This is a genomic window from Sphingomonas sp., from assembly GCF_019746665.1.
In the GTDB taxonomy this organism is placed as follows: domain Bacteria; phylum Pseudomonadota; class Alphaproteobacteria; order Sphingomonadales; family Sphingomonadaceae; genus Sphingomonas.
On sequence record NZ_JAIERS010000001.1, the window covers coordinates 112,568 to 167,462 of the forward strand.

Sequence of the window (54,895 nt, forward strand, 5' to 3'; positions counted from 1 at the left end):
AGCGCGTGATCGGCCTCCGCCGGATGCGGCGCCCCGGCCTTCATCCACGGCGCTTCATAAGCGATCACCGCATCCACTTCGGGCACCAGCGCCGCCACCCCCGCCCCAGCGGGTGAGGTGAGCAGCGTCAGGTTATCGACATGTGCGCGCATCGCCCGCAGCGCGGGCGTCGTCATCAGCACATCGCCCATCGCGTCGAGCCGGATCGCGAGCGCGCGTGTCACCGCTCCGCCACCTGCGGCGCGTCGTAACTCGCGCGGATGCGGTCGATGATGCTCGTCGTCGAACGGTCGTCCAGGAAATCGAGCAGCTTCACTTCGCCCCCCAGCCGCTGGACAAGCGGCGCCTCGGGCAGGGTGGGGATGGTATAGTCGCCGCCCTTCACGAACAGATCGGGGCGGATCGCCTCGATCAGCCGCGCGGGCGTGGCCTCCTCGAACAGCACCACCAGATCGACACAACCGAGCGCCGCGAGCACCGCCGCGCGGTCCCCTTCCGGGTTGATCGGCCGACGCGGACCTTTGAGCGCGCGCACGCTCGCATCGGAATTAAGCCCGACGATCAGCACGTCCCCCAGCGCCTTGGCGCGGTTGAGGTAGGAGATATGGCCGTGGTGGAGAAGGTCGAAACACCCGTTGGTGAAGACGATCCGCTTGCCTTCCGCCCGCCACGCCGCGACCTGCGCGGCGACGCTCGCTGGGCCGGCGAGCTTGGCCTCGCCCGCCACGCGTTCGTGGAGCATCTCGGCGGTGCAAGTGGTGGTGCCGGCGGTCCCGACGCAGGCGGCGGCGGCGGCGGCAGCGATGTCGGCGGCGTTTGCGCTATGCGCGCCGGCGGCGAGCGCGCAGGCGAACGCGGCGGTGAAGGTGTCGCCCGCGCCCGCCGCATGGCTGTCCGGCGCGGGGCTGGTGAAGGTGCGATAGGGCTCGCAGCCGGGCTCGAGCAGCACCGCGCCCGACGTATCGAGCGTCACCGCGAGCAATTGCGCGCCCGTGTGCGCCGCGAGTATCTCGCGCGCCGCGACGATCTGCTCGACCCGGTCGATCCCCTCGACCGCGCCCAGCCCGAGCAGCGCGATCGCCTCGGCATAATTGGGTTTGGCGGCGCTCAGCCCCGCCCCCGCCCAACGTCCCAAATCCTTGGCATCGGCGACAAGCACGCGCGGGCTGCGGCGCTGGAGCTGCGCGACCGCCGTGATCACGCGATCGGTGCAGATGCCATAGCCATAATCGGAGACGATCACCGCATCGGCCGCCTCCCACGCCTTGCCGAGCGCTTCGATCAAGCGGCGCTCGATCAGGTCGGGCAGGTCGCCCTCGCTCCCCCGGTCGAGGCGAAGCAGCAGCTGGCCGCGCGCGCTGATCCGCTGCTTGACGATCGTCTCGCGTCCCGGTGCCGCGAGCAGTCCATCGGTCTCGACGCCGGCATCGGCGAGCTTCTCGGCCAGGATCACCCCCGCCTCGTCGGCGCCGACCACCGACAGGAAGGCGCAGCGCGCGCCGAGCGCGGCGACCGCGACCGCCGTGTTCGCCGCGCCCCCGGGCACATCGTTGCGCTCATTCAGCGCGACGATCGGCACCGGCGCCTCGCGACACACCCGCCCGACGCTGCCGCCGAGATAGCTGTCGAGCATCGCCTCGCCGATCACCAGCACGCGCAAGCGGGCGAAACGGGCGACCCAGTCGGTGAGGTTCATGCCGCTACTCCTTCCGTCGGAAGGCCAGCTGTCCGCTTCAGTACAGGGCTTATGAGGTCTTCCCCCGTAGGGGGCGGGGGACCATTCGCGCAGCGAATGGTGGAGGGGTGACACCCTCGATCGGCCGGGGACACCCCTCCGTCACCTGCTTCGCGGGCGATACCTCCCCTTGCAGGGGCGGAGCTTTGCCAATCGGCGTCCAAAACGATGCGCGCCGCTTCGGCCAGATCTCGCGCGATGAAGGTCGGCCGCCGATACTGGCCGTCCGCCCATTCGGTCTCGCCGCCATTGTCGATCAACACCGTGCGGCATCCGGCCCGATTGCCCGCTTCCACATCGTGGAGAATATCCCCGATCATCCAGCTTTGGCCGGGATCGGCCCCGATCGCGCGCGCAGCGTTCAGGATCATGCCCGGCTGCGGCTTGCGGCAGGTGCAGGTCATCGCATAGGACGGAACCACGCCTTCAGGATGGTGCGGGCAGTGGAAAAATCCCGCGAACTGAACCCCAAGCATCATCTGCAACCGGATCGCGACCGGCCCGAGCGCGCGAGGCTCGAACAGCCCCCGCGCGATGCCCGACTGGTTGGTGACGACCGCGATCTTATACCCCGCCGCCGCCAGCGCGCACACGCCCTCGCGCGCGCCGGCCTTCAGCGTGATACGGCCCGGATCGACATTGTACGGCACGTCCTCGATCAGCGTTCCGTCCTTGTCGAGAAACACCGCCTTCATGGCCAGCTCGTCTCGCGCATCGGCACGACCAGCAGTTCGGGGATCACCGTGTCGGCCGGTTGTTCGATCAGGAAGCGCACAGTTTCCGCCACCGCGCGCGGGTCTTGCAGGTTTTCGAGCGGGGTATCGGGGAAGCGATCGAGAATGAACGGCGTGCGCATCCCGCCGGCCAGCAGCGCCGTCACTTTAATGCCCAGCGGCCGCCCCTCGACATGCATCGCATGGGACAGGCCAAGCAGCCCCCATTTGCTGGCGTGGTAGGCGCTCGCGTTCGCCCAGGCGCGCTTGGCCGCCGTGGAGACGATGTTGATGACCGCCCCCCGCCCCTTCGCCTGCAGATGCGGAAACGCCGCCTTGGCCAGCGCGAAGGGCGCGCGCAGGTTCACATCGATCACACGGTCGAAATCGGCCTGATCGAGCTCCTCGATCGAGAGCGTCTTATCGGTGCCGGCATTGTTGACCAGCACGTCGAGCCCGCCATCGCTCGCGACGCGATCGATCAGTACTCGGCACGCCTCGGCGTCGGTGAGATCGAGGGTGAAGGCCTCGCCGCCGATTTCGGCGGCGATCGCCTCGGCGGCTTCGGCCTGTAGATCAGCGATGATCACTTTGCCGCCGGCTTCAGCAAGCACCCGCGCGATCTCGGCGCCGAGGCCGCTCGCCCCGCCCGTCACGATGATCCGCCCGCCCGCGATCACGACACCACCTCTTCGAGCGTGCTGGCGGGGGCGGCGAGCGCGCGGGCTTCGACGAGTTCACAGATCAGATGCAGGGCCAAGCTTTGTACCTCCTGGATGCGAGCGGTGTCGGTCGAGGGAACGCGGACGGCGGCATCGGCGAGCGCGACGCACGGGCTCAAGGCGCCGCCGAGCAACGCGACGGTCTTCAAACCCCGTTCGCGCGCCTCGCGCATCGCGGCGACGACATTCTTGGAGCGGCCGCTCGTGCTGATCGCGACGAGCACGTCCCCCGGCTGGCCAAAGGCGCGTACCCCGCGCGCGAACACGTCGTGATAGCCGATGTCGTTCGCCCAGGCGGTGACGAAAGCAGTGTCGGCGCCGAGCGCGATCACCGGCAGCGCGCGGCGACTGTCGCTCTTGAAGCGTCCGACGAACTCGGCGGCGAAATGCTGCGCGTCGGCGGCGCTCCCGCCGTTGCCGCACACCAGCACCTTCTGGCCGTTGAGCAGCGCCCCGGCGACGATCTCGGCCGCCGCCTTGATCGGCTCGCCCAGCAGATAGCGCGAGCGGGCGAGTGTTTCCGACAACAGCGCGAAGGCCTGATCGATCACGCCTGAATCGCTGCGCGGATCGAGCCGGGCGATGCCGGCGCCGGCGCGTTTGGCGAGGGTTTCGCGGTACACCTCCTCCATCTGCAGCGCGACCTGGCGCCAGGTGAAGCGTTCGCGCACCCGGGCGAGCCCCGCCCGCCCCATCCCCTCGGCCCGCGCGGGATCGCCGAGCAGCGCGCGCATCGCGGCACCGAGCCGCGCCGGATCGCGCGGTGGCACGCGCAGCCCGGTCTCGCCCTCGGCGACCGTGTAGCGGAGCCCGCCCACGTCCGAGGCGATCACCGGCCGCGCGCACGCCATCGCTTCCAGGGGCGTAATGCCGAACGGCTCGTACCACGGCGCGGTGACGAACACGTCCGCCGCGCCATAATACAGCTTCAGGACATCGCGCCCGCGGCTGCCGGTGAAGATGACGCGCTCGCGCACCCCGGCCCGCTCGGCGACCGCGATCAGGCGCGCGAGTTCGGGATCGCGCGCTGGATCGGGCTCGGGTGACGCGCCGCCGACCACTACCAGCCGCGCGTCCCTCTGCGCGAAGGCGAGTGCTTCGATCGCGGTATCGACACCCTTGCGCGGCACCATCCGCCCGAGCTGCAGCGCGATCGGCGCGTCCGCCGGCAGGCCGAGCGCGACGCGCGCCTCGGCCTTATCCAGCGGCACGAATTCGTCGGGATCGAAACCGCACGGCACCATCCGCAGCCGCAGCGGATCGGCGCCATAGAGCGCGAGCAGATCACGTTCATCCTCCGGGCATTCGGCGATCACCCGGTCGGCTTCGGCGACGATGCGCTCCTCGATCGTGAAGCGCGCGTCCGGGAAGCCGTCCGCCGCCTGCTGGTGCAACCGGCGAACCTTGCCGAGCGCGTGGAACGTCACCACCGCGGGAATCTCGAAGGCGCGGGCAAGGTCGATCCCGACGAGGCCAGACATGAAGAAATGCGCGTGGATCAGATCGGGCGCGCCGTGGATCGCGAAGAAATCGCGCATCTCGTCGGCGAAGCCGTCCATCAACGGCAGCAGCTTCTCCTTGCGGATCACGCGCGCCGGCCCGGCCACCACCTGCACGACCCGCACGCCGGGCGCGAAATCGGTGAGTTGGGGGACGCCCGCGTCCTCGCGCCGGGTGAATACATCGACCCGGTGGCCCAGCGCCGCCAATTGCCGCGAGAGTTGGGCGACATAGACATTCTGCCCGCCACCATCCGCGCCGCCGAGCGTGGCGAGCGGGGAGGCATGTTCGCTGATCATCGCGATGTACATCACGCCGCCCTTTCGATCGCGCCGGCGGCGACGTGCCGCAGCAGCTGGTCCCACTCGCGCGCGAAACGCTCGATCCCGAAGCGCGCGAGCGCGGTCGCTCGCGCGCCTTCACCAAGCGCGCGCGCCAGCCCCGGATCGGCGAGCAGCCGGCGCATCGCATCGTGCAATTCGGCCTCGCCGGTCGCGATGAAGCCGTTCTCGCCATTCCTGATGATCGTCGGCAGTTCGGTGGTCGCGAGGCCGACGATTGGCAGGCCGAGCATCATCGCCTCGAGCAGCGCGAGGCCGAGGCTCGTGTAGCGGATCGGGTGGAAGAAGAAGCGGTAGCGCGCGGCGAAATCGGGCAGCTCGGCGAGCGGCACCTCGCCGATGCCACCGGCTTCCTCGGCGTACATCCCAACCAGATCGAGCGGCAACCGCGCCCGCGCGCGCGCGAACACATCGGCGCCGAGCCGCCGTCCACGCCGCGCGAGCCCGTTCACCACCACCAGCCCGCGCTCGATCTCGCCCGAATAGCGATGGCCCAGGTCGGGGACGCCGTGGTCGATCACCGCCACCGGGTTCGCTCCATTGTCCCACATCAAGGCGTTGAAATGGGTTACATGGACGATCTGGACGCGCGGATCGTCGACCGGGTGGCGCGTTTCCGTCGGGCTGTCGCGCGGCGGATCATGCTCCAGATACACCGCCGGCAGCGCGCGCAGCGCGGGCGGCAGGTTCAGCCGATCGACCCGCCAGTTGCGATGCGACTGATAGAGCACCACGTCGAACCGCTCAGTCGCCAGCCGCTCGACCGGCACCTCATGAACATTCGCCCCCCAGGCGAAATTGGGGGTGCGCCCGCCATGCCCCTCGCCCCGCTCGGGCGTGACCGGCAGCAAGAAGTCATGCGGCGCGTGTGTGAGATAATAGAGATAGCTGCCGTGGACGTGCCAGGTGAGGATGCGGAGCCGGCGCATCACACGAGTTCCATCAGGCTTGTCACCGCCGCCATCACTTGGTCGACGCTCGGCAGGCTCGGGGCGATGCCGTGCGGCGGCACGCCGATCGGCACATCGGGCACGCCGCGCCCGACCGCGACGTGGCGCAGGCGATCGGCTGCCCCCCAGCGCGCGGGATCGGAGGCGATGAAGATGGTGACGCTCGGCGTGCCGAACGCTTCGGCCAGATGCGCGGTGCCGGTGTCGTTGGTCATCACCAGCGCCGCCCCGGCGACGACCCCGGCCATCTCGCCAAGCGTCGTTCCGCCGCACAGATTGGCGGCGGGCGCGGCCATGCTCCCGGCGACCGCTTCGACCACCGCCGCCTCGTTCGGGGTGCCGGTCAGCACGATCGCATGGCCGGCGCGCGCCAGCATGTCGGCGACCGCCGCGAAGCGTTCGGGCGGCCAGCGTCGCACGGGATCGCTCGCGCCGGGATGGATCACCGCATAACCCCGGCCGAGCCCCAAGGCGTCGGGCGCGGCGCGATCGGCGGTGGTGATCGGGAAATCGGGCGCGGCATCGCCCTCGGTGCAGCCGAGCCGCTCGACCAACGCGAGCCAGCGATCGGCCTCGCGCAGGTGATCGGGGAACGGCGCGCTGCCCTCCGGCGCCCAAAGTCCCGGCACATGATAGCCCGCGAAGCGCGCCGCGCCGAACAGCGCGGTGAAGACGTTCGATACGCTGCCGCTGCCATGCATCTGGATCGCCAGATCGAACCGGGGCGCCGCCGCGCGTTCGGCTAGGAAATCGCTCAGCCGGTCAATCGCGAAGGGTTGCTCGACAATGCCGGGAAAGCCCGGGAACGGCAGGAAAGCGTCGATCAACTCGGGATAGCGCGCGACCACCGGACGCACCTGTTCGAGCCCCAGATAGGTGATCTCGGCCTCGGGATGCGCATGGCGCAGCCGCTTGAGCGCGGGCACTGCCGTTAGCACGTCACCCAGCCCGCCGAGCGCGCGCATCACCAGAATACGCCCGCTCACCGTTCGATCCTCGCGATCAGCGCGGCGTGGTCGGAAAAGCCGCCGGCTACGAGGTCGAGCGCGGTTACCATTGGCGCTTCGGCGCGCTCCAGCACATAATCGATCCGCCGATCGGGCGTGGGCGCCGGATAGCTGAAGCCCGATCGCGCGCGGTTCAGACGCGGCCAGCAATCGACGAAGCCTGCTTCGGCGAACGCGGCTAGCGCGGCGCTTTCGGGCGGCTGGTTGAAGTCCCCCACCAGCAGCACGTCGCCCATGCCGCTCAGCGCGCCGAGCGTGTCCGCGACATTCGCCTCGGCTTGCTTGTCCGCCCATGAAAAATGCCCGATCGCGATCACGGGGCCATCGGGCGCCAGCTCGACTATCAGCAGTTCGCGCTCGAAGGGATCGTCGGGCAGGCCGAGCTGGCGCAGCGGCACTGCCCGCGCATCGGCCATCGGCACTTTCGTAAGCAACGCGATTCCGCCGGCGGTGGCGACCTGGCCATGCTCAGAAAGGGCGGCGCCGAGCGCCGTCAGGGGTGCATCGTTCCCGTCGGCGTCAACCCCGGCCTGGACCGCGACGATTTCGATTTCGTGCTGATCAACAAGTGCAACGATTTCGCCAATACGCTCTTTCAACGACGCAAGACGCTGGTTAGGGCCAGCAATGTTAACTTGCATCAATTTCAAGCAATTACCGGCCATGTTTCGCTCGCGGAAGGCCGATCCAACGAGCGTTGGTCAGCCGTTATTGATCGCTTCCCTCAATTCGTGAGGGGCACGTCCGGTTCCGAAACTTTCTTTAGGCCAACCGGAGCGATCTATTCATGACGAGAACTGCCGTGGTAGAATATATTCCTTGCAGCACTAATTTTTATAAAGGCAATTAATTCAGAGCATTGACAATTATTCGTTACGGGCAAAGTTCGATCAGGGTCGCCCGCCTCCTAATCTGGGCGACCCCAATACCAGATGCGCTGCAGCTCACGCTTGCCATCCAAAAACTGATGCTTGAGCGCGCCGGCGATGTGCAGCACGACGAGCAAATAGACGAGCTTCGCGATCAGTTCATGCGCTTCACCGAAAATGTCGTGCACCTGTTTCTTCGTGGCCGGATCGAGCGCCATGACGAAGGACAGGCGTGGCCATTCGAACAGCCCGAACCAGTAATTGGGGTTCTGCGCCGCTCGATCCCAAGCCGAGTCCATCACCCAGCCGGTGATCGGCATGGCGAAGATGATGAAATACAGCCCCCAATGGGCGGCATGGGCCAGGTTCTTCTCCCACGGCTTATAGCTCGGCGGCAGCGCCGGCGGGCGGTGCGCCAGCCGCCACAAAAGCCGCAGCAGCGCGAGCGCCAGGATCGTGATCCCGAGCGACTTGTGGCTGTCGATCAGCGGTCGCACCTGCGCATCGGGCACGGTCGGCCAGATCCAGGCGAGCGCGACATTGGCGATTACCGCGATCGCGATCAGCCAGTGCAATGTGATCGCAAGATTGCTGTAGCGGCGCGGCATCACTTGCTCCCTACTGCCGGTCGTGCGCTCGCCGACACTAGCGACGGCGCGTTTCGATCTTACCTTAGCGCCTGCCTCGCCGCCTGCAAATCGAGATGACCCTTGAACGCCTTAAGTCGCAATCTGGCGATCGAATCGCCCCGCCTCTCGCCGCGACCGGTGCCGGCATCCGCTTACCTGATCGCCTTCGCAGGGGCGCTGCTGTTCGTACTGCTGACGGCGCAGGCGTTTTTTCGGGCCGGGCTCGCCGGTTGGTCGGTCGGTCTCGCTTATATTCTTTACGACAGCGCGCTGCTGGCGTTCACCGGGCGCAAGATCGGCGCGCTCACCCGGCCGCAGCCGACCCCGATGGCGACGGTCGATCCGCCGCCGACGCTTGGTGCGATCATCGCCGCGCATAACGAGGCGGGGGTACTGAAGATCACGATCGATCATCTGCTTGGCCAAGACCGGCCGCCCGAGACGATCCTGATCGCCGACGACGGATCGACCGACGAGACCGCCGCCGTGCTCGAAAGCCTCTATCGACTGGCGCCGCCGCCCGTCGGGGTGATGAGCGATCCCGCCCCCGGCGAACCGCGGCTGCGCTGGCTGCGGCTGCCGCATGGCGGCAAGGCGCGCGCGCTCAATCAGGCGATGCTGTGGCTCGACACCGATCTGGTGATGACGATCGATGCCGATACCTTGGTCGATCCGGGCGCGCTGGGCGCGATGCGCGCGGCGTTCGCGGGCGACCCCCATCTGGTCGCGGCGACCGGCGTTTTGACCCCGATCTGCGGCCCCAGCCTGAAGGGCCGCTTCTTCGAATGGTTCCAGCGCTACGAATATGTCCGCAACTTCTTGTCGCGCTACGCCTGGGGCCGGGTGAACAGCCTGCTCTTGGTGTCGGGCGCGTTCGGGGCCTATCGGCGCGAAGCGCTGCTCGCCGTTGGCGGGTTCGATCCGCTGTGCCTGGTCGAGGATTATGAGCTGACTCACCGGCTGCACCGCCATTCGGCCGATGGCGGGCTTGGCTGGCGGGTGGCGGTGGTGGGCGAAGCGACCGCCCGCACCGATGCGCCGGCGTCGCTGATCGGCTTCCTGAAGCAGCGTCGGCGCTGGTTCGGCGGCTATCTCCAGACCCAATTCTGGAACCGCGACATGATCGGCAACCCGCATTTCGGCGCGCTCGGCCGCGCGCACATGCCGGTGAAGACGCTCGACACGCTCCAGCCGATCTACGGCATCACCGCCTTCGGGGTGCTGTTGACGCTTCTGGTGACAGGTCGGTTGTTCGTGGCGAGCGCGGTGCTGGCGGTGATGCTGGCGAAGGTCGCGCTCGATCTCGGCTATCACCTCTGGTCGATCCATCTCTACCGCCGTTGGACGGGCAAGCACGAAGGCCTGGGCTTGGGCGCGGCGATGCTCGCCTCGCTGTTGGAGCCGTTCACCTTCCAGCTGCTGCGCCACATCGGCGCGCTATGGGGCTGGCACGCCTTCCTGACGGGCCGCGAGACCTGGGGCTGGCAACAGCGCACCGCGATCGGGGTGGAAGTGGGGCGATAGCGACGGCGCGAGGATTGGCGCCGCCCGGCGTTACCGCAAGCTTAGCAACAGCGTCAGGTTCAGCCCGATCAACAGCGCCGCCGTGCCCCAAGCAAGCGCGCTCAGCCAGCGTGGCGCGGCGAGGTTGCCCATCACCCGCCGGTCCGCGGTGAAGGCGACCAGCGGCACCACCGCGAAGGGCAGTTGCAGGCTGAGCACGACCTGGCTCAGCACCAGCAGATCGGTGGCACCCTTATCTCCGATCCAGCCGACCACCGCGATCGCAGGCAGGATCGCGATCGCCCGCGTCAGCAGCCGCCGCAGCCAGACGGGGAGCTTCAGATCGAGAAACCCCTCCGCCACGATCTGCCCCGCAAGCGTGCCGGTGATCGTGCTGTTCTGCCCCGAGGCGAGCAGCGCCACCGCGAACACCACGCTCGCCGCCCCCGCGCCGAGCAGCGGCGACAACAAGTGATAGGCCTGGTCGATCGCCACCACGTCGGTGCGCCCGGCGCCATGGAACGCGGCCGCCGCCAGAATCAGAATCGCCGCGTTGATGAACAGCGCGACGAACAGCGCGAGCGTCGAGTCGATCGTCGCCAGCCGGATCGCCTGGCGCTTGCCGGCCTCGTCGCGGGCGAAGGCGCGGGTCTGCACGATCGCGCTGTGAAGATAGAGGTTATGCGGCATCACCGTCGCCCCCAGAATGCCAATCGCCAGATAGAGCAGCTTGGGATCGGTGACGATCGCCGGATCGGGCGCGAGCCCGCCCAGCACCGCGCCCAGCGCCGGCTGCGCCACCGCCAGTTCATAAGCGAAGCAGCCCGCGATCACGACCAGCAGCGTGACGATAAACGCCTCGAGCAGACGAAACCCCCAGCGCTGCAGCCCCAGGATCACCAGCACGTCGAACCCGGTGAGGATTACCCCGGCGAGCAGCGGCAGACCGAACAGCAATTGCAGCGCGATGGCGGTGCCGAGCACCTCGGCCAGATCGCAGGCGATGATCGCCAGTTCGCACAACACCCACAGCGCGAGCGCGACGGGGCGCGGGTAGCGGGCGCGGCACGCCTGCGCCAGATCCATCCCGCTCACCACCCCCAGCCGCGCGGCGAGCGCCTGGAGCAGCATCGCCATCAGGTTCGCCGCCAGGATCACGACGAGCAGGCGATAACCATAGGCCGAGCCGCCGGCGATGTCGGTCGCCCAATTGCCCGGGTCCATATAGCCGACCGCGACGAGGAAGCCGGGGCCGCTGAACGCGAATAGCCGCCGCCACCAGGCGCCCTGCACGGGCACGCTACGATACGCCTCGCTGAGCGACGGCCGCACCGGCTCGGGCGCGGCGAAAGCGGCGCTCGGCTCGGCGGCGAAGGGCGGCGGGCTCATCGCAGGGTCATGTGGGCGAGCGGCGGGAGCGATGCAATCGACGCCCTTTGACAAAATCCTCCCATAAAGCCGGGGGGAAGCATCGTTCAGCCCAGCACCCGGCCCGCGACTGCGTCGAGTTTGGCCACCAGCGCCGGATCGCGGCGCGCTGGATCGGTGATGAGCGCATGATCGAGCACCCGGTCGATCGGCGAGGGCGCGCGCTCGGGCGGCAGCGCGCGCAGGAACTCGGCGACGGTGCGCCGGGCGAGATCGCCATTCGCGTGCATCTGCGCGATCACCTCGCTCACTTCCACCGGCGCCTCGCTTTCGCGCCAGCAATCATAATCGGTGACCATGCCGATCAGCGCATAGGGTAGCTCGGCCTCGCGCGCGAGCTTAGCCTCGGGCAGCGCGGTCATCCCGATCACGTCCGCCCCCCATTGCCGGTAAAGCAGGCTTTCGGCACGCGTGGAGAATTGCGGCCCCTCCATCGCGATATAGGTCGCGCCGTCGGCCACCTGCCCGCCCGCGCGCGCCACCGCCGCCGCCGCGAAGCCCGACAGGCGCGGGCAGACCGGCTCGGCCATCGAGACATGCGCGACCAGACCCGATCCGAAGAAGCTCGATACGCGCCCCTGGGTGCGATCGATGAACTGGTCGACGATCACGAACCGGCCCGGCTCCAGCTCCTCGCGCAGCGATCCGATCGAACTGATCGCGAGGATATCGGTGCAACCGCTGCGCTTCAGCGCATCGATATTGGCGCGGGCGTTGATCTCGCCGGGAGAGATCACATGCCCCCGGCCGTGGCGCGGCAGGAAGCGCAGCTCGACCTCGCCGACCCGGCCGAACAGGATTTCGTCGGAGGGGTTGCCCCAGGGCGTATCGACCCGGCGCCATTCGGCTTGTTCGAGCCCCTCGATCGCGTAAAGCCCGGAACCGCCGATAATGCCGATCGTCCACCCCATTTGCTCGCTCCGATGGAGAATGTTGATGCGTTTCTATTGCCTGGCGCTGCTCGCCGCCCTGCCCGTCGCCGCTCATGCCGCCGAGCCGATCACGGGGCAATGGGTGACGAAGGAAGGCAAGGCGATCGTGACGATCGCGCCATGCGGGGGCGGCGTGCTGTGCGGCAAGGTCTCCAAGGCGTTGAAGCCCTTCACCGAGGGCAATGGGCTGGACATCCGCAATCCCGATCCCGCGCTGCGCACCCGCCCGATCGTGGGGCTGACGATCCTATCGAGCTTCAAGGACACCGGGCGCGACTGGCGCGGGCGCATCTATAACCCTGAAGAGGGCCGCGATTATCGCTCGATCCTGCGCCGGCTGCCCGACGGCTCGCTCGAGGTGAAGGGGTGCTGGGGGATTTTCTGCCAGACGCAGAACTGGAAAGCCGCGCGATAGGAGCGTTCGAGGAGAAGCAAGGCTAAGCCCTGAGGGAGCAGCGATCTCCACGCCACCGCCTGAACCCAAATCAAACGACTTCCATGTCCACCTTATAATGGTGCCAGGCGAATATGGCCGCCGCGCCCCGGTGCGGGCGCCAGGCTTCGGCGAGCTCGCGCGTGCGCTTCTCGCTTGGGCGCGCCTCAAGGCCCAAGATCCGCCCGATTTCGATCTGCACCGCGAGGTCGCCCGCCGGCCAGATGTCACCGCGCCCCTCGGCGAACAGCAGGTAAATCTCCGCCGACCAGCGACCAATGCCCTTCACCCGCACGAGCTGGGCGATGGCTTCCTCGTCATCCGTCGGAAGGGCCGCGAAATCGAGCCGCCCGCTCGTCACTTCCTCGGCAAGGCTATGCGCATAGCTCGCCTTTTGCCGCGATAGGCCCACCGCGCGCAGTTCCTCGATGCTGGCGGCGGCGAGCACGGCGGGGTCCGTCAGATCACCGAGCGCCTCCAGCTTGCGCCAGATCGAGGCGGCCGCCGCCACGCTCACCTGCTGGCCGACGATCGTGCGCAGCAAGGTGGCATAGCCACGATCGCGCAGGCGCGGCTCCGGATAGCCGGCACGGTCCAGGGCACGCGCGAAAGCCGGCTCGAGCGCGGCGAGCGCGTCGACCCCGGCGCGTAGGCGCTCGGCGCTCAGGCCCATAAGCACCGCCTTGAAAACACCGCGCCCACGCGGCAAGGCGCATGGGACGCCTGAGAGGAGATAGACATGCCGCAGCTTATCGTCGTGATGCGCAATGGGGAAGAAAAGACGATCACGGGCGAGGCGGGCCTTTCGGTGATGGAAGTGATCCGCGACGCCGGGATCGACGAAATCCTGGCGCTGTGCGGCGGCTGCTGCAGCTGCGCGACCTGCCACGTGCATGTCGACCCGGAATTTGCGGACAAACTACCCAAGATCAGCCTGGACGAGAACGACCTGCTGGACAGCTCGGCCGATCGTGATGCGACCAGCCGGCTTTCCTGCCAAATCCCGTTCACCGACGCGCTCGACGGGCTGAAGGTGCGGATCGCCGCGGAGGATTGAGGGGGGCCTCTTTGGGGGGCCGCGCCCGATCACCGTTTTCCCGTCGCCCCGGCGAAAGCCGGGGCCCAGCGGCCGCCGCGAGCAGGCGTCGCGCGACGTTTCCCACGTTGCGCGACTGGACCCCGGCCTTCGCCGGGGAAGGAAGACATTTCGATAATGGCCGCGCCTTGGCCGCCAGCCCCTATCGCGTCGCCACCGCATAAAGCGCGATCGCGGCGGCGTTGGAGACGTTCAGGCTCTCCGCCTTGTCCGAAATCGGCAGCCGGGCGAGGGCGTCGCAATGCGCCTCGGTATTCTGGCGCATCCCCTCGCCTTCGGCGCCGAGCACGAGGCAGGTCTTACCCCCGCCCTTCAGCGCCTCGCCGAGCGTGAGCTTCGCCGCCCCGGTTAACCCGATGCGCCAATAACCCGCCTCGGCAATCTCATCGAGCGCGCGCGCCAAGTTCACCACCCGCACCCACGGCACCACCTCCAACGCGCCCGAGGCCGCGCGCGCCACCACCCCCGATTCGGGCGGCGAGTGGCGGTCCTGCGTCACGATCCCCACCGCATCGAAGGCGGCGGCCGAGCGCAGGATCGCGCCGACATTGTGCGGATCGGTCACCTGGTCGAGCACCAGCAGCGGCCGCGCTGGGCTCTCCTCACCCAGCAGCTCGTCCAGGAACACATCGTCCAGCGGATCGACCTCGCACACCAAGCCCTGATGCGGCGCGTCATTCGGCACCAGCCGCGCGAGATCAGCGACGTCGGCATACACCGTCGGCACGTCTTCCGGCATCACGATCAGCGACGCCGCCTCGCGCGTGATCCACAGCTTGCGCACCTGGCGCGCCGGATTGTCGAGCGCGGCATAGACCGCGTGCCGCCCCCAGAAGCGCGGCCGCTGGGGAGAGCCGGTCGGACGGCCGCGCTTAGCCATGATCAATCGTCGTCATTGCTATAGGCATAGGGATCGGTCGCCGCCGGTTTGGTCGGCAGCGGCGGCTTGGGCAGCGCCTTCTCGGCATTGGCGGCGTTCACCAGGAAGCTCGCGATGATGATCGAGCCCTGGCGCATATCGTCGCCCTTCAGGTGATCGAAGGTATCGGCGCCGGTGTGGTGGATGCGGCTATTATAATCGAGCGGGTCCTGGATGAACTGGAAGCCCGGCAGCCCGATGGCCTGCATGAAATAATGGTCGGTGCCGCCGGTACGGTCGATCACCACCGCGCTCGCGCCCATGCCCGAGAAGGGCGAGAGCCATTCGCGAAAGATCGGCACCACCGCCGGGTTATTCTCGGCATAGATGCCGCGCACCTTGCCCGAGCCATTATCGAGATTGAAATAAGCCGCCAACTCATCATAGCCGGGCTTCGGATTGATCGGCCAGCGGTTGTTCCAGCCATAGAAGCGTGACAGGCCCGTCTGCTTGGGCTCGTTCCCCGTGCCGCGCGTCGCGATATGCTGCTCGATATAAGCGAGGCTGCCGAGGATGCCCTGTTCCTCGCCCGCCCACAGCGCGAAGCGGATGGTGCGTTTGGGCTTGATCCCGCTCGCCGCGATCAACCGGGCGGCCTCCATGATCATCGCGCTGCCCGCGCCATTGTCCGCCGCGCCGTCGCCCGCCACCCAACTGTCGAGGTGCGCACCGGCCATCACATAGCCCGCCTTGGGGTCGCTGCCGGGGATTTCGGCGATGATGTTGTACGCCTTGCTGTCGCTATCGTCGTAGCGGACCTGCGAATCGATCTCGATGGTCGGGTTCATCCCCGCCTTGGCAAGGCGCGCGAGCCGGCGATAATCCTCGGCCGCGATCTCGACGCCGGGGAGCGAAGGGCTCTCTTCCTTGGTGAACAGATAGCCTTCGCCATGCAGCAGCTTGGCATCGAGCCGCGACATCTGCGCCCAGGCCACCGCGCCTTCGGCCTTCAGGAAAGCGTCGAGCTTCTTGGCGAAATCGAGCCGCTTCAGGCGGCGATCCGCCCCTTCGGGATCATGATTGGGCCAATCGAACTGATCGAGTTTCGACAGTTCCTCGCCCGTGTAGCGCTGAAAGGGCGGCTTGCTCGGCTCCGAGCCGGTGCCGGGGCGGCTGATCAGCACCACCTTGCCCTTCAGCTGGCCGCGCCACTTCTCGAAATCGCGCTCCTTGCTCATCGGCGCGACGATCACCGGCGCGGTGAGCGCGCCATTGGTCGCGGGCGTCCAGGCGATCGGGATCGCTGTCAGCTGCACCGGACGCGGGGCGACCATGCGCACGCTGGAGCGCTCGATCCACCAGCCGCGACCGAACTCGAAGCCTTCCTTGTGGACGTTGACGAGGCCCCATTCGCGGAACTTGGCCTGGGTCCAGCCTTCCGCCTTGCGCATGTTGGGCGAGTTGGTGAGGCGCGGGCCGATCACGTCGGTCAGATATTCCGCCGTCACCATTACCTGGCTGTGGTTGGTGCCCTCGTCGATCAGCTTGTTGATCGCCGCGCGGTCGACGCTCTGCGCGAGCGCGGGCGCCGCCAGCACCACGGCGGCGGCCGCCAGCCAAAGTGAACGCATTGAAAGCCTCCCTTATTCTATCGTCGCGCCGGGTTTAACGAGCGCCACCGCGAGCGCAAGCGCGGTTGACAGGGCGGCTCCGCCACGTCATGGAGCCGCCCTCGTCCATCCGGGCGCCGGCACTCGTGGAAGGGTGGCCGAGTGGTTAAAGGCAGCAGACTGTAAATCTGCCCGCGTGAGCGTACGCTGGTTCGAATCCAGCCCCTTCCACCATCGCTTCTCTTGGCGATCCCCTTGGGTTAACCTCGCCTCGCAATAAGGGAGGCGAGGATGCGAGTCATTTTAAGCGCGGCATTGGTGTTGGTGGCGGGCGTAGCGATGGCGCAACCTCCTGCCAAGGCGCCGAGCGCGACGGAGCTGGTGGCGGCGCGGCAGGCCGGGTTCAAGCTGATGGCGGCCGATTTCGTCGGGCTGAAAGCGGCGATTGATCGTGGCGACGATGTAAAGCGCCTCGCCTTCCCGGCGGGCGCGATCGCGGGCTGGGGCAAGGCGCTGCCCGGGCTGTTCCCGGCAGGCAGCGCGACGCCCGAATCGAAAGCATTACCGAGCGTGTGGACCGACCGTGCAGGGTTCGAGGCGGCGGCGGCCAAGCTGGCGATCGAAGCGGGCAAGCTCGCCGAGCTCGCCAAGGCGGGCGACACGACGGGATTCGCCGCGCAGTATCAGGCGGTCGGCGGTGCCTGCAAAGCCTGCCACGACAAATATCGGGTCGAGGAAAAGCGTTAGGACACGCCTGTCGTAAAGCCCCTCCCCTGAAGGGGAGGGGCTAGCCACAAGGTCAGAATCGGAACGCCGCCGTAAAGCGGATCGAGTGCCAATCGAAGGTCGGGTCGCTGCGGCGGAAGATGGTGCCGCCCGGGCTGTTGAGGACGAACGGATTGGTCGCGGGCGCGGTGCCCTGAGTCGCGACCACGCGGTAGTTATTGTCCTCGTAATTGTGGTAGAGATATTCGAGGCCGACCGAGAAATGCTTGCCGAGCTTCTGCTCGATGCCGAGCCCGGTCTGATAGCCCCATTTCTCGCCGCTGCCATTGGTGACGAAGGCGTTGGCGGTGTTCGTCGTGCTGAAGCGGTTCTGGAGGCGGATATAGCCGGCGCCGCCGGTCGCGTAGAACAGCGTCGTACGCGCGGCGTAACCCACACGCCCGCGCAGGCCCAGTTCCCAATCGACCCGGCGAGTGATGGTGTAGCTCGCGGGCGTGGTGCTGAAGGCGGAGACGCTGTCGGTGATCTCGCTCTTGCCGAATTCGGCGAGCGCGCCGAACACCAAGGCGCCGCTCTGCACGTCGAACCCGACGCGGCCATAATAGCCGATATCGTCACGGTCGTTGCGGCAGCCCGAGTCCGGCGTCGCGCCGCGCGCCGCGCCGCCGCAGAAGCCCGGCGAAAAGGCGTTGTCACCGGCCGCGGTCGTCACCGTCGTGCTGCCGGCGCGGTTGAACAGGATGCCCGAGGCATAATCGTTCGCCTGCACATCATAGCTGACGGTACCGCCGACATACAGGCCCTGGAACGGCTTCTGCGTCGGATCCCATTCGCTCGGCGGGGCTTCGGCGGTGGTCGTCGTCTGGGGATCGGTGGCGGTGCCGCTATTGTCTTGGGCGAGCGCGGGGCTGGCGACCGCCACGAGCGCGGCGCCCGCCGCGAGGGTGAGTTTGGTGAAGCGCATGGAGTACTCCCTGATGGTCCTGGCGGGGCGCTGAACGAGGGGAGCGCGAAAAGTATTCATCCATATCAAGTTTTCGGCCGCGAAACGTGGCTTTCGGGACACAGCACAGGACCGCATATCCCTGCCTTGCGCCCGCTGTCGCGCCGCCTATAGCCGTTGCATGGCCGATGACCTTTTCGCCGCCAGCCCCAAGGCGGAACGCGACTACAACGCCTCGTCGATCGAAGTGCTCGAAGGGCTGGAGCCAGTGCGCCGCCGCCCGGGCATGTATGTCGGCGGCACCGACGAGCGCGCGCTGCATCACCTGGCGGCCGAAGTGCTCGACAATGCGATGGACGAGGCGGTCGCCGGCCACGCGACACGGATCGAGGTGGTGCTGGAGCCCGGCAACCGGCTGACCATCACCGATAATGGCCGCGGCATCCCGGTCGATCCACACCCCAAATTCCCGGACAAGTCGGCGCTCGAGGTGATCCTGTCGACGCTGCACTCGGGCGGTAAGTTCACCGGCAAGGCCTATGCGACCTCGGGCGGCCTGCACGGCGTGGGGGTAAGCGTGGTCAACGCGTTGTCGGCCGAGACGGTGGTCGAGGTCGCGCGCGCCAGGACGCTCTATCGCCAGCGCTTTTCGCGCGGGGTGACGCTGGGGCCGATCGAGAATCTGGGTCCGGTGGCGAACCGGCGCGGCACAACGGTGAGCTTCGTGCCCGATGCCGAGATTTTCGGCCCCGAGCTGCACTTCAAGCCCGCGCGGCTCTACAAGCTCGCTCGTTCCAAGGCGTATCTCTTCGCCGGTGTCGAAATTCGCTGGCGTTGCGCGCCGGAGCTGATCGGCGACGAGACACCCGCCGAGGCGGTGTTCCAATTCCCCGGCGGCCTCGCCGACCATCTGCGCGAGCAGCTTGGCGACCGCGAGTGCGCGACGAGCGACTTCTTCAAGGGCAGCCAGGATTTCGCCGACGGCGCCGGCCGCGTCGAATGGGCGGTCGCCTGGCCGCTCTGGTCGGACGGTTCCTACAGCTGGTATTGCAACACCATCCCCACCCCCGATGGCGGCACCCACGAGGCGGGGCTGCGCGCGGCGCTGGTGAAGGGCATTCGCGGCTTTGGCGATCTGGTCGGCCAGAAAAAGGCCAAGGACATCACCGCCGAGGATATCGTGACCGGCGCCGAGCTGATGCTCAGCGTCTTCATCCGTGAGCCTCAATTCCAAAGCCAGACCAAGGATCGGCTCACCAGCCCCGAAGCCGCGACGCTCGTCGAGCGCGCGATGCGCGACCATTTCGATCATTTCCTCGCCGATGGCGAACGCGGCCGCGCGCTCTTGGGCTTCGTGCTCGAGAAGATGGACGAGCGCCTCCGCCGCAAGGCCGAGCGCGAGGTGAAACGGAAGACCGCGACCGGCGGGCGCAAGCTGCGTCTGCCCGGCAAGCTCACCGATTGCGCCTCGGACTCGCCCGAAGGCACCGAGCTGTTCATCGTCGAGGGCGATTCGGCGGGCGGCTCGGCCAAGCAGGCGCGTGATCGCAAGACCCAGGCGATCCTGCCGATCAAGGGCAAGATCCTGAACGTCGCCAGCGCGACCACCGCCAAGATCCTCGCCAATGGCGAGATCGGCGATCTGGTGCAGGCGCTCGGCTGCGGCACGCGCAAGGACTGCCGGCCCGACAATCTGCGCTACGAGCGCGTCATCATCATGACCGACGCCGATGTCGACGGCGCGCATATCGCGACGTTGCTGATGACCTTCTTCTTCCAGGAAATGCCGGAAATCGTGCGACGCGGGCACATTTATCTCGCGCAACCGCCGCTCTACCGCCTCACCGCCGGCACCAAGAGCCTCTACGCTATGGATGACGCCCACCGCGCGCGGATCGAGACGAACGAGTTCAAGGGCAAGAAGGTCGAGGTCGCGCGGTTCAAGGGGCTCGGCGAGATGAACCCCGCGCAGCTGCGCGAGACGACGATGGACCCGCGCACCCGCCAACTGCTCCGCGTCACGCTCCCCCAGGAATATGAGGAACGCGCCGAGATCAAGGATTTGGTGGAACGGCTGATGGGCACCAACCCGGCGCATCGCTTCGCCTTCATTCAGGAAAATGCGGCCCGGCTAGACGAGGAAGCCATCGACGCCTGACGCGAAGCGCGCCAGTTGACGGCGGTATTGGTGATTGGCAATGTAAGTGTATCACAACACCAACACGGAGCCTTCCCGCCGCCATGCTGCTCAATCGTCGTGAACTGATCGCCGTCGGCACCGCCGCCGCCGCCCTGCCGCTGATCGGCGCTGGCCCCGCCGAGGCGAGCTGGGAAACGCTCACCACCGAACCCTTTCCCGGCAAGCGGGACGATATCAGCTTCGCCGATGCCGCGCATGGCTGGTACGGCACCGGCAAGGGCGATCTGTTCCGCACGACCGACGGCGGCGCGAGCTGGGCGAAAGTCGCGAGCAAGCCCGGCACGTTCATCCGCGCGCTGGGCTTTGTCGACGCGAACACCGGCTTTATCGGCAATATCGGCACCGACTATTATCCGGGCGTCACCGACACCACCCCGCTGTATCGCACCGATGACGGCGGCGTCACCTGGACCCCGGCCGAGCTGGGCGGGAAGACGATCACCGGCGTCTGCGCGATCGACGTGCTGCGCAGTCAGCGCATCTATCAGGGCAAGCTCGAGCCACGGCTGGTGGTCCATGCCGCCGGCCGGGTCGGTGGGCCGACGGGGATGCTCCGCTCGACCGATGGCGGCAAGAGCTGGACGGTCAGCGATCTAAGCGCGGTCGCCGGCATGATCCTCGACCTGAAATTCTTCGACGAGCAGACCGGGCTGCTCTTCGCCTCGACCGGCCGCGATCCCGCGACAACCGAGGGACTGATCCTGCGCACCACCGATGGCGGCAAGAATTGGAGCGTGGTCTATAAGTCGGGTCGGGGCGCGGAGCTGATCTGGAAGGCGTCGTTCGTCAGCCGCCAGATCGGCTATGCGACCGTGCAAAGCTATGATCCGAACCGCGCCCAGCAGCTGATCGTGAAGACGCTCGACGGCGGCAAGACCTGGACCGAACTGCCGATGGTGCAGGATGCCAAAGCGCGCCAGTTCGGCATTGGCTTCATCGACGAAAAGCGCGGCTGGGTCGGCACCGCCGCCGGCGGGTTCGAGACGCGCGACGGAGGCAAGAGCTTTACCCCCGCCCCCATCGCCCGCGCGGCCAACAAGTTTCGAGTGGTGCAGGACGGAGCCAAGCGCCACGTTTATGCGATCGGCACCCAAGTCCAAAGGCTGACGATTGCCTAGCGCGCCAGCCCCGCCCGGCGCGCCGAGGCGAGCGCGATCGTGTAGCAGCCGGCGAGCAGCACCGCGTCCTTAACGAGGAATTGCCCCGCCCCCGCCAGGAACGGCGCGCCGAGGGTCTTCTCGAAAATCGGCGCGCCGAGCATGAAGCTTAGCGTGATGAGGAACGTACACATCCCCATCAGCCCGCCAAGCAGCGACACGCGCGGCGAAAAGGCACCGATCGCGAGCGCCGCGCCGGTTGAAAGTTCGATCACGCCGATCGCGTTGCTCGCGCCCTGCACGCCCCACAGCGGGTACATCCATGCAAACAGCGGATAATGTTCGGCGATCTTGGAGACCCCTTCGGCTTCGTAGCCCGCGAACTTGGCGGTGCCGAACAGGAAAAAGATCAGCACCAGCGTCCAGCGCAGCGCCTCGATGCCCGAGCGCTCACCCGGCAACGCGATTTTCGACATTTTAGACCCCTGTTGTTCGATCACGGCAGGTTCGCGGGCATCGGGCCGAAGGTTACAGCCCGCAGCAATTTATCGCGCGGGCCATTCCTCGCGCAGCATTCCCCAGATGAAGCTGTCGCGCACGCCGATATGCGTTTCCCACTCGCCACGCAGCCGGCCTTCGAGCGTGAAGCCCAGGTCTTTCAGCAGCGCGTTCGAGGCGACATTGTCGGGATCGACATCGGCGAAGATGCGGCGTTGCCCCTCTTCCTGGAACAGCCGGTCGAGCAATCGCGCGACGCCCTCGCGCGCATAGCCTTGACCCCAGAAACGCCGGATCAACAAATAGCCGATCTGCTGCACCCCGGTGCGTTCGCGCATCGCGGCGAGGGTACCGATCACCGCGCCGTCGCTGGCGCGGCGCATCGTCCAGCCGCGAAAATCCGGATCGTCCGGGCCGCTTGCCAGATAGTCGCGGCTTTCGGCGATCGAGCGATGCGGCGCGCTCGACCAGAAGCGCATCAGGTCCGCGTCCGCATAAGCCTCGAACAGCGCCTCGGCATCGGCGATCCGCTGGCGGTGCATCACCAGCCGCGCGCTGGCGAACTCGCGGTCGCTCACGCCGTTAGTGCCTCGACCAGGGCACGAACCTTTTTCTGGCGCCATTGCGGCACCGGCGCGATCAGCCAATAGCCCTCGCCATGCGGGCGCGGTTCGGCGACCAGAGCGAGCCGTCCGCTCTCGATGTCGCGCGCGGCGAGCAGTTCGGGGACGGTCGCGCGCCCCAGACCACAGGCAGCGGCATCGATCGCCAGCCCGGCATCGCCGACGCGCATGATCGACATCTCGGCCGCTTCCGGGCAGCCGGGCCAGGAAATCCGGGTGTCGAGCCCACCGCCGGGGCGCTCCACGGTTACCATCCCCGCCGATTCGAGCGCTTCGCCCTCATAATCGCCTGGCCCCGCGCCCCAGCGGATCGCGAGATCGAGATTAGCCTCGGTAAAATCAACCGCGTCGTCGGCGGTCATCAGCGCGAAGCGAAGGTCCGCATCACGCGCGGCGATGCCGGAAAGGCGCGGCAACAGCCATTTCTCGATCAGCGCGCGGGGTGCGGCGATCGCGACCGCCTTGCTGCTCTGCCCGGCCTGCATCGCGCGGACCGATTCCTCGAACTGGAGCAGGCCATCACGCAACGCGCGCAGCCCGGCCTCGCCCTCGGGCGTCAGTTCGAGCCCCTTGGTCGTGCGGCGGAACAACACGACGCCCAGCGTTTCCTCCAGCGCGCGGATCTGCTGGCCGACCGCGGCCGGTGTCACCGCCAGCTCATCGGCGGCGCGGGTGAAGCTCAAATGGCGCGCGGCCGCGTCGAGCACGCGCAACCCGTTCAGAGGCAGATGCGTCCGCTTCATTTGGTTCAGCCATTCCCCCGCGGCGGCGCGCGTTCGGCGCCGCCGGGCTGCACAGGCGCGATCAGCGCGAATTTGGGGATGTCGACATCGAACCCCGCGCCATCCTCGCCAATCACGTGGTAGCTGCCTTGCATATAGCCGCTCGGCGTCGGCAGTGGGCAGCCGGACACATAGTCGAAGCTGCCACCCGGCGCGATCAGCGGCTGCTCGCCGACGACGCCCTCGCCCTCCACCGAATGACGTGCGCCGCGGCCGTCGGTAATGATCCAGTGGCGGGTGAGCAATTGCACCGCCTGCTCCCCCTCATTCTCGATACGAACGTGATAGGCCCAGAACCAGCGCCCGCGCCGTGGCTCGCTCTGCTCCGGCAGATAGCTCACCGACACGCGCACGATCACGCCGCGCGTTTCAGCGACATTGGGGAAGAGCGCCTTCATCACCGCGCTATAGCCCGGCTCGGCCGAGCGCGCGATCAAGATCGTCGATCAGGTCGGCAGGATCTTCCAGGCCGATGTTCAGTCGCAGCATCCCCTCGGTGACGCCCATTTCCAGCCGCTTTTCCTCGGCGAGGCCCGAATGGGTGGTGGAGGACGGGTGCGTCATCAACGAGCGCGAATCGCCGATGTTGTTCGAAATGTCGATCAGTTCGAGCGCGTCGAGCAGCGCGTGCGCCTGCGCGCGGCCCTCGACGAAGAACGCGAAGATCGAACCGCCCGCCGCCATCTGAGCCATCGCCAGATTATGCTGTGGATGGCTCGGCAGCGCGGGATAGAGCAGCCGGGGCACGCGGCCCTCGAGAAAGCGGGCGACCGCGAGCGCGTTGTCGCTCTGCCGGCGGATGCGGAGATCGAGCGTCTCCAGCCCCTTCAACACCACCCAGGCGTTGAACGCCGAGAGCGTCGGGCCGGTGTTGCGGATGAAGGCGAGCAATTCGCCCTCGATAAACTCTTGCGCCCCGCACACGGCGCCCGCGAGCACGCGCCCCTGGCCGTCCATCATCTTGGTCGCCGAATAAGCGACGATGTCGGCGCCGAATTCCAGTGGGCGCTGGAGCGCGGGGGTCGCGAAGGCATTGTCGACCACGGTGCGAATACCGCGCGACCGGGCGAGACCGCACACCGCCGCCAGATCGACAATGTCCATCGTCGGATTGGCGGGGGTTTCGAAGAAGAAGACCTTGGTGTTGGGTCGGCACGCCGCTTCGAACGCGGCCGTGTCGCGCGCGTCGATCACCGTCGTCTCGATGCCGAATTTGGGAAGCAGGCTGTCGACGAGCCAGCGACATGATCCGAACGCGGCGCGGCCTGCGACGACATGGTCGCCCGCCTGCAGCTGGCAGAGCAAGGCCGCCGTCATCGCGGCCATGCCGGTCGCCATCGTCCGGCATGCCTCCGCGCCCTCCAGCAGCGCGATGCGCTTTTCGAGCATCTCGACGGTGGGATTCTGCAGCCGCGAATAGGTCATCCCAACTTGTTCGCCGGCGAAGCGGGCCGCGGCGTCGCCGGCGCAATCATAGGCGTAGCCCGAGGTTAGGAAGAGGGCTTCGCTCGTCTCCCCCCATTCGCTGCGCGCGGTGCCGCCGCGCACGGCTTGCGTGGCGGGGCGCCAGTGGCGCGCGGCGTCGGACTGGCCGGTGTGTCGCTTCATGGCTCGGGCTTTGCCGGGCGTGAGGGGGCGTCGTCAATGCCGCCCGCGCTTGCACCGCCCCCAAGCCCGGCTTAACCGGCCCCGCATGGGGAGCGACAAGGGACGAAGCCGGGCGATCGGCGCCGCGCTGGGGATCGTGGGGCTTGCGCTATTCCTGCCCAACCTCGCCCGCCCCGACCGCGCTTATTTCGACGAGGTCTATTATACCGATGCCGCGCGCCGGCTGGCGGCGGGGCATTCGCTGGTCAACACCGAGCATCCGCCGCTGGCCAAGGCGATCATGGCGGCGGGCATCAAGCTGTTCGGCGATACCCCGTTCGGCTGGCGCGTATTCTCGGCCGTCGCGGGGGCGCTGTGCGTGGTCGCGCTGTTCGCGATCGGCCGGCGGATTTTGGGGCGCGATCGGCCGGCGGCGGTCGCGACCGGCTTCGCGCTGATGAACTTCCTGCTTTTCGTCCAGAGCCGGATCGCGATGCTCGACATCTTCATGGCGGCGCTGCTGCTGAGCGGCACCGCCGTGCTGTTCGCGGCCTGGCAAAGCCGGCGAACGGCGACGATCGCGCTGGCGGGCGCGCTGATGGGCACGGCAACCGCGTGCAAATGGGGTGCGGCGCCGTTCATCGCGCTCGCCTGCCTCGCGCTGCTGATTGCAGGCCCACGCCGATGGCACGCGAGCCTCACCTTGGGCGCGGCGAGTCTCGCCGCCTATTTCCTGGCGTTCCTGCCCGGCTTCTTCGTCAGGCACGATCCGCTGACGCTGTCACAGTTGCTGCCGCGCCAGCTGGAGATGTACCGCGCGCAGACCCAGACCTATCCGCCGCACACCTATCAGTCGCCCGCCTGGAGCTGGCCGCTCGATCTGCGACCGATCTGGTATCTGTATGAGCCCGTCGACGGTGTGTGGCGCGCCGTGCTGCTGGTCGGCAACCCCGTCGTGTTCTGGGCGGGGCTGGCGGCGGTGCTGGGGTGCCTGGCGCTGGGGCTGATACGGCGTTCGCCGGCCCTGCTCGCGCCCGCCGGGCTGTGGCTCGCGAGCTATGGCGTGCTGCTCTTGATACCCAAGAAGATCGGCTTCCTCTATTATTATTTGCTGCCGAGCCTGTTTCTGGGCCTGGCGATCGTCGCACTCGCGGAAGCGCTCCGGCGCCGGTGGGCGGCGGAGGCGCTGCTCGCCGCCGCCGCGTTGGTGTTCGTCTATTACTATCCCGCGCTCAGCGCCGCGCCGCTCGAAGGGCCACTCGCCTTCAAGCGTTACGCGCTACTGCCGAGCTGGCCCTAATAGCGCCCCCACACGAAGCGCGACGACAGCGCGTAATTCCAAACCGCGCCCACCAGAACGCCAACCAGCGCCGATCCCGCCCAGCTGCCATGCTGCGCCTCATGCACGAAGCCCGCGACGCCGATATTGGCGACGAGCCCCACCGCGCACACCGCGCAGAACGACACCCAGCCATCGATCAAGGCCCGCGTGCCTCTCAGCCGCCGATCGCGATAAGTGAGCGCGTTGTTCAGGAAGAAATTCGCGGTCATCGCTCCAAAGGCCGCCAATATCTGGCTCGCGAGGAAATCGCCGCCCAGACCCCAGGCACCGCCCAGGATCGCCATATGCACCAGCACGCCGAACGCGCCGACGCAGGCGAACAGTGCGAAGCGCGCCGGTACGATCCGCCCCGCGAGCCGATCATAAAGCGCGATCAGATATTCCATCGCGACGACGTGATCGAGCTTGCTCTCCCCCACCGCGCGGGTGCGGAAGGTACAGGGCAGCTCGATGAAGTTGAGCGGCCGCCGCGCGGTCGTCATGATGTCGAGCAAGATCTTGAAGCCGATCGCCGAGAGCGCGGGCACCAGGCCGCGCACGATCTCGCTGCGGATCATGAAGAAACCGCTCATCGGATCGTTGAGCTCGGCCTTGAGCACCGCGCGCGCGAGCTTGGTCGCGAAAGCGGATTTGGCGACCCGGTCGCGGTCCCACTCCCCCGTCCCGCCGCCTGCCACGAAGCGCGAGCCAATGACGAGATCGAGCGCCGGATCGGCCCGGAGTGCGGCGACCATCTTGGGCAGCAAAGTCTCGTCATGCTGCAGATCGCCGTCGATCACCGCGACGAGCGGAGCCGCGGTCGCGCACATGCCTTCGACGCAGGCCGAGGAAAGGCCGCGCCGGCCGATCCGCTGAATCACCCGCACCCGCCGGTCGGCACGGGCGAGCGCGCGGGCCGCGTCGGCGGTGCCGTCCGGGCTGTCGTCATCGACGAAGATCGCTTCCCAGGCGAGCCCGGCGAGCGCGGCATCGAGCAGCGCGACAAGGCGCGGCACGTTCGCCGCCTCGTTGAAGGTGGGGATCACCACCGCCAGATCGAGCAGGTCGGCCGCGTGTCCGGCCTCCCGCGTCATCAGCATCGCCGCGCCTTCCATCGTCCCCGGCCTTACGCCGATCATGGTTAAGCGCTTCTTAACCCGCGTTTGGCGGGGGCGCCAACGGGGCGAGCCGATCGATCAGCCGCGCGCGCGCCGTCAGTGCTTCCGCGGCGCGGCCCACCAGCAGGTCGCGCGTCAGGAAATGGCCGGTGAGGGCTAGGCCGTTCAGCACCGCCGCCCAATCGGCCGACCCGCCCTCCAGCAGGAATGCCGGCAGCGGCAGCAGCTTGGCGGCATAGGGCGCCCCCGCCGCGGCGCTTACCGCCATCCCGCTCTTGGGGCTGACATAAGCGAGGTTGTCGCACGCGCCAGTCACCGCGCAGGCTGAAAGATCGAGCCCGAATCCCAGTTCGGCAAGCAGCAGCAATTCATAGCGCACCAGCGCCGCCGCCCAATCGCGTGCGGCTGGCGCCGCCTCGATCGCGCGCAATACCGCGTCGAGCCCGGCATAGAGCCGAGGATAGGGCTGCGCCTCGGGCAGTGTCGCGGCGGTGAGCGCGGTGAGCCACTCGATCGCGGCGGCGGCAAGCGGCTCGGCGAACAGCGGCGCGCGACTGTGCTGCAGCTCGATCGTGAGCGCGGCGAGCTGGCCTTCGGTCCGCGCGCGCCACTCGCCGAGCAGTTCATTGCCCGGCTGAAGCACCGGCCGCAGCGCACGCGAGCGCCCGCCCCGCACATAACCGGGCTGCACCCCCGCCGTCTCGGTGAGCGCGCGCGCGACGACACCGTGCTCGCCGTGCGGCCGCGCGGTGAGCAGAATGGCGGGCGCGCGCAGGTACATGGCCAAGCGTTAGCGCGGTAAGGAACGGGCGTCGATTGGGCCGCGACGCGTTACCGCCGCAACCGCCGCGCCACTCGCTCTAGCCCCAGCCGGCCAACCAGCGCCTTGCCTCGCGCGGCGGCGCCATCGAACGCCGCGAGCGCTGTCAGCGCCGCCCGGTTCGCGAGCGTCGGCCGCAGCAGCAGCAGGTCGCGGCAATCGACCCCGCCGCTCGCGAACTGGCGCTTGTGCTGCCCTTCCCCCTCGGTGAAATCGAATCGGCCGAACCGCCCTTCGGACAGCAGCCCCTTCAGCGCCTCGAACAACAGCACCGAGCCAGGTGAGAGTTCGGCGAAATCGGGGTCGTGGCCGACATAGTCATAGCGCAGCGTGGCGCCGTCCGCCGGGCAATAGAGATAGGCCGCCGGCCGATCCTCGATAAGCAGCAGCCAGGCGCGGACCTGATCGGCGGCCGCCTGACGGAGCATCGTCGCGACAAAGGCCGGGTCGGCGGGGAGCGCGCTCCCCAGCAATCGCGCCTGATAGGTGCGCGCGGCGAGCGGCGCGGCGAGCGCGTGGAACGCCGCCAGCTCATCGGGCGTGCGATAGGCACGGATCATCATCCCCGCCCCGCCCAGCTTCTTCGCCTTGCGCTTGATGCCCGAGCGGGTGTTCGCACTCAGCCCCGCGAGGAACGCCGCCTCGCCCTGACGCAGATCGACGAAATAGCGGGTATAGGCTTGGCGCTCGAATGCGATCAGGCCGTGCTTCGCGACGCCAGGCACCCAGGCGGCGGGAAGCGAAGTGATGCTATAGCCATGCGCCTCGGCCGCGAGCGGCGGCAGCGCGGGCGGCCCGCCGCCCAATGCCGCCTCCAGCGACAGGGGCACGCGCACCAACCGGCGCGGGATCGCGAACAGGGTGCGTGCACCGAGCTGGAATTTGAGCGGCAGGCTGACCGCGCTCATGCCGCGTGCTCGGCGACCATGTTCGACCAGAGCTGCTCGGCCTGGCGCCAGCGCAGCCGCGCTTCGCTCGGCGGCAGCGGCGTATCCCGGCGATCGAGCGGCAGCGGCGCGCGGCTGTCGAAGCGCGTCGTCGCCAGACTGTCGCCGCTTTCGGCGAGCATCGCGCACAGCGCCTCGAACCGGCGGACATGTACCGCGTTCGCGCCGGTGCCCGCACGATTGGCCAGTTCGAAACCGTGGCTCACGATCACCACCGCCGCATGATCGGCGGTAACCGCGTGATCGAGCGCCGCACGCATCTCGGCGGCCGAGAGCGCGCAGATCTGAAAAGTGCGTAGCCGACCGGGGCGCTCCTCGATCAGGCTCACGGGCAGCTCGATCACGCCGGCATGGCGACACGGTGCCACCTGCGCCGGCGCCAGCCCCACGCGCGAGGGCCAGGGCTGCATCGAGCCATTATGGCTGCTGTCATAAGTGAAACCGAGCCCGGCAAGCGCGGCGAGCGTCGCATCATCGGCGGCATAGCTACCCGCGCGAAACGCGATCGGGGGCGGCGCGCCCGCTTCGATCAGCAGCGCGCGCGCCTGGGCGATGAAATCGGCCTGCTCGTCCGGGGAACGCCCGATCAGCTCGAACGGTCCGTGATTCCGCCCCTGGTCCCCCACCATCGCGCCGTACCAATTGGGGTGAAGATGCAGCTGCACTTCCTGCCCGGCGGCGAGGATCGTCTCGACGATGCGGCGGATCGGCGCGAGGCCATAAACATGCGCCGGCATCGGATCGATGAAGAAGCACGCGTTCAGGCCGAAATCACGCAATATCTCCAGCTGATAGGAGATGCCGACCCCCGCCGGCTCGAAACTGCGCTCGAACTGAGTCGCGATCGGCAGCCCGGCGACGTGATGGCGCCAGACCAGCTCGGTATCGATCGTCAGGAACACCGCGGGCATGAGCGAGCCTTATCGGCTCGCGGTTAAACTTTGCCCAACATTCCCCTCGGGGACCGGCTTTATCCCAGCGCTTTCTTCAGCAGCTCGTTGACCACCGCGGGGTTGGCCTTGCCGCCCATCGCCTTCATCACTTGGCCGACGAAGAAGCCAAAGAGCTTGTCCTTGCCGCCGCGATAATCGGCGACCTTGTCCGCGTTCGCGGCCATCACCTTGGCGATTTCGGCCTCGATCGCGCCGGTGTCGCTGGTCTGCTTCAGCCCGCGCTCCTCGACGATCTTGCCCGCGTCGTCACCCGTTTCGAGCATGATCTCGAACACCTGTTTGGCGAGCGTGTTCGACAGCGTGCCATCGGCCACCAGCTCCAGCAACTCGGCCGCCTGAACGGGGCTGACCGGGCTGTCCGCGATGTCGCGCCCCAGCCGGTTGAGCGCGCCGAACAACTCGCTCGTCACCCAGTTCGACGCTTGGGAGGGCTGCGCGCCGGCCGCCAGCAGCGCGTCGAACCAGCGCGCGCTTTCAACCTCGGCGGTCAGCACGCCGGCATTGTACGGCGTGATGCCCGCGGCGACATAGCGCGCGCGCTTGGCGTCGGGCAGTTCGGGGAGGGACGCGCGGCAATCCTCGATGAATGCGTCGTCCAGCTCTAGCGGCAACAGGTCCGGATCGGGGAAATAGCGATAGTCGTGTGCATCTTCCTTGGAACGCATCGAGCGCGTCGTGCCCTTATCTGGATCGAACAGCCGGGTTTCCTGGACGATGCGGCCACCGCTTTCGATCACGTCGATCTGCCGCCTCGCCTCATGCTCGATCGCCTGCATCACGAAACGCACCGAATTGACATTCTTGGTCTCGGTCCGCGTGCCGAACGGCTCGCCCGGGCGACGGACGCTGACATTCACGTCGGCGCGCATCGAGCCCTGGTCCATATTGCCGTCGCAACTGCCGACATAGCGCAGAATCGCGCGCAGCTTCGTCAGATAAGCGCCTGCTTCAGCAGGAGAACGCATATCCGGACGGCTGACGATCTCCATCAGCGCGACGCCGGAGCGGTTGAGATCGACATAGGAGCGCGTCGGATGCTGATCGTGCATCAGCTTGCCGGCATCCTGCTCGACATGGATGCGCTCGACCCCGATGCGCTTGGTCTCGTCCCCCACTTCGATCTCGACCGCACCCTCGCCCACCAGCGGATGGTAGAGCTGGCTGATCTGATAGCCCTGCGGCAGATCAGCGTAGAAGTAATTCTTGCGATCGAAGCGCGACCATTTGTTGATCTGCGCATTGATCGCGAGCCCCGTTCGCACCGCCTGCCGGATGCATTCCTTGTTCGGCACCGGCAGCATCCCCGGCATCGCCGCGTCGACCAGGCTGACCTGTGTGTTGGGCTCGGCCCCGAATGCCGTCGCCGCGCCGGAGAAAAGCTTGGCGTTGCTGACGACCTGGGCGTGAACTTCGAGGCCGATCACGACCTCCCAATCGCCGGTCGCGCCAGATATAAGATAGGGGGATACGTCAGCCATGTTCGGTCTCGGGCGTGATGAGGGGAAGTTGGGGAAAATAGGCTCGGTAGCGACGAGGATCGCGGGTAATCAAGGTGGCGTCTTCGGCGGCTGCATGGCCTCCGATCAGAAAATCGGAAAGCAATTTTTCTCGCTTGCCTCCTGCCTGCCGATACGCTCGATGGGCTTCGCCGGCCAATTGCGCTGCTGGTGCATCAAGCTGCCAAATCATGATATCTAGCTGCTGTAGCAAGGATACCATCGCGGGCAAAATGCGCCCTCCCGACGCCAATTCCCCAATGACAACCGGACTCACCGTGACGAGTTCGGATTTCGCTGCCCGAGCAACTGCAGTTGCGGACCAATTAAACCAAACATCGTCTTCTTCGATCAAATCGATGAGGACATTCGTGTCGAGCATAATCATGGCGGGAAAGGATCGTCCCCACGGAGGTCGCGCATGATCTCATCGGTCGGGCGACCGTCGCGCAAATGAGCGTAGCGGCGGCTCACCTCGCGCATTTCTGCTACCCGACGAGCAAGCGGTTCATCGTCATCGCTTGCTTTGCGGATGACCATTTCGCCGGCTAAATTGCGCTCGAACACCACCGGCTCACCTGCGCGAAGCCCGAGGGCCTCCCGAACATCCGTTGGGATAGTAACCTGACCTTCGGGTGACATTCGAATAAGCGTGCCCATGCTCCCAGTCTATCAGGCGGCGTCGTCATGGTCCATGCGCGGACGTGGCGGCGGTGGTGCGGTGGACTGCGGCGGCCTGCGACGGGGCTTTTCCTCAGCCAGCCCCTCTAACACGCCCTCAACGACCGCCCAGGCAATCTCCAGCGCCGTTTCGAATGCCCAGTGCACCTACCACCACGCCTCCGGCCGCGCGATGAAGCCCGCCCGCTCCTCGATCGCGAGGCACGCATCGAGCACGCCCCGCTCGTCAAGCGGCTTGCCGATGATCTGCAACCCCAGCGGCAGCCCCGCCCCATCGAGCCCGCCCGGCACGCTCATCGCCGGCAGCCCAGCGAGCGAGGAAGGTACGGTGAACACGTCGTTCAAATACATCGCGATCGGATCGGCCGATTTCTCCCCCAGCGCGAAGGCGGCTGAAGGCGCGGTCGGGGTCAGCAGCAGGTCGCACTGCGCCCATGCGCGTTCGAAATCGCGGGCGATCAGCGCGCGCACCTTCTGAGCTTGTGTGTAATAAGCGTCGTAAAAGCCTGCGGACAAAACATAAGTGCCGATCATGATCCGGCGCTTTACCTCGTCGCCGAAGCCGGCGGCGCGGGTCGCGGCGTACATTTCCTGCAGGTTCGCGCCTTCGGGCAGGTCGCGCCGCCCATAGCGCACGCCATCATAACGCGCGAGGTTCGACGAGGCCTCGGCCGGGGCGATGATGTAATAGGCTGGCAGCGCGTACTTGGTATGCGGTAGCGAGACGTCGACGATCTCCGCGCCCGCGTCGCGCACCCAGGCGATGCCCTGCTGCCACAGCGCCTCGATCTCGGGCGGCATCCCGTCGACCCGATATTCCTTGGGAATACCGATGCGCTTGCCCTTCAAATTGCTTGATAATCCCGCTTCCCAATTGGGCACGGCCAGATCGAGCGAAGTGGCATCCTTGGGATCGAACTCGGCCATCGCCTGAAGCATGATCGCGCAGTCGCGCACGTCGCGCGCCATCGGTCCCGCCTGATCGAGCGACGACGCGAAGGCGACGACACCCCAGCGCGAGCAGCGGCCATAGGTTGGCTTGATGCCCGAAATGCCGGTGAACGCCGCCGGCTGGCGGATAGAGCCGCCGGTGTCGGTGCCCGTCGCCCCCGGCGCGATCCGCGCCGCGACCGCCGCCGATGAACCGCCCGACGAACCACCCGGCGCGAGCGGCGCGTTGCCGCCATCGTTGCGGCGCCACGGCGAGATGACATTGCCATAGGCGCTGGTCTCGTTCGAAGAGCCCATCGCGAACTGGTCCATGTTCAGCTTGCCGAGCATCCCCGCGCCCGCCGCCCACAAATTGCCCGAGACGGTCGACTCATAGGTGGGGGTGAAGCCTTCGAGGATCAGGCTCGCGGCGGTGGTCGGCACGCCCTTGGTGCAGAACAGGTCCTTCATGCCGATCGGCACGCCGGAGAGCGGCTTCAGCGTCTCGCCCGCCGCGCGCGCCGCGTCGGCGGCATCGGCGGCGGCAAGCGCGTGATCGGGGGTTTCCACGAGGAACGCGTTGAGCGGCCGCGCCTTTTCGACCGCGGCGACAAAGGCCTCGGCCACTTCGCGCGCGGAAAATGTGCCATCGCGCACCCCATCGCGGATCGCCGCGATCCCGAGATCGGTGAGCGCGCTCATTCGATCACCTTGGGCACGGTGAAGAAGCCATGCTCGGCCTGGGGCGCGTTGGCCAGCACCTTATCGCGAACGTCGCCATGGCTCACCACATCGTCGCGCAGGCGCAGATGATTGGGGATCACCGCCGTCATCGGTGCGACCTCGCTCACGTCCACCTCGCCCAGTTGCTCGATCCAGCCGAGGATCTTGCCAAGCTCGGGCGCGAGCCGCGCCGCCTCGTCCTCGCTGATCGCGATGCGCGCGAGGCCCGCGATCCGTTTCACGGTGGGAATATCGACTGCCATGCGAGCGCGGCTAGCACCGCCCGCGCGCCCCGTGCAACCGTCCGCGGCACGCATAAGGAGAGTTTCGCCGGTCCGCGCGTTGATGTTGCGCCGCACAATGCGCATATGAGGGCCCGGGCGGTATCTGCACCGGCTTAAGGTTCGGAGTGCGCTTTGGCTCGTAAATTTCTCTATTTGGTGGTGATTCTGGTTGTGATTGCGCTCGGCTCCTTGCTCGCCTTCCGCCTGTTCGGCGCGCAGATGATGCGCGCCGCGCTGGTGCCCAGCGCCGCGTTCGAAGCGCAAGCGGCAGTGCGCGCGCAGGCTTACGCGGAGCCCAATATGTGGATCGCGCGGCCGGACAAGCCGAGCAATCCCGCCCTATGGGCGCCGCCGGGCTATAAGCCAGCCACGGCGCCCAAGGCGGCGCTGTTCTTCGTCCACCCGACTTCGTATCTGGAGCGTACCCGCTGGAACGCGCCGCTGGATGACGCGACCGCCAATGACCGTGCGGCGCTGTTCCTGCGAGGCCAAGCGAGCGCGTTCAACGAATCGGCCGCCATCTGGGCGCCGCGCTATCGCCAGGCGACTTTCGGCGCGTTCCTGACCAACCAGCAAGCGGCGCAACAGGCGCTCGATCTGGCCTATGGTGACGTGCTGGCGGCGTTCGATGCGTTCCTGGCGCAGGTAGGGCCGGATCGCCCGATCATCCTCGCCGGCCATAGCCAGGGCGCGCTCCACCTGACGCGGCTGCTGCGCGAGCGCGTCGCGGGTAAGCCGCTCGCGTCGCGGATCGTCGCGGCCTATGTCGTCGGCTGGCCGGTGTCGCGCACCGCCGACCTACCCGCGCTCGGCCTGCCCGAATGCCGTACCCCCACCCAGCGGGGTTGCCTGCTGAGCTGGCAGAGTTTTGGCGAGCCGGCCGATCCCAGTCTGATCCTCGATACCTTCGACGCGACGCCTGGCTTCACCGGCGCAGCGCGGCGCGGGACGGCGCTTGTCTGCACCAATCCGCTCACCGGCACGCCCAATGCCGACGCGCCGGCGAGCGCCAATCTCGGCACGCTGGTCCCCTCGGCCGATCTGAAGACCGCGACGATCGAGCCCGGCAAGATCCCTGCGCGCTGCTCGGGTCGTGGCGTGCTGCTGATCGGCACGCCGCCCATCCAATTCCCCAGCTTCGTGCTGCCGGGGAACAATTATCATGTGTTCGATTACAGCCTGTTCTGGGCGAATGTGCGCGCGGATGTGGCACGGCGGCTGGCGGGTTAGCGGCCGCTGGAACGACGCGGCCAGGCGCGCCATAACGCCCCCATGCTCATAACCACCGACCCCGCCGCCTTCCGCGTCGCGCTTCCCCAGGGCGGGCGGCTGCTGGGGCTCGACGTGGGCACCAAGACGATCGGCACCGCGCTGTGCGACGCCGAATGGCATTTCGCGAGCCCCGCCCTGCTCATCCGGCGCACCAAATTCACCGCCGACAAGGCGGCGCTCGCCGGGCTGATCGCCGCGCAGGCGGTAAAGGGCCTCGTGATCGGCCTGCCGCTAAACCTGGACGGCAGCGACAGTCCGCGCACCCAGTCGACCCGCGCCTTCGCGCGCAACTGCGCCGATCTCGGCCCCATATTATTGTGGGATGAGCGCTGGTCGACCCAGGCGGTCGAACGCCAGATGATCGCCGAGGATCTCTCCCGCGCCAAGCGCGCCGAGCGAGTCGATAAGCTTGCGGCGAGTTACATCCTGCAAGGCGCGATCGACGCGCTGGCGATGGGGTGAGCATTCACTCACCCAGCGCCGCCTTTGCCACGCGCGCCAGCTCGGGGTCGAGCGGCGGCGGTTCCAGCGGCACGAACGCTTCGAGCCGATCGGCCACCGCCTTCAGCGCCGCGATCCGCGCGGCCTTCTTGTCATTGGCGTCGATCGCGACCCAGGGCGCCCAACGCGTATCGGTGCGGCGGAACATTTCGGCCATCGCTTCCAGATAATCCTGCCGCCGCGCCCGGTTGCGATAATCGTCGAGGCCCGTCTTCCAGCGTTTCCACGGGTCTTCGAGCCGCTCGCGCAGGCGTTTGTCCTGCTCCTTCTGGGTGATGTGGAGGAACAGCTTGATGATGGTCGTGCCGCTGTCGGCCTGCTGCGCTTCGAATTCGTTGATCTCGTCATAGCCGCGGCGCCATTCGGGCTCGCTCGCGAAACCTTCGACCCGTTCGACGAGGACGCGACCGTACCAGCTGCGATCGAACACTGCGATGTTGCCGGCCGCTGGCAGCCGCGTCCAGAAGCGCCAGAGAAAGTGGCGGGCGCGCTCCTCGGCGGAGGGGGCCGCGATGGGAAAAACCTCGAAATAGCGCGGGTCCCATTCGGCGGTCAGGCGCTTGATCGCCCCACCCTTGCCCGCCGCGTCCCAGCCCTCGAACACGATCACGGCGCGGCGTTTGTGGCAAAGATGCGCCACCTGGAGACGGGCGAGCCGGGCCTGCAACGCCTTCAAATCAGCATCGTAATCAACTTCATATTCAGCGTTTTGTTCAAAGTCTTTGAGATTGATTGTCATGTCGTCACCGGCAAATGAACGGTCCAGGCGCCGCGCGGTCGCACGACCAACCCATAATAGAGCGCCGACAGCGCGATCTGCGCGGCGGTGACGATCAAGCCCGTCCGCCCCTCGCCCGCGTCGAGCGCGTTGAGCACGACCAGATACAGGCTCGCAGCGAGCGTGACCACCGGCGCGAGCGGAAACCACGGCATCCGGAACGGCGCCCCCGCCGTCGCCCCGTGCATCCGCCCGACGATCGCGGCGAGCGCGATGCCGGCGTAGATCGCGGTCAGCCCCAGCCCGCTGGCGACGAGCAGCAGCGGCAGCGGCACGAAGCAGCACAAAGCCCCCAGCCCGCCCGTCGCGAGCGTCGCGATCCACGGCGAGCCGAAGCGCGGGTGGATCGCCGCCATCAGCGCGTCGCACGGCGCCCCCCAGCAGCGGTCGCGCCCGGTGCCGTAGAAGAAGCGCGCGGTCGACAGGATGCTCGCGATCGCGGCGTTGATGATCGCGACCGCGACGCCCAGCGCCACCGCCTGCCCCGCCAGCCGACCGAGCCGGTGGGCGACGAGGAAGCCGAACGGATCGTCCATCGCCAGCAGCGCGGGCAGATCGGGGGCGCCGATCAGCACCGCGGCGATCGGCAGGCCCTCGATCGCGATGGTTAGCAACGCCGCCCACAGGATCACCCGGCCGATCCGCGCCGGCGCCGCGCGCATCTCTTCCCCGAAATAGACCGCGACGCCGAAGCCGTTGAGCGCGAGCGTCGCGATCGCGGCGGCGATGCCGATCGAAACGCCCCTCCCGGGCAGCGCCGCGCCGCTCCCGGGCATCACGGGGTCGGTGAGGAACAGCCAAAAGCCGCGCTCGGGCAACGCGATCCCCGCCCAAACCACCGCGAGCACCGCCAGCAGTTCGACGAGCAGGAAGGCGCCGGTGATCCAGGCGTTCACCCGGATTTCCAGCAACGCGACCAGCGTCGCCGCGACCACCACCGCGAGCGCGAGCGGCACCTGCGGCACGCCCGGCACCACCGCGCCCAACACCGCCGCGAGGCCCAGCCCCAGGATCGGCGGGAACAGCACATTGTTGAACAGGTTGACGCCGAGCATCACGAACCCCGCCATCGGCCCCAGCGTGCGCGCGACGAACACATATTCGCCGCCCGCCACCGGCCAGCAGGAGGAGAGCTCGGCATAGACATAAGCGGTCGCCACGCAGATGACGCTCGCCAGCGCCATCGCCCAGATCGCCCCGGTGCCGGCGGCGTGGAGCATCCCCGGCACCGCCGCGAACAGCGAAGAGACAGGGCTCGCGACCGAAAGGGTGAGGAAAAGGACGCCCAAGGGGCCGAGGCTGCGGTTGAAGGATTGGGTCACGTCACCAAGCTCCTCCCCCAGTGGGGGAGGTGGCACCCGCGCAGCGGGTGACGGAGGGGTGTTCCCGGCAGTTCAAGGGCGTCACCCCTCCACCAGCCTTCGGCTGGTCCCCCTCCCCTTGCTGGGGAGGAGCTGGAAGGCGCCCCCGCCCCCACCGCAGCTAGTCGACCGTGCGGATATGCAGCTCGCGCAGCTGCTTCAGCGTCACCGCCGAAGGCGCGCCCATCATCAGGTCCTCGGCCTTCTGCGTCATCGGGAAGGTGATGACCTCGCGGATATTGGGTTCGTCCGCCAGCAGCATCACGATCCGGTCGACGCCCGGCGCCGAGCCGCCGTGCGGCGGGGCGCCATATTTGAAGGCGTTGATCATGCCCGCGAAATTGGCATCGACATCGGCGCGCGAATAGCCCGCGATCTCGAACGCCTTGTACATGATCTCGGGCCGGTGGTTCCGGATCGCGCCGGACGACAGCTCGATCCCATTGCAGACGATATCATACTGGTACGCCAGGATATCGAGCGGATCCTTGGTCTCGAGCGCTTCCAGCTCGCCCTGCGGCATCGAAAAGGGATTGTGCGAGAAGTCGATCTTCTTCGCGTCCTCATCATATTCGAACATCGGAAAATCGACGATCCAGCAGAATTCAAAGCGCTTTTCGTCGATCAGGCCAAGCTGCTGGCCCACCCGGGTGCGCGCGAGGCCGGCGAGCTTGGCCGCTTGCGCCTCTTTGCCGGCGGCGAAGAACACGCCGTCGTCCGGCCCCAGCCCCAGCGCTTCGGCGATCGCCGCCATCCCCGCCTCGCCGTGATTGTTCGCGATCGGGCCGCCGAACACGCCGCCCTTGCGCGTCGCATAGCCCAGGCCGGGAAAGCCCTCGCTCTGCGCCCAGGCGTTCATGTCGTCGAAGAATTTGCGGCTCTTGTCCGCCGTGTTCGGCGCGGGGATCGCGCGCACGACATCGCCCGCCGCCACGATCGCGGCGAAGCGGCCAAAGCCCGATCCCTCGAACAGCGTCGAGACATCGGTGATGACGAGCGGGTTGCGCAGATCGGGCTTGTCGTTGCCGTATTTGAGCATCGATTCGCGATAGGGAATGCGCTTGAACGGCAGCGGCGAGACGGTGCGCCCCTTGCCCTGCCAATCGGCGAACTCCTCGAACACCCCGTGCAGCACCGGCTCGATCGCGGCGAACACATCGTCCTGCGTCACGAAGCTCATCTCGAAATCGAGCTGGTAGAATTCACCCGGCGAACGGTCGGCGCGGGCATCCTCGTCGCGGAAGCAGGGGGCGATCTGGAAATAGCGATCGAAGCCCGCGACCATCAGCAGCTGCTTGAACATCTGCGGCGCCTGGGGAAGCGCGTAGAACTTGCCCGGATGCACCCGGCTCGGCACCAGATAATCGCGCGCGCCCTCCGGCGACGAGGCGGTGAGGATCGGCGTCTGGAACTCGGTGAAGCCCTGGCCAATCATCCGCTGGCGCAGCGACGCGATCACTTGCGCGCGCAGCATGATGTTGGCGTGCACCTTCTCGCGCCGCAGATCGAGGAAGCGGTAGCGCAGGCGAATATCCTCGGGATATTCGGACTCGCCCGCCACCGGCATCGGCAGCTCCTGCGCCGCCGATTGCACCACCGCTTCGCGCGCGCGCACTTCGATCGCGCCGGTGGCGAGGTTCGGATTCACCGCCTCGGCCGCGCGGGCGACGACCTCGCCAGTGATGGTGACCACGCTCTCGCTGCGCAGCCCCTCGATCACCGCGAAGGCGGGGCCGTCAACCTCGGTCACGATCTGGGTGATGCCGTAGTGATCGCGCAGATCGACGAACACCAGATCGCCATGGTCGCGCTTCTTATGGACCCAGCCGGAAAGGCGGACGGTCTGGCCGACATCGGCGGCGCGCAACTGGGCGCAGTTATGGGTGCGATAGCTATGCATGGCCGCGCCCATCGGGTGTTGGCGCGGCGCTTGTCAAGCGCGGCTATGGTTCGCCGTCATTCGCCCCGCGGTGGCTCGCCTCGCCACCCTTGCGCCCGGCCTCGGCGGCGCGCTGCGGATCGTTGGCGAAGTTGCCGCCCGATACCTTGCCGCCCGCCCGGCCCGCCGCCGCTGCCCGCGCGGGATTGTTCTTGAAATTGCCCCCGCTCGCCTTGCCGCCCATGCGCGCAATCTCGCGCTGGCGTTCGGCATCCATCGCCGCGAAACCGCGGCCACTCCCCTTGGATTTGGGCGTCTCCGCCATCGTCTTCCTCCCGAACCTGGTGGGTGCGGTGAAAACGCGGCGAGATTTCAATCCGTTCACATAGTTTCGCCGGCGAGCAGCTTCGCTTGGCTTGGGATATGCCCGGTCTGGCCGCTGGCCGATGGTGGTGCTACCGGATGCCATGCACATTCACGATCTGATCACCGACTCTGCCACGCTCGCCAATCTCTGCCACCGCTTGTCGCAAGCGCGTTTCATCACGGTCGATACCGAGTTCATGCGCGAGAACAGCTATTGGCCCGAGCTGTGCCTGATCCAGATCGCCGACGAGAACGAAGCCGCGGCGATCGATCCCAAGGCGCCCGATCTCGATCTGGGGCCGCTGCTCGAACTGCTGGTGAACAATGAGGAGGTGCTGAAGGTGTTCCACGCCGGCGGGCAGGACATCGAGATCATCTACAACCTCACCGGCAAGACCCCGCACCCGCTGTTCGACACCCAGATCGCGGCGATGGCGCTGGGGATGGGCGAGCAGATCGGCTATTCCAACCTGGTCGAGGCGTTCCTGGGGATCGGCATCGACAAGGGCGCGCGCTTCACCGCCTGGAGCCGCCGTCCGCTCGACAAGCGCCAGATCGAATACGCCATCGGCGATGTGACGCACCTCGCGACGATCTTCCCCAAGATGCTGGACCGGCTGCGCAAGACCGGGCGCGGCGCCTGGCTCGACGAGGAGATGGAGCGCATCGCCGAGCCGGGCAATTATCGCAACGACCCCGATCAGGTGTGGCAGCGGGTGCGCATCCAGGGGCGCAAGCCCGAAGTGCTCGGCCGGCTGAAGGCGCTCGCCCGCTGGCGCGAGATCGAGGCGCAGACCAAGGATTTGCCGCGCGGGCGGATCGTGAAGGACGAGACGCTGGCCGACCTGGCGCTGTCGCCGCCCAAGAAGCAGGCCGATCTGGCGAAGGTGCGCGGCCTCTCGGCGAGCTGGGCGGGGAACGATATCGGCGCGCGGCTGATGGCGGCGCTGGAGGATGCGCGGCCGATGTCAGCCAGCGAAATGCCGCCGCGCGACGATCGCAAGCCCGGGCTGGGCAAGGACGGCGCGCTGGTCGCCGATCTGTTGAAACTGCTTCTGAAGATTCGCGCGCGCGACATTGATGTGGCGGCGAAACTCCTCGCCCGCAGCGACGAGCTGGAGGCGCTCGCCGCCGGCCAGCGCCAGGGGCTGCCGATGCTGGAGGGCTGGCGCTACGAGCAGTTCGGCAAGGACGCGCTCGCGCTGGTCGAGGGGCGGCTGGGCTTCACGGTACGCGGCGGCAAGCTGAAGATGACGCGGGCGGAGGAAGCGTAATCTGCTATAGACAGCGCAGTCTCAAGGAGAGTTGCCAGTGAAGCACGATCTCGTCAAGCTCAACGAAAGCGACGGCAGCTGGGATGTTTTTTGCGCGCAATGGCGCGACAGCTGCACATTATATGACGAGGATTTTGAAACTTACGCACGCGATGCCATGCCTGTGCTTATTGATCTCGTTCGCCAACCGAAGGAGGGTGCGGGCGTCTATGCGCTTCGGTCGGAGCAGGGGTCGTTCGACGCCGCCTGCCAAGCCAATTCGACGTATCTGCCAGGTTATACGGGTAAAGTTTTACGGGTTCGCCATCTACTGATGTCGCCACATTTCGACTTTGGCGATTACCCTATTGAAGATTATTCTCGCGTTTTGGCCCGCATGTTTTCGCGGACTATCGAATTGGCAAAATCCGATTTGCCTTCGGAACATATTAAGTTTCATCTGCGTAGTCCTGCTGACCGGCAGTTTTTTGAAGCGATGACCGAGGCGCTTCAGGCCGGCGGCATGTCGAATGTTGCATTGAAGGGAGCGTGGCTCTATTTAACGCTGTAAGCCTGGGCGTAGCTTGGGCGGGGAGTCGCAAATGAAGCAGAATTTGGACGCGATTTTTGAAGTCGCTATCAAGTCCGCGATCCAAAAAATCGGCGTGACCGCGTTCAAGCGGACGTCGTTTTTCGCCTCTAACGAGGCCACTCGGCCGAGCCTCGCGAAGGCAGCGTAACAGCCTATCCTGTTGTTCGCACCACCGCCGGTCGCCCGAGCGCGCCGGCCAGCGCCTTATGGCGGCGCTCGACCGCTTCGGAATAGAGCGCGCGATCGTCGCCGCTCAACGTCAACGCCAGCGCCTCGCCGTCGTCGCGCAGCGCCGAGCGGGTCAGCGGTCCGGCGAGCCCGCCTGACAGGCGCTGCCCCAGCCGCATCGCCAACCCCCAGGCGACCGCGCGCTTCAGCTCGGCGGGCGTCGCGAGCGCCGGCAGCGGATCGGGCGAGGTCAGCCCGCCGCCGAGCGAGGTGAACAGCGCCTGCGCCACCAGCGCGCGGCCGGCGGCGTCGATCGCGACCCAGTTGCCGTGGAGCGCGATCTCCATGCCGCGTTCGGCGCGGAATTCGGGGTTGGCGCGCCAGCCCACGTCCGCGAGGAGGCAGGCGGCGTGGCGCAGCCGCGTCAGCCGCGCGCCGTCGCCCTCGAACAGCGGCGCGATCCAGCCGTCGAGCAGGTCGCCATGTTCGGGGAAGCGCCCCAGCCGCCGCCCCTCGTCGCGCGCGGCGACGATCAGCGGATCGAGCGCGCGCTCCTCGGGCGCGAGCGCCGCGTAGAGCAGTCCCTCGCGCAGCCCGAAGGCGGAGACGATCGTCGTGCTCGATCCCAGATGCCGCAGCAGCACGCCGAGCAGCGCGCAGGCGTCCCCCAGCGTCGGGATGCGCGACGATGACAGGTTGGGAATCGCCCGCAGCGTGCTCTTCGAGATGTGCGCGAGGGTGCGCGAAAGCCGCGCGATCGCAGCCGGCGGCATCTCATATTGGTGGATGATCGGCAACTCATAGCCGGTCTGGTGCATGTCGAGCCGGGCGAGCGAGCGCCATGATCCGCCGACGAGGTAGAAGGGCAGCCCCGCGCCCGCGCCTTCCCAGCCCGCCGCCGCGATCAGCCGATCGACCGCGCGATCGAATTTGCGCGGCCCCTCGCCCCGGAGCGCCGGCAGCCGCAGCACGCCGAGCGGGAAGCTGGCGCGCGCATGGACCGCGCCGTCCTTCACCCGCACCAGTTCCAGGCTCCCGCCGCCGAGATCGCCGACGATGCCGTCCGCCTCGGGGATCGCGGAAAGCACGCCCAACCCCGACCCCAGCGCCTCCTGCTCGCCCGACAGCAATTCGACCGTCAGCCCCATCGCCCGCGCCTCGGCGAGGAGTTCGCCGCCATTGGCCGCGTCGCGCACCGCCGCGGTCGCGACCACTTTCAGCGCCGCGACATCCATCTCGCGCGCGACGGCGGCGAACCGCGCGAGCGCCATCCGCGCGAGGTCGAGCGCGGCGGGGTCGATCGCCCCCGTCTCGGCGAAACCGCGCCCCAGCCCCGCCATCACCTTCTCGTTGAACAAAATCGCCGGCAGCCGCGCCGGTCCCTGATAGACGACCAGGCGGATCGAGTTCGAGCCGATGTCGATGATCGCGGTGCGCGGCTCGACGCCCGCCGGGCGGGCCTTCGCCTTGCCGAAGAACAAGGTCGCCATCAGTCCCGCGCCACCGCCGCGCCCCGGCTGAGCGACAGGCGCGGCACCGCCCCGCCCTTCAGCGCCGCGCCGCGCCCGGAAAGCGACGCGTTGGTCATGAAATAACGGTGCAGGTTGAACGGCTTGGCGCCCGGCTCCAGCCGACGATAGCTGCCATCAGCCTGCAATTCCCAGCTCTGCTCGGTGTCGATCAGGTTGGCGACCATCACCTGATCGAGCACCTGCATATGCACCGTGGGGTTCAGGATCGGCAGCATATATTCGACACGACGATCGAAATTGCGCGGCATCCAGTCGGCCGAGCTGATGAACAGCAGCGCATCGTCGTTGGGCAGCGCCGCGCCATTGCCGAACGCCCAGATGCGGCTGTGCTCCAGGAAGCGGCCGACCACCGATTTCACCCGGATCAGCTCGCCCATGCCGGGCACGCCCGGTTTCAGGCAGCAGATACCGCGAATGATCAGCTCGATCCGCACCCCGGCGTTGCTCGCCTCATACAGCTTCTCGATGATCGCGGGATCGACCAGCGAGTTCATTTTTGCCCACAGCGCCGCCGGCTTGCCGGCGCGCGCCGCAGCGATCTCGGCGTCGATCAGCTCGAACAGCCGGCCGCGCAGGTTGCGCGGGCTCATGCACACCAGCTCCATGTCGGTCGGCTCGAGATAGCCGGTGACATAATTGAACATCTGCGCCGCATCGCGCCCGATGCGCGGATCGGCGGTGAAGAAGCTCAGGTCGGTATAGATGCGCGCGGTGATCGGGTGATAATTGCCGGTGCCGAAGTGGCAATAGGTGCGGAACTCCGCCCCTTCGCGGCGCACCACCATCGATACCTTGGCGTGCGTTTTCCAGTCGATGAAGCCGTACACCACCTGCACGCCCGCGCGTTCGAGCGCGGAGGCCCAGAGCAGGTTCTGCTCCTCATCGAAGCGCGCCTTCAGCTCGACGACCGCCGTCACCGATTTGCCGGCCTCGGCGGCGGCGATCAGCGCGTTGATGACGCCCGGCTGCTTGCCCGCGCGGTAGAGCGTCTGCTTGATCGCCACGACATCGGGGTCCGCCGCCGCCTGGCGCAGAAAGGCGAGCACCACGTCGAACGTCTCGTACGGATGCTGGACGACGATGTCCTTGGCGCGGATCGCCGCGAAGCAATCGCCGCCAAACTCGCGGATGCGCTCGGGGAAGCGCGGGGTGAAGGGGGTGAATTTCAGGTCGGGCCGATCCTCGTCGACCAGCGCCGCCAGATCGCCCATGCCGAGAAAGCCGACGCTTTCGGTGATGATCCCGTCCGCGCCGCCCAGCTCGGCCTTCAGCAGCGCCTCGATCTCGGCGGGGAGATCGGGCTCGCGCTCCAGCCGGATCACCCGGCCGCGCCGGCGCTGCTTGATCGCGGCGGCGAAGTGGCGGACGAGATCCTCCGCCTCTTCCTCGATTTCCAGATCGCTGTCGCGCAGCACGCGGAAGGTGGCGGCGCCGCGCACTTCGTAACCGGGGAAAACCAGCCAGCAATAGCGCTTGATCAGCGTTTCGATCGCCATGTAGCGCGCGCCCTCGCCCGGCAGGCGGACGAAGCGGCCGAGCGCGGTTGGCAGCATCACCAGTTCGCGGAACATCGCCTTGTCGCGCAGGCGGCACAGATCGAAGATCAGGCTCATCCCCTTGTTGGGGATGAACGGAAACGGGTGCGCCGGATCGAGCGCCTGGGGGGTGAGGATCGGGAAAATCTGCTCGCGGAAATAGGCCTCCAGCCAGGCGGCGTCCGCCTCGGGCACTTCGCGCGCGCCGAGCACGGTGATGCCGCTGTCCGCCAGCTGGCGGCGCAGCGACTGCCACACATTCTGTTGCTCGGCCATCAGCCGGTCGGCCTCGGCGGCGGCGAGCGTCAGCTGCTGGCCCGGCGTCAAGCCGTCGGCGGAAAGGCGATCGACCTCCTGCGACAGCTGGCCGCGCAGGCCCGCCACCCGGACCATGAAGAATTCGTCCAGATTGCTCGCCGAAATCGACAGGAAGCGCAACCGTTCGAGCAGCGGGTGGGCGGCGTTGCTCGCTTCCTCCAGCACGCGGCGGTTGAAGGCCAGCCAGCTCAGCTCGCGGTTGAAATAGCGTTCGCCGCGCGCGGCGGGTTCGCCCATCGCGTCATCGTCTTCCATTTCGGCCAGCGTCGGACGGTCCATCACGCCTCTCCTTCCAACATTCCCGCCGCCGTCAGCGCCGCGCGGGCGAGCGGGATCGACAGCCGCCGGCGCTCGGCGAGCGCCGCCATGTCGAGCACATCGGCCGCGCGACCCAGCGCGATATGGCTACGCTCGACTCGGGCGACGAGCCATTGCACCAGTTCGGGCCGGGCATCGAGCCCGCGCTTGAGGAAAGCACGCTCGAACAGCGCCTGCATCAGCGCGTCGTCGGGCGGGGCGATCCGCGCGATCGGGGTCGCGCCCAGGCGCGAGCGCAGATCGGGGAGCTTCACCCGCCATTCGGGTGGCGCGGCATCCGCCACCAGCAGCAGCGGCACGCCATCGGCCTGCGCCGCGTTCCAGGCGTGGAACAGCTGGGTCTCGTTCTGTTGATCGGCGTCGTCGATCGCGCGCCCGCCGCCCTTCACGAACAGCCGCGCGAGCAGCGTGCGCCCCGATTTGCGCGGCCCGATCAGCAGGCTGGCGGGCACCGGCCAGCGCCGCCAGTCGCGCAAATGCGCGGCGGCGCCGGCGTTCGACTCGCTCAACAGAAAGTCATCGTCACTCGGGTCGGGCGGCCAGACGAACGGAAGCGCGAGCTGGGTCATCCGGCGGTGGCGTTTTCCGCCGGGGTATCGGGGATGATGTTGGGCGGGATGCGGCTCTGGCGCAGCAGGCGCAGTGCGCCACCCCCGGCGATCACCTGCCAGCCGCGTGCCTCCAGCGCGGCGCGCAGGCCGTTGGCGTCGCCCTGATAGCCGACGCGCAGCACCGACACCCCGCCCAACGCCAGGCTGACGAGCGAGACCTGCCGGACACCCGGCACCCCGCGCAGCGCGGCTTGGGCGCCATCGAGCGCGTTCGGACTGGGGGTATCGACCTGCACGGTGAGCGCGGTGACCGGCACCTCGGCGACCGGCTGGCCTTCATTGCCCAGGATCGAATCGTCGAGTCCGGGCACCTCCACGGGCGCGACCGGCGCGGGTTCGATCAGGCTGGGGTCGATCCGCAGGACGCCGGCCGAAAGCGCCTGCTGATACGCCTCGTCGATCCGCTTCACCCCCGCGTCGAGCAGCGCCGGCAGCGCGTCGCCATCGCGCACCTGCAGCGAGAATTGCGCCAGCGGCGTATTGTCCGGCCCGAAGCGCGCCTGGAACTCGCCGATGATCGGCCCGCCGGGATATTGGCGATAGAGATGCACGATCGGCATCACCACGTCCCTGGCGCCATATTGCGCCAGGATCGAACGCCACCAGCCGCGCCCGCGGCGGTTGAGCTGGCCCTGGTTCAGCAGCAGCGGATCGGGGCCGCCGCCCGCCGGGCGCACATAATCGATCGCGCTGTTGCCGGTGTTGAACCGCGCCCACGCCTTCAGCCAATCGCTCTCGCGCTCGAAGCCGACCGGAGCGCCGCCCGACCATTCGATCGGCAGCAGCAGCATCGGCGGCGAGCGGGTGAGCGCCGAGGAGACGCCCAGGATCGCCGCCGCCCGGTCACGATCGAAGCGCACGCCGAGCCGGGCGATGTAACGGTTCGGGCCGATCTGCTCATTCTCGACGACGATGCCCGAGACGATCGAGTCGAGCGTGGCATCGGGCAGGCCCACGCCGGGCGCGCCCAGCCGCCGCGCGAGCATCGCCCAGCCCTTGCGCTGCGCGATCCGCCAGCCGGTCTCGCGCGCCGCCTCGGCCGATTTGGCGGTGACGTCGACCGCCACCCCGCTCACCTCGAAGCTCGACCCCTGCGCGCGCACCAGCCCGGTCGCGGCGAGCGAAACCAAGGCGATGGCGGAAAGGCCGAAAGCGAGCGGGCGAAGCATAGGCGCGCCCTTTTGGCGAAGCAGGCGTGGAAATCCAAGCGCGTTATCGCTAGGCGGCTGGGGCATGAGCGAACAGCGCGGCTATACCTATGCCCAGGCGGGCGTCTCGATCGCGGCGGGCAACGCGCTGGTGCGCGCGATCGCCCCGCTCGCCAAGGCCACACGGCGCCCGGGCGCCGATGCCGAGCTTGGCGGGTTCGGCGGCTTTTTCGATCTGAAGGCGGCGGGGTTCCGCGATCCGCTGCTCGTCGCCGCCAATGACGGTGTCGGCACCAAGCTGAAACTCGCGATCGACAGCGGGCGGCACGAAGGCGTCGGCGTCGATCTGGTCGCGATGTGCGCCAACGATCTGATCGTGCAGGGCGCCGAGCCGTTGTTCTTCCTCGATTATTATGCCTGTGGCCGGCTCGATCCGGCGGTCGCGGAGAAAGTGGTCGCCTCGATCGCCGAAGGTTGCCTGCTCGCCGGCTGCGCGCTGATCGGCGGCGAGACCGCCGAAATGCCCGGCATGTATGCCGAGGGCGACTATGATCTCGCCGGCTTCTGCGTCGGCGCCGTGGAGCGCGACCGGGTGCTGACCGGCGCCACCATCGCGCCGGGCGACGTGCTGTTGGGGCTCGCCTCGTCGGGGGTGCATTCGAACGGCTTTTCGCTCGTCCGCCGGCTCGCCGCCGACAAGGGGTGGAAGCTCAACCGGCCGGCCTTGTTCGATCCCGACACGCTGCTGATCGACGCGCTGATGGCGCCGACGCGGATCTACGTGAAATCGCTGCTGCCGCTGATCGCCGATGCGCGGCTGAAGGGCCTCGCGCACATCACCGGCGGCGGCCTGCTGGAAAATGTGCCGCGCGTGCTGCCGGCGGGCTGCCATGCCGCGATCGACGCCGATGCCTGGCCGCTGCCGCCGCTGATGGCGTTCCTGCAAGCCCAGGGCGCGATCGAGCCCGGCGAGCTGGCGCGCACCTTCAACTGCGGGATCGGCATGGTCGCGGTGGTCGCCGAGCATGAGGCGGCGGGCGTCACCGCCGCGCTCGAAGCGCAGGGCGAGCGCGTATTCCGCATCGGCCAGGTCGAAGCCGGACCGCGCGGCTGCACCGTGCGCGGCGGCGCCGAGGCGTGGAGCGCCCGCGCCGCCTGGCACGCGACCCACACCGCATGAGCGCGCGGCGCAAGGTCGCGGTGCTGCTCTCGGGCCGGGGCTCGAACCTGCAGGCGCTGGTCGCCGCCGCGCGCGAGCCGCACTGCGCGTTCGAGGTGGTCCTCGCCGCGTCGGACAAGCCCGAGGCGCCCGGCATCGCCTGGGCCGCCGAGCAGGGCATCGCCACCTTCGCCACGCCCGCCAAAGGCCGCGCCAAGGCCGAATATGAGGCCGAGATCGAGGCCGCGCTCCACCATGAAGGCGCCGAGTTCATCGCGCTCGCCGGCTATATGCGGCTGTTGTCGCCCGCCTTCGTCCAGCGCTGGCAGGGGCGCGTGCTCAACATCCACCCCTCGCTGCTGCCCAAATATAAGGGGCTCGACACCCATGCGCGGGCGATCGAGGCGGGGGACAAGGTGGGCGGCTGTTCGGTCCACATCGTCACCGAAGCGCTTGACGAGGGCGAGGTGCTCGGCCGCGCGGTGGTGCCGATCCTGCCCGGCGACACGCCCGAAAAGCTCGCCGCGCGCGTGCTCGTCGCCGAGCACCGCCTCTATCCCCGGCTGCTGGCGGAGTATGTCGCGCGATGAACCAGGAAGCCTTGCTCGCCGAGGTCCGCGCCCGCGCGCTCGCCCTACCCAACGCCGCGGAGAAGCTGTCGCACGGGTCGCCCGGCTTCTTCGTCCAGAAAGGCAAGTTCTTCGCCTATTTCTGGAACGATCACCACGGCGACGGCCGCACCGCCGTGCTGGTCAAGACCAGCGGGCGCGAGGAACAATCAATGCTCTGCGAGGTCGCGCCCGAGGATTATTTCATCCCGCCCTATCTGGGGCCGAGCGGCTGGGTGGGGCTGCGGCTGGACGGGCGCGCGGTCGATTGGGCGCAGGTGGAGCACCGGCTACGGCAAAGCTGGGAACGCGCCGCGCCGTCCGCGCTGCTGCGTGGGTTCGAAACCCCCTAATCCAGCGCGCGGGCGTACAGCACCTCGGTATAGTTGATCGTGCTGATCGTCACCACGCGTTCGCCGGCGAGGACGAAGCCGCGACGCTCGTACAGCGTGCGATTATGGTGATCGTCGGGCTCGCAACCGATGATGATGCGGCGCGCGCCCAAGGTGCGGGCGTCGTCATAGGCGAAGTCGAACAGCCGCGCCCCAACCCGCAGCCCGCGATAGCCCGGCAGCACGTGCAGCCGCTTCACTTCCAGTTCGAGCGCGTCCTCGGTGACGATCAGGGCGGCGGGGTCGATCATCATATAGCCGACCAGGCCACCGCAATCGAGGCGCGCGACGCGGATCAGGCAGCGCCGCCCCGCCAGCCGCTCCGCGAAATAGCGGGGCGAATGTTCCTGCTCGATATAGCGGACGAGAACTTCTGGCGGCGCGATATGCGTCTTGTTGTTCACCAGGCACGCGGTCGACAACAAGGACAGGGCCGGCACATCGGCGATGCCGGCCGTATCGACGGTGATCGTCAGATCAGCCGACAAGCTCATCGTCGCGGAAGAAATAGGCGATTTCGATGGCGGCATTCTCATCCGAGTCCGAACCATGGACCGAGTTCGCCTCGATCGATTCGGCGAGTTCGCGGCGGATCGTGCCGGGTTCGGCGTTGGCCGGGTTGGTGGCGCCCATCACCTGGCGGTTGCGCGCGACCGCGTCCTCGCCCTCCAGCACCTGGACGACGACCGGGCCGGAAATCATGAACGTCACCAGATCGTTGAAGAAGGGGCGTTCCTTGTGCACCGCGTAGAAGCCCTCGGCCTGCTCGCGGCTCATGCGAATCCGCTTCGAGGCGACCACGCGCAGCCCGGCTTCCTCAAGCATCTTGGTCACCGCGCCGGTCAGGTTGCGGCGGGTGGCGTCGGGCTTGATGATCGAGAAGGTACGGGTAACGGGCATGAGAAACTCCTGAAGCGTTCGGCGCGGGGCTTAGCGGCGTGGGCGCGCGGGGGCAAGCTGGGGCTATTCGGGTCTGGTTTCCGTTTGCCCCCTCCCCGGCGAAGGCCGGGGCCCAGCAGCGCGCTGCTTGATGTGCTGCGCGGCCGTTGCGCCGGAGGAATACTGGGCCCCGGCCTTCGCCGGGGAGGAAGTAAGCCCCGGAAGCACGCTATGCGCTAGGCCGCCTGCTCCCAGCCCCTGTCGCCCTGCTTCCAATAGCGCCGCTCCACCCCCTCGCGCCCGGTGAGCCCCTTCCACGCGGCGCGCGCGGCGGCGATCCCGCTTTCGTCGAACAGATGGAAGGCGCGGTCGAACCCCAAGGCTTCCTCGCGCCACATCCCGTCGGCGATCAGCACATGGCGCGCGCCGTTCCCCGCTTGCGTATCGCCCGCGATCAGGATCGGCTGCGCGGCATCGTCCATCGCCCCGGCGATCGCGTGCGGCAGGAAGCTTTCGGGCGCATAGTCCCACAGCAAGCGGTCGAGCGCCGCCCGCTGTTCGGCATCCGCGGTCACGATCAGCAGCCGCGCGCCGCCCGCGACCACCCGCTCGGCGAGGCGCGGCAGCACGCGCGCGAGCGGCTGGCGGGTGAGGTGGTAGAAATCGACCTGCACCCGCCCCGCCTTCGATCAGGCTTCCAGGGTGTCGCGCACCAGCCGGTCGAGCAGGCGCACGCCGAACCCGGTCGCGCCCTTGTCATGCGTCGCGCCCGGCTTGTCGACCCATACCGTGCCGGCGATGTCGAGATGCGCCCAGCGCACGCCCTTGTCGATGAAGCGCTGGATGAACTGCGCGGCGGTGATCGATCCGGCGCCGCGTGGGCCGACATTCTTCATGTCGGCGATCGGGCTGTCGAGCAGCTTGTTATACGCATCCGCCAGCGGGAAGCGCCACAATTGGTCGCCGGTCGCACGCCCCGCGGCGAGCAGCTGGTCGGCGAGCGCGTCATCGTTGCTGAACAGCCCGGCATGTTCGTGGCCGAGCGAGACGATCATCGCACCCGTGAGCGTCGCCAGATCGACGATCGCCTTGGGCCGGTGCGTGCGCTGAACCCAGGTGAGCACGTCCGCCAGCACCAGCCGCCCTTCGGCGTCGGTGTTCAGGATCTCGATCGTCTGGCCCGACATCGAGGTGACGATGTCGCCCGGGCGCTGGGCGTTGCCGTCGGGCATGTTCTCGACCAGCCCGCACACGCCGATGACGTTCGCCTTGGCCTTGCGCCGGGCGAGCGCCTTCATCGCGCCCACCACCGCGCCGGCGCCGCCCATGTCCCACTTCATGTCTTCCATGCCCGGGCCGGGCTTCAGGCTGATGCCGCCGGTATCGAAGGTGACGCCCTTGCCGACCAGCGCGAGATCGGGATCGCCCGCGCCCTTGCCGCTCCACTTGAGCGCGAGCAGCTGCCCCTCGCGCACCGAGCCCTGGCTGACGCCGAGCAGCGAGCCCATGCCGAGGCCGCGCATCTCCTCCTCGCCGAGCACGGTGATCTCCAGCCCCAGCCCGTCGACCGAGGCGCGTACGCGCTCGACGAAGCTCGCCGGGTAGATGATGTTCGGCGGCTCGGACACCAGCTCGCGGGTGAGCGCGACGCCCTCGGCCACCGCCTGCGCCTCGGCCCAGGCGGCCTCGGCCCCCTCGGGCGCGCCCACCAGCACCACTTCGCCGAGCGTCGGCTTCTGCTTGTCGGTCAGCTGGGTGCGATACGTGTCGATCCGCCAGCCGCGCAGCACCAGGGCGAGCGCGAAGCGGGTGACCGCCGCCACCGCGGGCGCACCGCCCAGCGCCGCGAAATCCACCGCCAGCCGCGTCGCGCCCGAGGTGAGCAGCTTCGCGGTGAGCGCGCCGCCCGCGCGCTCATAATCCACCTCGCCACCATGGCCGACGCCCACCAGCAGCAGCCGCACCACCTGCCCGTCGTGCTCGACGAACGCTTCGGCGATCGCCCCCGCCTCGCCCTCGAACCGCGCGGCCCGCGCGGCGCCGCGCGCCAGCAGCTCGGCGGCGGGGCCGAAGCCGCCAAAGCCGAGGCGCTCCAGCCCGTCCTTTTCCACCGGCAGCGCGACAACCGCTTCGGCGGCGAGCGTGGGCGCAAAGCTTATCTTCATGTAAACCTCATATCCTTACACGCCTTATGGCGTCTGACTTAGGCGCGACGCGGGGCGGCGCCAAGCACAAGACGCCGCCCCACCCGCCGATTGCCCCCGGGCGCAACCGGTGCGATAGGGCCGATTGCAGCGGCAACAGCCGCACGTAAAGGGGTAAAGTCCGCGTGGTGCGTCGCATCCTTCTTGGTCCCAGCGCACTGGTCGCGGCGTTCGCCGCCCAACCGCTCTGGGCGCAAGACCTGCAGAACCGCGCGGCGCAGCCCGCGCCGCCGCCCCCGCCGCCCAGCAGCGCCGAGCCCGTCGTCACCGCCGAACGCGAGCCCAATGCCCGCGAAATCACCTTCAGCGCCGATCAGCTGGATTATGATAGCGACGCCGACATCGTCACCGCGATTGGCGACGTGCGCATGTACCGCGAGGCCGATCGCCTGCGCGCCGACACGATCAGCTGGAACCGTCGCACCGGCAAGGTGATCGCGCGCGGCAATGTCGTGATCGTCAACCCGACCGGCGACACCGCTTATGGCGACATGGTCGAGCTGACCGATTCGCTGCGCGACGGGGTGGTGGACAACATGCTCATCGTGCTCGATCGCGGCGGGCGGATCGCCGCGCGGCGCGGGGTGCGCGACAATGGCGTCGTCACGCTGAGCGACGCCGCCTATACCCCCTGCGCGGTGACGGACAGCGCCGGCTGCCCCAAAAGCCCGACCTGGAAAGTCACCGCCGTCCGCGTGGTGTATAACCCGGACAAGCGCCGGCTGTATTTCGCCGGCGCGCAGCTCAGCATCTTCGGCGTGGCGACGATCCCGCTGCCCGCGCTGTCCACGCCGGTCGGCGGCGGCAGCAACAGCGGCCTGCTCTCGCCCGACATCCGCTACAGCCGGGTCAACGGCTTCGAATATGCCCAGCCCTATTTCCTGTCGATCGCCGACAATCGCAACCTGACGATCACGCCGCGCTTCTTCAGCAACGTGCTGCCGATGCTGGGGGTCGACTACAACGCGATCACCAGCAAGGGCGCCTATCATGTCGGCGGCTATGCGACCGAATCGGACCGCACCGACGCGATCGCGTTCGGCGATCCCGCCGATGCGACCACCCGCAACGTGTTCCGCGGCTATGTGGAAGGCAATGGCCGCTTCCAGCTCGATCCCAACTGGAGCGCCTCGGGCAGCTTCCGCGTCGCGACCGACCGCACGTTCCTGCGGCGCTACTTCATCTCGTTCGACGATTTGCTGCGCAACACGATCAACGTCAGCCGCATCGATCAGGACAGCTATTTCGCCGTCACCGGCTGGGCGGTGCAGACGCTGCGGGTCAACGACCGCCAGGGCTTGCAGCCGCTGGCGCTGCCGGAGATCGACTATCGCCGCCGCTTCCGGGGCGTGCTGGGCGGGGTGCTGGAGGCGCAGCTCAACACGCTCGCGATCGGCCGCTCGGCGGGGCAGGACACGCAGCGCGCCTTCACCAGCGTGCGCTGGGACATGCGCCGGCTGACGCGCTGGGGGCAGGAAATCACCCTCACCGCCTATGGCCGCGCCGACCTGTACCACGCGACCAACACCGTCGCGACGACGGTGGGCAGCTATCGCGGGCGCGAGGGCGTTACCGGGCGCGGCATCGCCGCCTTCGCGATCGACGTGAAATGGCCGCTGGTCGGCGGGCTGTGGGGCGGGTTGCAGCGCTTCACCCCGCGCGTGCAGATCGTCGCGACGCCGCCGCTCGCCAACCTGATCGTCCCCAACGAGGATTCGCGCTCGGTCGAACTCGAGGACGCCAACCTGTTCTCGCTCAACCGCTTCCCCGGTTATGATCGGTTCGACGATACCACCCGCCTCACCTATGGCTTCGAATGGGCGCTGACGCTGCCCGATTTCACGATCAACAGCGTGCTCGGCCAGAGCATCCGCCTGACCGGGCGCAACACCGTGATCCCCGACGGCGTGGGCTTCGCCGACCGGGTTTCCGATTTCGTCGGCCGCACCGAAATCCGCTACAAGG

General features: G+C 67.8%; 57 protein-coding genes and 1 tRNA gene (2 of these 58 cut by a window edge). 17 read left to right on the forward strand and 41 right to left on the reverse strand.

Annotated elements, in window-relative coordinates; genetic code table 11:
- The 9 genes from K2X73_RS00530 to K2X73_RS00570 all read right to left on the reverse strand — a co-directional run.
- A protein-coding gene (locus K2X73_RS00530; protein WP_294107522.1) for a glycosyltransferase family 9 protein crosses the window boundary here: on the reverse strand, positions 1–224 show its beginning. It extends 802 nt beyond the left edge of the window; only the first 224 of its 1,026 coding nucleotides appear in the window; the start codon lies at positions 222–224; the stop codon falls past the left edge of the window.
- The gene (rfaE2, locus tag K2X73_RS00535; protein WP_294107524.1) at positions 221–1,696 is read right to left on the reverse strand and encodes a D-glycero-beta-D-manno-heptose 1-phosphate adenylyltransferase; all 1,476 of its coding nucleotides are present in this window, start codon (positions 1,694–1,696) and stop codon (positions 221–223) included. The genes K2X73_RS00530 and rfaE2 overlap by 4 nt, the downstream gene beginning before the upstream one ends.
- Positions 1,693–2,430, reverse strand: coding sequence for an HAD family hydrolase (locus tag K2X73_RS00540; protein ID WP_294107526.1), 738 nt, complete (start codon positions 2,428–2,430; stop codon positions 1,693–1,695). The genes rfaE2 and K2X73_RS00540 overlap by 4 nt, the downstream gene beginning before the upstream one ends.
- Complete coding sequence (locus K2X73_RS00545; RefSeq protein ID WP_294107528.1) at positions 2,427–3,128, reverse strand: SDR family oxidoreductase; 702 nt, start codon at positions 3,126–3,128, stop codon at positions 2,427–2,429. The genes K2X73_RS00540 and K2X73_RS00545 overlap by 4 nt, the downstream gene beginning before the upstream one ends.
- Positions 3,125–4,981 carry a glycosyltransferase gene (locus K2X73_RS00550; protein ID WP_294107530.1) on the reverse strand — a complete coding sequence of 619 codons (1,857 nt, stop codon included), beginning with the start codon at positions 4,979–4,981 and terminating at the stop codon, positions 3,125–3,127. The genes K2X73_RS00545 and K2X73_RS00550 overlap by 4 nt, the downstream gene beginning before the upstream one ends.
- Complete coding sequence (locus K2X73_RS00555) at positions 4,981–5,940, reverse strand: glycosyltransferase family 4 protein (RefSeq protein WP_294107532.1); 960 nt, start codon at positions 5,938–5,940, stop codon at positions 4,981–4,983. Before K2X73_RS00555 ends, K2X73_RS00550 begins: the two co-directional genes overlap by 1 nt.
- Entirely contained in the window at positions 5,940–6,947 is a 1,008-nt protein-coding gene (locus tag K2X73_RS00560; protein WP_294107534.1) for a glycosyltransferase family 9 protein, read from the reverse strand. The genes K2X73_RS00555 and K2X73_RS00560 overlap by 1 nt, the downstream gene beginning before the upstream one ends.
- Positions 6,944–7,633, reverse strand: a complete 690-nt coding sequence (locus K2X73_RS00565; protein ID WP_365980125.1) for an endonuclease/exonuclease/phosphatase family protein — start codon at positions 7,631–7,633, stop codon at positions 6,944–6,946. Before K2X73_RS00565 ends, K2X73_RS00560 begins: the two co-directional genes overlap by 4 nt.
- 242 nt (positions 7,634–7,875) lie before the next feature.
- A complete protein-coding gene (locus K2X73_RS00570) occupies positions 7,876–8,445 on the reverse strand; it encodes a cytochrome b (protein ID WP_294107539.1) in 570 nt (189 codons plus the stop codon).
- Between the two features lie 102 nt (positions 8,446–8,547).
- Here K2X73_RS00570 and K2X73_RS00575 point away from each other — a divergent pair, with 102 nt between their 5' ends.
- Positions 8,548–9,990 carry a glycosyltransferase gene (locus K2X73_RS00575; RefSeq protein WP_294107541.1) on the forward strand — a complete coding sequence of 481 codons (1,443 nt, stop codon included), beginning with the start codon at positions 8,548–8,550 and terminating at the stop codon, positions 9,988–9,990.
- Positions 9,991–10,020: 30 nt separating this feature from the next.
- On the opposite strand, the gene K2X73_RS00580 is transcribed toward K2X73_RS00575, so the two are convergent.
- The gene (locus K2X73_RS00580; RefSeq protein ID WP_294107543.1) at positions 10,021–11,358 is read right to left on the reverse strand and encodes an Nramp family divalent metal transporter; all 1,338 of its coding nucleotides are present in this window, start codon (positions 11,356–11,358) and stop codon (positions 10,021–10,023) included.
- Between the two features lie 86 nt (positions 11,359–11,444).
- Positions 11,445–12,308 (reverse strand): S-methyl-5'-thioadenosine phosphorylase, encoded by an 864-nt coding sequence (mtnP, locus tag K2X73_RS00585; RefSeq protein WP_294107545.1) that lies wholly within the window; start codon positions 12,306–12,308, stop codon positions 11,445–11,447.
- Between the two features lie 25 nt (positions 12,309–12,333).
- Between mtnP and K2X73_RS00590 the strand changes: the two genes are divergently transcribed.
- Positions 12,334–12,744, forward strand: coding sequence for a DUF2147 domain-containing protein (locus K2X73_RS00590; protein ID WP_294107547.1), 411 nt, complete (start codon positions 12,334–12,336; stop codon positions 12,742–12,744).
- Between the two features lie 70 nt (positions 12,745–12,814).
- On the opposite strand, the gene K2X73_RS00595 is transcribed toward K2X73_RS00590, so the two are convergent.
- A complete protein-coding gene (locus tag K2X73_RS00595) occupies positions 12,815–13,435 on the reverse strand; it encodes a DNA-3-methyladenine glycosylase 2 family protein (RefSeq protein WP_294107549.1) in 621 nt (206 codons plus the stop codon).
- A 66-nt stretch (positions 13,436–13,501) separates the two neighbouring features.
- On the opposite strand from K2X73_RS00595, the gene K2X73_RS00600 reads away from it, so the two are divergent.
- Complete coding sequence (locus tag K2X73_RS00600; protein WP_294107554.1) at positions 13,502–13,819, forward strand: 2Fe-2S iron-sulfur cluster-binding protein; 318 nt, start codon at positions 13,502–13,504, stop codon at positions 13,817–13,819.
- Positions 13,820–14,000: 181 nt separating this feature from the next.
- On the opposite strand, the gene rlmB is transcribed toward K2X73_RS00600, so the two are convergent.
- Both rlmB and K2X73_RS00610 read right to left on the reverse strand, forming a co-directional pair.
- Positions 14,001–14,738, reverse strand: a complete 738-nt coding sequence (gene rlmB, locus K2X73_RS00605; RefSeq protein ID WP_294107555.1) for a 23S rRNA (guanosine(2251)-2'-O)-methyltransferase RlmB — start codon at positions 14,736–14,738, stop codon at positions 14,001–14,003.
- A gap of 2 nt (positions 14,739–14,740) precedes the next feature.
- Complete coding sequence (locus tag K2X73_RS00610; protein WP_294107557.1) at positions 14,741–16,348, reverse strand: M20/M25/M40 family metallo-hydrolase; 1,608 nt, start codon at positions 16,346–16,348, stop codon at positions 14,741–14,743.
- Positions 16,349–16,475: 127 nt separating this feature from the next.
- Here K2X73_RS00610 and K2X73_RS00615 point away from each other — a divergent pair.
- A tRNA-Tyr gene (locus K2X73_RS00615) sits at positions 16,476–16,561 on the forward strand.
- Positions 16,562–16,618: 57 nt separating this feature from the next.
- Positions 16,619–17,074, forward strand: coding sequence for a cytochrome c (locus K2X73_RS00620; RefSeq protein ID WP_294107559.1), 456 nt, complete (start codon positions 16,619–16,621; stop codon positions 17,072–17,074).
- A 52-nt stretch (positions 17,075–17,126) separates the two neighbouring features.
- On the opposite strand, the gene K2X73_RS00625 is transcribed toward K2X73_RS00620, so the two are convergent.
- A complete protein-coding gene (locus K2X73_RS00625) occupies positions 17,127–18,017 on the reverse strand; it encodes an outer membrane beta-barrel protein (RefSeq protein ID WP_294107560.1) in 891 nt (296 codons plus the stop codon).
- A 160-nt stretch (positions 18,018–18,177) separates the two neighbouring features.
- On the opposite strand from K2X73_RS00625, the gene parE reads away from it, so the two are divergent.
- Both parE and K2X73_RS00635 read left to right on the forward strand, forming a co-directional pair.
- Complete coding sequence (gene parE, locus K2X73_RS00630; RefSeq protein ID WP_294107562.1) at positions 18,178–20,154, forward strand: DNA topoisomerase IV subunit B; 1,977 nt, start codon at positions 18,178–18,180, stop codon at positions 20,152–20,154.
- 83 nt (positions 20,155–20,237) lie between these two features.
- Positions 20,238–21,314 (forward strand): hypothetical protein, encoded by a 1,077-nt coding sequence (locus K2X73_RS00635; RefSeq protein WP_294107564.1) that lies wholly within the window; start codon positions 20,238–20,240, stop codon positions 21,312–21,314.
- Here the strand turns inward: K2X73_RS00635 and K2X73_RS00640 are convergent.
- From K2X73_RS00640 to metZ, 5 genes are all read right to left on the reverse strand, one after another.
- Complete coding sequence (locus K2X73_RS00640; RefSeq protein ID WP_294107566.1) at positions 21,311–21,769, reverse strand: DUF417 family protein; 459 nt, start codon at positions 21,767–21,769, stop codon at positions 21,311–21,313. The two genes, K2X73_RS00635 and K2X73_RS00640, sit on opposite strands and share 4 nt — an antisense overlap.
- Before the next feature lie 69 nt (positions 21,770–21,838).
- Positions 21,839–22,369 carry a GNAT family protein gene (locus K2X73_RS00645; protein ID WP_294107568.1) on the reverse strand — a complete coding sequence of 177 codons (531 nt, stop codon included), beginning with the start codon at positions 22,367–22,369 and terminating at the stop codon, positions 21,839–21,841.
- Entirely contained in the window at positions 22,366–23,157 is a 792-nt protein-coding gene (locus tag K2X73_RS00650; protein ID WP_294107569.1) for a LysR family transcriptional regulator, read from the reverse strand. The genes K2X73_RS00645 and K2X73_RS00650 overlap by 4 nt, the downstream gene beginning before the upstream one ends.
- A gap of 5 nt (positions 23,158–23,162) precedes the next feature.
- A complete protein-coding gene (gene apaG / locus K2X73_RS00655; RefSeq protein ID WP_294107571.1) occupies positions 23,163–23,594 on the reverse strand; it encodes a Co2+/Mg2+ efflux protein ApaG in 432 nt (143 codons plus the stop codon).
- A 7-nt stretch (positions 23,595–23,601) separates the two neighbouring features.
- Positions 23,602–24,804: an O-succinylhomoserine sulfhydrylase gene (metZ, locus tag K2X73_RS00660; RefSeq protein ID WP_294107573.1), complete on the reverse strand. Its 1,203-nt coding sequence runs from the start codon at positions 24,802–24,804 to the stop codon at positions 23,602–23,604.
- 85 nt (positions 24,805–24,889) lie between these two features.
- Between metZ and K2X73_RS00665 the strand changes: the two genes are divergently transcribed.
- Positions 24,890–26,083 (forward strand): glycosyltransferase family 39 protein, encoded by a 1,194-nt coding sequence (locus K2X73_RS00665; protein WP_294107575.1) that lies wholly within the window; start codon positions 24,890–24,892, stop codon positions 26,081–26,083.
- Here the strand turns inward: K2X73_RS00665 and K2X73_RS00670 are convergent.
- The 9 genes from K2X73_RS00670 to gatC form a co-directional block, all read right to left on the reverse strand.
- Positions 26,080–27,198 carry a glycosyltransferase family 2 protein gene (locus K2X73_RS00670; protein WP_294107678.1) on the reverse strand — a complete coding sequence of 373 codons (1,119 nt, stop codon included), beginning with the start codon at positions 27,196–27,198 and terminating at the stop codon, positions 26,080–26,082. The two genes, K2X73_RS00665 and K2X73_RS00670, sit on opposite strands and share 4 nt — an antisense overlap.
- A gap of 58 nt (positions 27,199–27,256) precedes the next feature.
- Positions 27,257–28,003: a DNA repair protein RecO gene (recO, locus tag K2X73_RS00675; RefSeq protein WP_294107577.1), complete on the reverse strand. Its 747-nt coding sequence runs from the start codon at positions 28,001–28,003 to the stop codon at positions 27,257–27,259.
- 50 nt (positions 28,004–28,053) lie between these two features.
- On the reverse strand, positions 28,054–28,950 hold the full coding sequence (locus K2X73_RS00680; protein WP_294107579.1) for a GNAT family N-acetyltransferase: 897 nt from the start codon (positions 28,948–28,950) through the stop codon (positions 28,054–28,056).
- Positions 28,947–29,900: a polysaccharide deacetylase gene (locus tag K2X73_RS00685; protein ID WP_294107580.1), complete on the reverse strand. Its 954-nt coding sequence runs from the start codon at positions 29,898–29,900 to the stop codon at positions 28,947–28,949. The genes K2X73_RS00680 and K2X73_RS00685 overlap by 4 nt, the downstream gene beginning before the upstream one ends.
- A gap of 59 nt (positions 29,901–29,959) precedes the next feature.
- Complete coding sequence (gene gatB, locus K2X73_RS00690; RefSeq protein WP_294107582.1) at positions 29,960–31,420, reverse strand: Asp-tRNA(Asn)/Glu-tRNA(Gln) amidotransferase subunit GatB; 1,461 nt, start codon at positions 31,418–31,420, stop codon at positions 29,960–29,962.
- The gene (locus tag K2X73_RS00695; protein WP_294107583.1) at positions 31,413–31,826 is read right to left on the reverse strand and encodes a type II toxin-antitoxin system VapC family toxin; all 414 of its coding nucleotides are present in this window, start codon (positions 31,824–31,826) and stop codon (positions 31,413–31,415) included. The genes gatB and K2X73_RS00695 overlap by 8 nt, the downstream gene beginning before the upstream one ends.
- A complete protein-coding gene (locus tag K2X73_RS00700) occupies positions 31,823–32,098 on the reverse strand; it encodes an AbrB/MazE/SpoVT family DNA-binding domain-containing protein (protein ID WP_294107585.1) in 276 nt (91 codons plus the stop codon). Before K2X73_RS00700 ends, K2X73_RS00695 begins: the two co-directional genes overlap by 4 nt.
- 168 nt (positions 32,099–32,266) lie before the next feature.
- The gene (gene gatA, locus K2X73_RS00705; RefSeq protein WP_294107587.1) at positions 32,267–33,751 is read right to left on the reverse strand and encodes an Asp-tRNA(Asn)/Glu-tRNA(Gln) amidotransferase subunit GatA; all 1,485 of its coding nucleotides are present in this window, start codon (positions 33,749–33,751) and stop codon (positions 32,267–32,269) included.
- Positions 33,748–34,035: an Asp-tRNA(Asn)/Glu-tRNA(Gln) amidotransferase subunit GatC gene (gene gatC / locus K2X73_RS00710; RefSeq protein WP_294107589.1), complete on the reverse strand. Its 288-nt coding sequence runs from the start codon at positions 34,033–34,035 to the stop codon at positions 33,748–33,750. The genes gatA and gatC overlap by 4 nt, the downstream gene beginning before the upstream one ends.
- Positions 34,036–34,188: 153 nt before the next feature.
- Between gatC and K2X73_RS00715 the strand changes: the two genes are divergently transcribed.
- Positions 34,189–35,286 (forward strand): DUF3089 domain-containing protein, encoded by a 1,098-nt coding sequence (locus K2X73_RS00715; protein WP_294107591.1) that lies wholly within the window; start codon positions 34,189–34,191, stop codon positions 35,284–35,286.
- A 42-nt stretch (positions 35,287–35,328) separates the two neighbouring features.
- Entirely contained in the window at positions 35,329–35,790 is a 462-nt protein-coding gene (ruvX, locus tag K2X73_RS00720; protein WP_294107593.1) for a Holliday junction resolvase RuvX, read from the forward strand.
- A 4-nt stretch (positions 35,791–35,794) separates the two neighbouring features.
- Here ruvX and K2X73_RS00725 read toward each other — a convergent pair whose 3' ends face one another.
- From K2X73_RS00725 to K2X73_RS00740, 4 genes are all read right to left on the reverse strand, one after another.
- On the reverse strand, positions 35,795–36,568 hold the full coding sequence (locus tag K2X73_RS00725) for a polyphosphate kinase (RefSeq protein ID WP_294107595.1): 774 nt from the start codon (positions 36,566–36,568) through the stop codon (positions 35,795–35,797).
- The gene (locus tag K2X73_RS00730; protein ID WP_294107599.1) at positions 36,565–37,929 is read right to left on the reverse strand and encodes an APC family permease; all 1,365 of its coding nucleotides are present in this window, start codon (positions 37,927–37,929) and stop codon (positions 36,565–36,567) included. The genes K2X73_RS00725 and K2X73_RS00730 overlap by 4 nt, the downstream gene beginning before the upstream one ends.
- Before the next feature lie 160 nt (positions 37,930–38,089).
- Entirely contained in the window at positions 38,090–39,868 is a 1,779-nt protein-coding gene (aspS, locus tag K2X73_RS00735) for an aspartate--tRNA ligase (RefSeq protein ID WP_294107601.1), read from the reverse strand.
- Between the two features lie 43 nt (positions 39,869–39,911).
- Positions 39,912–40,172: a KGG domain-containing protein gene (locus tag K2X73_RS00740; RefSeq protein ID WP_294107603.1), complete on the reverse strand. Its 261-nt coding sequence runs from the start codon at positions 40,170–40,172 to the stop codon at positions 39,912–39,914.
- Positions 40,173–40,314: 142 nt separating this feature from the next.
- Here K2X73_RS00740 and rnd point away from each other — a divergent pair, with 142 nt between their 5' ends.
- From rnd to K2X73_RS00755, 3 genes are read left to right on the forward strand one after another with little or no spacing between them, the layout of a single operon-like run.
- Positions 40,315–41,487 (forward strand): ribonuclease D, encoded by a 1,173-nt coding sequence (gene rnd / locus K2X73_RS00745; RefSeq protein WP_294107680.1) that lies wholly within the window; start codon positions 40,315–40,317, stop codon positions 41,485–41,487.
- A 37-nt stretch (positions 41,488–41,524) separates the two neighbouring features.
- Positions 41,525–42,037, forward strand: a complete 513-nt coding sequence (locus tag K2X73_RS00750; protein ID WP_294107605.1) for a hypothetical protein — start codon at positions 41,525–41,527, stop codon at positions 42,035–42,037.
- Positions 42,038–42,068: 31 nt separating this feature from the next.
- Entirely contained in the window at positions 42,069–42,206 is a 138-nt protein-coding gene (locus K2X73_RS00755; RefSeq protein ID WP_294107606.1) for a hypothetical protein, read from the forward strand.
- Positions 42,207–42,210: 4 nt separating this feature from the next.
- Here K2X73_RS00755 and K2X73_RS00760 read toward each other — a convergent pair whose 3' ends face one another.
- From K2X73_RS00760 to K2X73_RS00775, 4 genes are read right to left on the reverse strand one after another with little or no spacing between them, the layout of a single operon-like run.
- Positions 42,211–43,716 (reverse strand): Ppx/GppA family phosphatase, encoded by a 1,506-nt coding sequence (locus K2X73_RS00760; protein ID WP_294107608.1) that lies wholly within the window; start codon positions 43,714–43,716, stop codon positions 42,211–42,213.
- Positions 43,716–45,866, reverse strand: coding sequence for an RNA degradosome polyphosphate kinase (locus K2X73_RS00765; protein WP_294107682.1), 2,151 nt, complete (start codon positions 45,864–45,866; stop codon positions 43,716–43,718). The genes K2X73_RS00760 and K2X73_RS00765 overlap by 1 nt, the downstream gene beginning before the upstream one ends.
- Before the next feature lie 23 nt (positions 45,867–45,889).
- A complete protein-coding gene (locus tag K2X73_RS00770; protein WP_294107610.1) occupies positions 45,890–46,498 on the reverse strand; it encodes a DnaA/Hda family protein in 609 nt (202 codons plus the stop codon).
- The gene (locus K2X73_RS00775; RefSeq protein ID WP_294107612.1) at positions 46,495–47,709 is read right to left on the reverse strand and encodes a heavy-metal-associated domain-containing protein; all 1,215 of its coding nucleotides are present in this window, start codon (positions 47,707–47,709) and stop codon (positions 46,495–46,497) included. The genes K2X73_RS00770 and K2X73_RS00775 overlap by 4 nt, the downstream gene beginning before the upstream one ends.
- A gap of 64 nt (positions 47,710–47,773) precedes the next feature.
- On the opposite strand from K2X73_RS00775, the gene purM reads away from it, so the two are divergent.
- Genes purM through K2X73_RS00790 form a run of 3 tightly spaced genes read left to right on the forward strand, consistent with a single transcriptional unit; the run spans position 47,774 to position 49,808 of the window.
- A complete protein-coding gene (purM, locus tag K2X73_RS00780; RefSeq protein ID WP_294107614.1) occupies positions 47,774–48,868 on the forward strand; it encodes a phosphoribosylformylglycinamidine cyclo-ligase in 1,095 nt (364 codons plus the stop codon).
- Positions 48,865–49,437, forward strand: a complete 573-nt coding sequence (purN, locus tag K2X73_RS00785; protein WP_294107615.1) for a phosphoribosylglycinamide formyltransferase — start codon at positions 48,865–48,867, stop codon at positions 49,435–49,437. The genes purM and purN overlap by 4 nt, the downstream gene beginning before the upstream one ends.
- Entirely contained in the window at positions 49,434–49,808 is a 375-nt protein-coding gene (locus tag K2X73_RS00790; RefSeq protein ID WP_294107617.1) for an MmcQ/YjbR family DNA-binding protein, read from the forward strand. The genes purN and K2X73_RS00790 overlap by 4 nt, the downstream gene beginning before the upstream one ends.
- Here K2X73_RS00790 and K2X73_RS00795 read toward each other — a convergent pair.
- The 4 genes from K2X73_RS00795 to K2X73_RS00810 form a co-directional block, all read right to left on the reverse strand.
- Positions 49,805–50,341 (reverse strand): GNAT family N-acetyltransferase, encoded by a 537-nt coding sequence (locus K2X73_RS00795; protein ID WP_294107619.1) that lies wholly within the window; start codon positions 50,339–50,341, stop codon positions 49,805–49,807. The two genes, K2X73_RS00790 and K2X73_RS00795, sit on opposite strands and share 4 nt — an antisense overlap.
- On the reverse strand, positions 50,325–50,747 hold the full coding sequence (gene ndk, locus K2X73_RS00800; RefSeq protein WP_294107622.1) for a nucleoside-diphosphate kinase: 423 nt from the start codon (positions 50,745–50,747) through the stop codon (positions 50,325–50,327). Before ndk ends, K2X73_RS00795 begins: the two co-directional genes overlap by 17 nt.
- Positions 50,748–50,962: 215 nt before the next feature.
- Positions 50,963–51,400: a DNA polymerase III subunit chi gene (locus K2X73_RS00805; RefSeq protein WP_294107624.1), complete on the reverse strand. Its 438-nt coding sequence runs from the start codon at positions 51,398–51,400 to the stop codon at positions 50,963–50,965.
- Between the two features lie 15 nt (positions 51,401–51,415).
- Positions 51,416–52,891 carry a leucyl aminopeptidase gene (locus K2X73_RS00810; RefSeq protein WP_294107626.1) on the reverse strand — a complete coding sequence of 492 codons (1,476 nt, stop codon included), beginning with the start codon at positions 52,889–52,891 and terminating at the stop codon, positions 51,416–51,418.
- Positions 52,892–53,058: 167 nt separating this feature from the next.
- Between K2X73_RS00810 and lptD the strand changes: the two genes are divergently transcribed.
- Positions 53,059–54,895 carry the 5' portion of an LPS assembly protein LptD gene (lptD, locus tag K2X73_RS00815; RefSeq protein WP_294107628.1) on the forward strand. It continues 431 nt past the right edge of the window, so only the first 1,837 of its 2,268 coding nucleotides appear in the window; its start codon is at positions 53,059–53,061; its stop codon lies off the right edge, out of view.

Excerpts from the sequence above, each read along its gene's own strand:
- gatB (WP_294107582.1), bottom strand. The coding sequence starts at position 31,420 with ATGGCTGACGTATCCCCCTATCTTATATCTGGCGCGACCGGCGATTGG.
- metZ (WP_294107573.1), bottom strand. The coding sequence starts at position 24,804 with ATGAAGCGACACACCGGCCAGTCCGACGCCGCGCGCCACTGGCGCCCC.
- ndk (WP_294107622.1), bottom strand. The coding sequence starts at position 50,747 with ATGCCCGTTACCCGTACCTTCTCGATCATCAAGCCCGACGCCACCCGC.
- gatA (WP_294107587.1), bottom strand. The coding sequence starts at position 33,751 with ATGAGCGCGCTCACCGATCTCGGGATCGCGGCGATCCGCGATGGGGTG.
- K2X73_RS00740 (WP_294107603.1), bottom strand. The coding sequence starts at position 40,172 with ATGGCGGAGACGCCCAAATCCAAGGGGAGTGGCCGCGGTTTCGCGGCG.
- K2X73_RS00565 (WP_365980125.1), bottom strand. The coding sequence starts at position 7,633 with ATGGCCGGTAATTGCTTGAAATTGATGCAAGTTAACATTGCTGGCCCT.
- K2X73_RS00685 (WP_294107580.1), bottom strand. The coding sequence starts at position 29,900 with ATGCCCGCGGTGTTCCTGACGATCGATACCGAGCTGGTCTGGCGCCAT.
- K2X73_RS00625 (WP_294107560.1), bottom strand. The coding sequence starts at position 18,017 with ATGCGCTTCACCAAACTCACCCTCGCGGCGGGCGCCGCGCTCGTGGCG.
- K2X73_RS00680 (WP_294107579.1), bottom strand. The coding sequence starts at position 28,950 with ATGAGCGCGGTCAGCCTGCCGCTCAAATTCCAGCTCGGTGCACGCACC.
- K2X73_RS00600 (WP_294107554.1), top strand. The coding sequence starts at position 13,502 with ATGCCGCAGCTTATCGTCGTGATGCGCAATGGGGAAGAAAAGACGATC.
- K2X73_RS00755 (WP_294107606.1), top strand. The coding sequence starts at position 42,069 with ATGAAGCAGAATTTGGACGCGATTTTTGAAGTCGCTATCAAGTCCGCG.
- K2X73_RS00790 (WP_294107617.1), top strand. The coding sequence starts at position 49,434 with ATGAACCAGGAAGCCTTGCTCGCCGAGGTCCGCGCCCGCGCGCTCGCC.
- rlmB (WP_294107555.1), bottom strand. The coding sequence starts at position 14,738 with ATGGCTAAGCGCGGCCGTCCGACCGGCTCTCCCCAGCGGCCGCGCTTC.
- K2X73_RS00760 (WP_294107608.1), bottom strand. The coding sequence starts at position 43,716 with ATGGCGACCTTGTTCTTCGGCAAGGCGAAGGCCCGCCCGGCGGGCGTC.
- apaG (WP_294107571.1), bottom strand. The coding sequence starts at position 23,594 with ATGAAGGCGCTCTTCCCCAATGTCGCTGAAACGCGCGGCGTGATCGTG.
- K2X73_RS00700 (WP_294107585.1), bottom strand. The coding sequence starts at position 32,098 with ATGGGCACGCTTATTCGAATGTCACCCGAAGGTCAGGTTACTATCCCA.
- K2X73_RS00640 (WP_294107566.1), bottom strand. The coding sequence starts at position 21,769 with ATGTCGAAAATCGCGTTGCCGGGTGAGCGCTCGGGCATCGAGGCGCTG.
- K2X73_RS00635 (WP_294107564.1), top strand. The coding sequence starts at position 20,238 with ATGCTGCTCAATCGTCGTGAACTGATCGCCGTCGGCACCGCCGCCGCC.
- K2X73_RS00570 (WP_294107539.1), bottom strand. The coding sequence starts at position 8,445 with ATGCCGCGCCGCTACAGCAATCTTGCGATCACATTGCACTGGCTGATC.
- K2X73_RS00550 (WP_294107530.1), bottom strand. The coding sequence starts at position 4,981 with ATGTACATCGCGATGATCAGCGAACATGCCTCCCCGCTCGCCACGCTC.
- K2X73_RS00595 (WP_294107549.1), bottom strand. The coding sequence starts at position 13,435 with ATGGGCCTGAGCGCCGAGCGCCTACGCGCCGGGGTCGACGCGCTCGCC.
- K2X73_RS00650 (WP_294107569.1), bottom strand. The coding sequence starts at position 23,157 with ATGAAGCGGACGCATCTGCCTCTGAACGGGTTGCGCGTGCTCGACGCG.
- K2X73_RS00580 (WP_294107543.1), bottom strand. The coding sequence starts at position 11,358 with ATGAGCCCGCCGCCCTTCGCCGCCGAGCCGAGCGCCGCTTTCGCCGCG.
- K2X73_RS00795 (WP_294107619.1), bottom strand. The coding sequence starts at position 50,341 with ATGAGCTTGTCGGCTGATCTGACGATCACCGTCGATACGGCCGGCATC.
- gatC (WP_294107589.1), bottom strand. The coding sequence starts at position 34,035 with ATGGCAGTCGATATTCCCACCGTGAAACGGATCGCGGGCCTCGCGCGC.
- K2X73_RS00725 (WP_294107595.1), bottom strand. The coding sequence starts at position 36,568 with ATGACAATCAATCTCAAAGACTTTGAACAAAACGCTGAATATGAAGTT.
- purM (WP_294107614.1), top strand. The coding sequence starts at position 47,774 with ATGAGCGAACAGCGCGGCTATACCTATGCCCAGGCGGGCGTCTCGATC.
- aspS (WP_294107601.1), bottom strand. The coding sequence starts at position 39,868 with ATGCATAGCTATCGCACCCATAACTGCGCCCAGTTGCGCGCCGCCGAT.
- K2X73_RS00695 (WP_294107583.1), bottom strand. The coding sequence starts at position 31,826 with ATGATTATGCTCGACACGAATGTCCTCATCGATTTGATCGAAGAAGAC.
- K2X73_RS00775 (WP_294107612.1), bottom strand. The coding sequence starts at position 47,709 with ATGCTTCGCCCGCTCGCTTTCGGCCTTTCCGCCATCGCCTTGGTTTCG.
- parE (WP_294107562.1), top strand. The coding sequence starts at position 18,178 with ATGGCCGATGACCTTTTCGCCGCCAGCCCCAAGGCGGAACGCGACTAC.
- K2X73_RS00670 (WP_294107678.1), bottom strand. The coding sequence starts at position 27,198 with ATGACGCGGGAGGCCGGACACGCGGCCGACCTGCTCGATCTGGCGGTG.
- K2X73_RS00810 (WP_294107626.1), bottom strand. The coding sequence starts at position 52,891 with ATGAAGATAAGCTTTGCGCCCACGCTCGCCGCCGAAGCGGTTGTCGCG.
- K2X73_RS00765 (WP_294107682.1), bottom strand. The coding sequence starts at position 45,866 with ATGGAAGACGATGACGCGATGGGCGAACCCGCCGCGCGCGGCGAACGC.
- K2X73_RS00590 (WP_294107547.1), top strand. The coding sequence starts at position 12,334 with ATGCGTTTCTATTGCCTGGCGCTGCTCGCCGCCCTGCCCGTCGCCGCT.
- recO (WP_294107577.1), bottom strand. The coding sequence starts at position 28,003 with ATGTACCTGCGCGCGCCCGCCATTCTGCTCACCGCGCGGCCGCACGGC.
- K2X73_RS00610 (WP_294107557.1), bottom strand. The coding sequence starts at position 16,348 with ATGCGTTCACTTTGGCTGGCGGCCGCCGCCGTGGTGCTGGCGGCGCCC.
- K2X73_RS00770 (WP_294107610.1), bottom strand. The coding sequence starts at position 46,498 with ATGACCCAGCTCGCGCTTCCGTTCGTCTGGCCGCCCGACCCGAGTGAC.
- ruvX (WP_294107593.1), top strand. The coding sequence starts at position 35,329 with ATGCTCATAACCACCGACCCCGCCGCCTTCCGCGTCGCGCTTCCCCAG.
- K2X73_RS00555 (WP_294107532.1), bottom strand. The coding sequence starts at position 5,940 with ATGCGCCGGCTCCGCATCCTCACCTGGCACGTCCACGGCAGCTATCTC.
- rfaE2 (WP_294107524.1), bottom strand. The coding sequence starts at position 1,696 with ATGAACCTCACCGACTGGGTCGCCCGTTTCGCCCGCTTGCGCGTGCTG.
- K2X73_RS00540 (WP_294107526.1), bottom strand. The coding sequence starts at position 2,430 with ATGAAGGCGGTGTTTCTCGACAAGGACGGAACGCTGATCGAGGACGTG.
- K2X73_RS00620 (WP_294107559.1), top strand. The coding sequence starts at position 16,619 with ATGCGAGTCATTTTAAGCGCGGCATTGGTGTTGGTGGCGGGCGTAGCG.
- K2X73_RS00665 (WP_294107575.1), top strand. The coding sequence starts at position 24,890 with ATGGGGAGCGACAAGGGACGAAGCCGGGCGATCGGCGCCGCGCTGGGG.
- rnd (WP_294107680.1), top strand. The coding sequence starts at position 40,315 with ATGCACATTCACGATCTGATCACCGACTCTGCCACGCTCGCCAATCTC.
- purN (WP_294107615.1), top strand. The coding sequence starts at position 48,865 with ATGAGCGCGCGGCGCAAGGTCGCGGTGCTGCTCTCGGGCCGGGGCTCG.
- mtnP (WP_294107545.1), bottom strand. The coding sequence starts at position 12,308 with ATGGGGTGGACGATCGGCATTATCGGCGGTTCCGGGCTTTACGCGATC.